Annotated in this window: 56 protein-coding genes (2 of these 56 running past the window's edge); 27 read left to right on the forward strand and 29 right to left on the reverse strand. The window is 67.4% G+C overall.

Going from position 1 to position 55,321, the window contains the following annotated elements; genetic code table 11:
• The 6 genes from pth to ychF all read left to right on the forward strand — a co-directional run.
• On the forward strand, positions 1-340 hold the 3' portion of the coding sequence (gene pth / locus GYM46_RS01665) for an aminoacyl-tRNA hydrolase (protein ID WP_008261498.1). 281 nt of this gene lie to the left of the window's left edge; 340 of the gene's 621 nt are visible here — the last part of the coding sequence; its start codon lies off the left edge, out of view; its stop codon occupies positions 338-340.
• 37 nt (positions 341-377) lie between these two features.
• A complete protein-coding gene (locus GYM46_RS01670; RefSeq protein ID WP_008261585.1) occupies positions 378-764 on the forward strand; it encodes a DUF2946 family protein in 387 nt (128 codons plus the stop codon).
• Positions 765-830: 66 nt separating this feature from the next.
• A complete protein-coding gene (locus tag GYM46_RS01675) occupies positions 831-2,903 on the forward strand; it encodes a TonB-dependent receptor family protein (RefSeq protein ID WP_008260363.1) in 2,073 nt (690 codons plus the stop codon).
• Complete coding sequence (locus GYM46_RS01680) at positions 2,903-4,258, forward strand: PepSY-associated TM helix domain-containing protein (RefSeq protein WP_008260824.1); 1,356 nt, start codon at positions 2,903-2,905, stop codon at positions 4,256-4,258. Before GYM46_RS01675 ends, GYM46_RS01680 begins: the two co-directional genes overlap by 1 nt.
• 12 nt (positions 4,259-4,270) lie before the next feature.
• Positions 4,271-4,759 (forward strand): copper chaperone PCu(A)C, encoded by a 489-nt coding sequence (locus tag GYM46_RS01685; protein ID WP_008260644.1) that lies wholly within the window; start codon positions 4,271-4,273, stop codon positions 4,757-4,759.
• A 70-nt stretch (positions 4,760-4,829) separates the two neighbouring features.
• Complete coding sequence (ychF, locus tag GYM46_RS01690) at positions 4,830-5,924, forward strand: redox-regulated ATPase YchF (protein WP_008258920.1); 1,095 nt, start codon at positions 4,830-4,832, stop codon at positions 5,922-5,924.
• Here ychF and GYM46_RS01695 read toward each other — a convergent pair.
• Entirely contained in the window at positions 5,917-6,450 is a 534-nt protein-coding gene (locus GYM46_RS01695; protein WP_040349386.1) for a hypothetical protein, read from the reverse strand. The genes ychF and GYM46_RS01695 overlap by 8 nt on opposite strands.
• A gap of 110 nt (positions 6,451-6,560) precedes the next feature.
• On the opposite strand from GYM46_RS01695, the gene GYM46_RS01700 reads away from it, so the two are divergent.
• Positions 6,561-8,765, forward strand: coding sequence for a TonB-dependent hemoglobin/transferrin/lactoferrin family receptor (locus tag GYM46_RS01700; protein WP_164952581.1), 2,205 nt, complete (start codon positions 6,561-6,563; stop codon positions 8,763-8,765).
• A 6-nt stretch (positions 8,766-8,771) separates the two neighbouring features.
• On the forward strand, positions 8,772-9,785 hold the full coding sequence (locus tag GYM46_RS01705; protein ID WP_008260918.1) for a DUF6607 family protein: 1,014 nt from the start codon (positions 8,772-8,774) through the stop codon (positions 9,783-9,785).
• A gap of 64 nt (positions 9,786-9,849) precedes the next feature.
• On the opposite strand, the gene GYM46_RS01710 is transcribed toward GYM46_RS01705, so the two are convergent.
• The 5 genes from GYM46_RS01710 to petA all read right to left on the reverse strand — a co-directional run bounded on the left by GYM46_RS01710 (position 9,850) and on the right by petA (position 16,144).
• Positions 9,850-11,499 (reverse strand): M28 family peptidase, encoded by a 1,650-nt coding sequence (locus GYM46_RS01710; RefSeq protein ID WP_008259303.1) that lies wholly within the window; start codon positions 11,497-11,499, stop codon positions 9,850-9,852.
• 69 nt (positions 11,500-11,568) lie between these two features.
• A complete protein-coding gene (locus GYM46_RS01715; RefSeq protein ID WP_040349383.1) occupies positions 11,569-13,227 on the reverse strand; it encodes a M28 family metallopeptidase in 1,659 nt (552 codons plus the stop codon).
• Between the two features lie 151 nt (positions 13,228-13,378).
• Positions 13,379-14,251, reverse strand: a complete 873-nt coding sequence (locus GYM46_RS01720; protein ID WP_008261999.1) for a cytochrome c1 — start codon at positions 14,249-14,251, stop codon at positions 13,379-13,381.
• A 5-nt stretch (positions 14,252-14,256) separates the two neighbouring features.
• A complete protein-coding gene (locus GYM46_RS01725; protein ID WP_008258896.1) occupies positions 14,257-15,585 on the reverse strand; it encodes a cytochrome b in 1,329 nt (442 codons plus the stop codon).
• A 16-nt stretch (positions 15,586-15,601) separates the two neighbouring features.
• A complete protein-coding gene (gene petA, locus GYM46_RS01730) occupies positions 15,602-16,144 on the reverse strand; it encodes a ubiquinol-cytochrome c reductase iron-sulfur subunit (RefSeq protein WP_008260246.1) in 543 nt (180 codons plus the stop codon).
• Between the two features lie 194 nt (positions 16,145-16,338).
• Between petA and GYM46_RS01735 the strand changes: the two genes are divergently transcribed.
• A complete protein-coding gene (locus GYM46_RS01735) occupies positions 16,339-16,788 on the forward strand; it encodes a tRNA (cytidine(34)-2'-O)-methyltransferase (protein WP_008261133.1) in 450 nt (149 codons plus the stop codon).
• Here GYM46_RS01735 and GYM46_RS01740 read toward each other — a convergent pair.
• Positions 16,785-18,395: an ABC-F family ATP-binding cassette domain-containing protein gene (locus GYM46_RS01740; RefSeq protein ID WP_008262941.1), complete on the reverse strand. Its 1,611-nt coding sequence runs from the start codon at positions 18,393-18,395 to the stop codon at positions 16,785-16,787. The genes GYM46_RS01735 and GYM46_RS01740 overlap by 4 nt on opposite strands.
• Before the next feature lie 229 nt (positions 18,396-18,624).
• Between GYM46_RS01740 and GYM46_RS01745 the strand changes: the two genes are divergently transcribed.
• Positions 18,625-19,119, forward strand: a complete 495-nt coding sequence (locus GYM46_RS01745; RefSeq protein ID WP_008260352.1) for a group III truncated hemoglobin — start codon at positions 18,625-18,627, stop codon at positions 19,117-19,119.
• Positions 19,120-19,246: 127 nt separating this feature from the next.
• Entirely contained in the window at positions 19,247-22,192 is a 2,946-nt protein-coding gene (gene uvrA, locus GYM46_RS01750; RefSeq protein WP_008262110.1) for an excinuclease ABC subunit UvrA, read from the forward strand.
• Between the two features lie 28 nt (positions 22,193-22,220).
• On the opposite strand, the gene GYM46_RS01755 is transcribed toward uvrA, so the two are convergent.
• The 3 genes from GYM46_RS01755 to GYM46_RS01765 are packed head-to-tail and all read right to left on the reverse strand — an operon-like array spanning position 22,221 to position 24,911.
• On the reverse strand, positions 22,221-23,102 hold the full coding sequence (locus tag GYM46_RS01755) for a hypothetical protein (RefSeq protein ID WP_008259866.1): 882 nt from the start codon (positions 23,100-23,102) through the stop codon (positions 22,221-22,223).
• Positions 23,103-23,131: 29 nt separating this feature from the next.
• The gene (locus GYM46_RS01760) at positions 23,132-24,115 is read right to left on the reverse strand and encodes a hypothetical protein (RefSeq protein WP_008260448.1); all 984 of its coding nucleotides are present in this window, start codon (positions 24,113-24,115) and stop codon (positions 23,132-23,134) included.
• Positions 24,108-24,911 carry a hypothetical protein gene (locus GYM46_RS01765; protein WP_008262343.1) on the reverse strand — a complete coding sequence of 268 codons (804 nt, stop codon included), beginning with the start codon at positions 24,909-24,911 and terminating at the stop codon, positions 24,108-24,110. Before GYM46_RS01765 ends, GYM46_RS01760 begins: the two co-directional genes overlap by 8 nt.
• A 71-nt stretch (positions 24,912-24,982) precedes the next feature.
• On the opposite strand from GYM46_RS01765, the gene trmFO reads away from it, so the two are divergent.
• Positions 24,983-26,377 (forward strand): methylenetetrahydrofolate--tRNA-(uracil(54)-C(5))-methyltransferase (FADH(2)-oxidizing) TrmFO, encoded by a 1,395-nt coding sequence (gene trmFO / locus GYM46_RS01770; RefSeq protein WP_008262591.1) that lies wholly within the window; start codon positions 24,983-24,985, stop codon positions 26,375-26,377.
• Here trmFO and GYM46_RS01775 read toward each other — a convergent pair.
• Together GYM46_RS01775 and GYM46_RS01780 are read right to left on the reverse strand one after the other, a co-directional pair.
• The gene (locus GYM46_RS01775; RefSeq protein ID WP_008260651.1) at positions 26,374-27,027 is read right to left on the reverse strand and encodes a squalene/phytoene synthase family protein; all 654 of its coding nucleotides are present in this window, start codon (positions 27,025-27,027) and stop codon (positions 26,374-26,376) included. The two genes, trmFO and GYM46_RS01775, sit on opposite strands and share 4 nt — an antisense overlap.
• Positions 27,017-28,033: a polyprenyl synthetase family protein gene (locus tag GYM46_RS01780; protein WP_156796409.1), complete on the reverse strand. Its 1,017-nt coding sequence runs from the start codon at positions 28,031-28,033 to the stop codon at positions 27,017-27,019. Before GYM46_RS01780 ends, GYM46_RS01775 begins: the two co-directional genes overlap by 11 nt.
• 130 nt (positions 28,034-28,163) lie before the next feature.
• Here GYM46_RS01780 and GYM46_RS01785 point away from each other — a divergent pair, with 130 nt between their 5' ends.
• Positions 28,164-28,913, forward strand: a complete 750-nt coding sequence (locus GYM46_RS01785; protein ID WP_008259558.1) for a tRNA1(Val) (adenine(37)-N6)-methyltransferase — start codon at positions 28,164-28,166, stop codon at positions 28,911-28,913.
• A gap of 180 nt (positions 28,914-29,093) precedes the next feature.
• On the opposite strand, the gene GYM46_RS01790 is transcribed toward GYM46_RS01785, so the two are convergent.
• Both GYM46_RS01790 and thiS read right to left on the reverse strand, forming a co-directional pair.
• A complete protein-coding gene (locus GYM46_RS01790; RefSeq protein WP_008259767.1) occupies positions 29,094-29,876 on the reverse strand; it encodes a HisA/HisF-related TIM barrel protein in 783 nt (260 codons plus the stop codon).
• Between the two features lie 61 nt (positions 29,877-29,937).
• A complete protein-coding gene (gene thiS / locus GYM46_RS01795) occupies positions 29,938-30,135 on the reverse strand; it encodes a sulfur carrier protein ThiS (protein ID WP_008263357.1) in 198 nt (65 codons plus the stop codon).
• Between the two features lie 115 nt (positions 30,136-30,250).
• Between thiS and aroQ the strand changes: the two genes are divergently transcribed.
• From aroQ to lepB, 6 genes are all read left to right on the forward strand, one after another.
• Positions 30,251-30,697 (forward strand): type II 3-dehydroquinate dehydratase, encoded by a 447-nt coding sequence (gene aroQ / locus GYM46_RS01800; protein WP_008260693.1) that lies wholly within the window; start codon positions 30,251-30,253, stop codon positions 30,695-30,697.
• 47 nt (positions 30,698-30,744) lie between these two features.
• Entirely contained in the window at positions 30,745-31,233 is a 489-nt protein-coding gene (gene accB / locus GYM46_RS01805) for an acetyl-CoA carboxylase biotin carboxyl carrier protein (RefSeq protein ID WP_008260433.1), read from the forward strand.
• A 9-nt stretch (positions 31,234-31,242) separates the two neighbouring features.
• Positions 31,243-32,595, forward strand: coding sequence for an acetyl-CoA carboxylase biotin carboxylase subunit (gene accC / locus GYM46_RS01810; RefSeq protein ID WP_008263785.1), 1,353 nt, complete (start codon positions 31,243-31,245; stop codon positions 32,593-32,595).
• A gap of 27 nt (positions 32,596-32,622) precedes the next feature.
• Complete coding sequence (locus GYM46_RS01815) at positions 32,623-33,639, forward strand: 2-hydroxyacid dehydrogenase (protein ID WP_008258939.1); 1,017 nt, start codon at positions 32,623-32,625, stop codon at positions 33,637-33,639.
• A complete protein-coding gene (gene aat, locus GYM46_RS01820; RefSeq protein ID WP_008261491.1) occupies positions 33,636-34,322 on the forward strand; it encodes a leucyl/phenylalanyl-tRNA--protein transferase in 687 nt (228 codons plus the stop codon). Before GYM46_RS01815 ends, aat begins: the two co-directional genes overlap by 4 nt.
• A gap of 81 nt (positions 34,323-34,403) precedes the next feature.
• On the forward strand, positions 34,404-35,159 hold the full coding sequence (gene lepB, locus GYM46_RS01825; RefSeq protein ID WP_008261214.1) for a signal peptidase I: 756 nt from the start codon (positions 34,404-34,406) through the stop codon (positions 35,157-35,159).
• On the opposite strand, the gene GYM46_RS01830 is transcribed toward lepB, so the two are convergent.
• The 6 genes from GYM46_RS01830 to GYM46_RS01855 all read right to left on the reverse strand — a co-directional run bounded on the left by GYM46_RS01830 (position 35,156) and on the right by GYM46_RS01855 (position 39,561).
• Positions 35,156-35,497, reverse strand: a complete 342-nt coding sequence (locus tag GYM46_RS01830) for a hypothetical protein (protein ID WP_035305262.1) — start codon at positions 35,495-35,497, stop codon at positions 35,156-35,158. The genes lepB and GYM46_RS01830 overlap by 4 nt on opposite strands.
• Positions 35,498-35,518: 21 nt before the next feature.
• Entirely contained in the window at positions 35,519-36,184 is a 666-nt protein-coding gene (locus tag GYM46_RS01835) for a DUF2155 domain-containing protein (protein WP_008260685.1), read from the reverse strand.
• Entirely contained in the window at positions 36,181-36,573 is a 393-nt protein-coding gene (locus tag GYM46_RS01840) for an NADH:ubiquinone oxidoreductase subunit NDUFA12 (protein WP_035305092.1), read from the reverse strand. Before GYM46_RS01840 ends, GYM46_RS01835 begins: the two co-directional genes overlap by 4 nt.
• A gap of 212 nt (positions 36,574-36,785) precedes the next feature.
• Positions 36,786-38,054, reverse strand: coding sequence for a TolC family protein (locus tag GYM46_RS01845; protein WP_008258841.1), 1,269 nt, complete (start codon positions 38,052-38,054; stop codon positions 36,786-36,788).
• Positions 38,051-38,254, reverse strand: a complete 204-nt coding sequence (locus GYM46_RS01850; RefSeq protein WP_008259227.1) for a YgaP family membrane protein — start codon at positions 38,252-38,254, stop codon at positions 38,051-38,053. The genes GYM46_RS01845 and GYM46_RS01850 overlap by 4 nt, the downstream gene beginning before the upstream one ends.
• 29 nt (positions 38,255-38,283) lie before the next feature.
• A complete protein-coding gene (locus GYM46_RS01855) occupies positions 38,284-39,561 on the reverse strand; it encodes an NAD(P)/FAD-dependent oxidoreductase (protein ID WP_008258713.1) in 1,278 nt (425 codons plus the stop codon).
• A 118-nt stretch (positions 39,562-39,679) separates the two neighbouring features.
• Here GYM46_RS01855 and GYM46_RS01860 point away from each other — a divergent pair, with 118 nt between their 5' ends.
• The 4 genes from GYM46_RS01860 to GYM46_RS01875 are packed head-to-tail and all read left to right on the forward strand — an operon-like array spanning position 39,680 to position 44,622.
• On the forward strand, positions 39,680-40,018 hold the full coding sequence (locus GYM46_RS01860) for a rhodanese-like domain-containing protein (protein WP_008261203.1): 339 nt from the start codon (positions 39,680-39,682) through the stop codon (positions 40,016-40,018).
• 40 nt (positions 40,019-40,058) lie between these two features.
• A complete protein-coding gene (locus tag GYM46_RS01865) occupies positions 40,059-41,084 on the forward strand; it encodes an efflux RND transporter periplasmic adaptor subunit (RefSeq protein WP_040349379.1) in 1,026 nt (341 codons plus the stop codon).
• The gene (locus tag GYM46_RS01870; protein ID WP_008264399.1) at positions 41,081-44,302 is read left to right on the forward strand and encodes an efflux RND transporter permease subunit; all 3,222 of its coding nucleotides are present in this window, start codon (positions 41,081-41,083) and stop codon (positions 44,300-44,302) included. The genes GYM46_RS01865 and GYM46_RS01870 overlap by 4 nt, the downstream gene beginning before the upstream one ends.
• On the forward strand, positions 44,299-44,622 hold the full coding sequence (locus GYM46_RS01875) for an ArsR/SmtB family transcription factor (protein WP_040349377.1): 324 nt from the start codon (positions 44,299-44,301) through the stop codon (positions 44,620-44,622). The genes GYM46_RS01870 and GYM46_RS01875 overlap by 4 nt, the downstream gene beginning before the upstream one ends.
• 31 nt (positions 44,623-44,653) lie before the next feature.
• Here GYM46_RS01875 and GYM46_RS01880 read toward each other — a convergent pair whose 3' ends face one another.
• Both GYM46_RS01880 and GYM46_RS01885 read right to left on the reverse strand, forming a co-directional pair.
• Positions 44,654-45,091 carry an ArsR/SmtB family transcription factor gene (locus tag GYM46_RS01880; protein WP_008259340.1) on the reverse strand — a complete coding sequence of 146 codons (438 nt, stop codon included), beginning with the start codon at positions 45,089-45,091 and terminating at the stop codon, positions 44,654-44,656.
• Positions 45,088-45,747, reverse strand: coding sequence for a peroxiredoxin (locus GYM46_RS01885; RefSeq protein ID WP_008263171.1), 660 nt, complete (start codon positions 45,745-45,747; stop codon positions 45,088-45,090). The genes GYM46_RS01880 and GYM46_RS01885 overlap by 4 nt, the downstream gene beginning before the upstream one ends.
• A gap of 416 nt (positions 45,748-46,163) precedes the next feature.
• Between GYM46_RS01885 and GYM46_RS01890 the strand changes: the two genes are divergently transcribed.
• From GYM46_RS01890 to GYM46_RS01905, 4 genes are read left to right on the forward strand one after another with little or no spacing between them, the layout of a single operon-like run.
• Positions 46,164-46,517 carry a hypothetical protein gene (locus GYM46_RS01890; RefSeq protein WP_154725215.1) on the forward strand — a complete coding sequence of 118 codons (354 nt, stop codon included), beginning with the start codon at positions 46,164-46,166 and terminating at the stop codon, positions 46,515-46,517.
• A 2-nt stretch (positions 46,518-46,519) separates the two neighbouring features.
• Positions 46,520-47,122, forward strand: coding sequence for a cysteine hydrolase family protein (locus tag GYM46_RS01895; protein ID WP_008259980.1), 603 nt, complete (start codon positions 46,520-46,522; stop codon positions 47,120-47,122).
• Positions 47,109-49,193 carry a glycoside hydrolase family 65 protein gene (locus tag GYM46_RS01900; RefSeq protein WP_008259975.1) on the forward strand — a complete coding sequence of 695 codons (2,085 nt, stop codon included), beginning with the start codon at positions 47,109-47,111 and terminating at the stop codon, positions 49,191-49,193. Before GYM46_RS01895 ends, GYM46_RS01900 begins: the two co-directional genes overlap by 14 nt.
• Positions 49,194-49,208: 15 nt before the next feature.
• Positions 49,209-49,739 carry a hemerythrin domain-containing protein gene (locus tag GYM46_RS01905; RefSeq protein ID WP_008261341.1) on the forward strand — a complete coding sequence of 177 codons (531 nt, stop codon included), beginning with the start codon at positions 49,209-49,211 and terminating at the stop codon, positions 49,737-49,739.
• 211 nt (positions 49,740-49,950) lie between these two features.
• On the opposite strand, the gene GYM46_RS01910 is transcribed toward GYM46_RS01905, so the two are convergent.
• The 7 genes from GYM46_RS01910 to trhA all read right to left on the reverse strand — a co-directional run.
• Positions 49,951-51,126 carry a zinc-dependent alcohol dehydrogenase gene (locus GYM46_RS01910; RefSeq protein ID WP_008263934.1) on the reverse strand — a complete coding sequence of 392 codons (1,176 nt, stop codon included), beginning with the start codon at positions 51,124-51,126 and terminating at the stop codon, positions 49,951-49,953.
• A 32-nt stretch (positions 51,127-51,158) separates the two neighbouring features.
• Positions 51,159-51,728 (reverse strand): SRPBCC family protein, encoded by a 570-nt coding sequence (locus GYM46_RS01915; protein WP_008263669.1) that lies wholly within the window; start codon positions 51,726-51,728, stop codon positions 51,159-51,161.
• Between the two features lie 244 nt (positions 51,729-51,972).
• Positions 51,973-52,698, reverse strand: a complete 726-nt coding sequence (locus GYM46_RS01920) for a Crp/Fnr family transcriptional regulator (RefSeq protein WP_008263661.1) — start codon at positions 52,696-52,698, stop codon at positions 51,973-51,975.
• Between the two features lie 118 nt (positions 52,699-52,816).
• Entirely contained in the window at positions 52,817-53,671 is an 855-nt protein-coding gene (locus GYM46_RS01925) for a Crp/Fnr family transcriptional regulator (RefSeq protein ID WP_244304271.1), read from the reverse strand.
• 82 nt (positions 53,672-53,753) lie between these two features.
• Entirely contained in the window at positions 53,754-54,032 is a 279-nt protein-coding gene (locus GYM46_RS01930) for a DUF6894 family protein (protein WP_372704767.1), read from the reverse strand.
• A 23-nt stretch (positions 54,033-54,055) separates the two neighbouring features.
• Positions 54,056-54,955 (reverse strand): manganese catalase family protein, encoded by a 900-nt coding sequence (locus GYM46_RS01935; RefSeq protein ID WP_008258843.1) that lies wholly within the window; start codon positions 54,953-54,955, stop codon positions 54,056-54,058.
• A gap of 244 nt (positions 54,956-55,199) precedes the next feature.
• Positions 55,200-55,321, reverse strand: the 3' portion of a protein-coding gene (gene trhA / locus GYM46_RS01940; RefSeq protein ID WP_008263735.1) for a PAQR family membrane homeostasis protein TrhA. It continues 511 nt past the right edge of the window; only the last 122 of its 633 coding nucleotides appear in the window; its start codon lies off the right edge, out of view — the gene reads right to left on this strand; its stop codon occupies positions 55,200-55,202.

Genomic DNA, 55,321 nt, shown 5'->3' on the forward strand with positions numbered 1-55,321 from the left:
CGACGAGATCGACCTGGCCCCCGGCCGGTTCCGCATGAAGACCGGCGGCGGCGCGGCGGGCCAGAACGGCGTCCGCTCGCTGATCAGCCATCTGGGGCCCGAGTTCCGTCGCGCGCGCATGGGGATCGGCCATCCCGGCGAGAAGGAGATGGTCATGCCCCATGTCCTGGGCGACTTCCACAAGGCCGAACAGCCCTGGCTGGACGCCCTGCTCCAGGCCTGCGCCGACGCCCTGCCCTTCGCCGTCGCCGGCGACGACGAACGCTATCAGGGCGAGGTCATGCGCCTGGCTCCTGCGCCCAAGTTCAGCCCCCGCCAGGCGGCGCGCGGCGAACTGTAGCCTGTACGGCCTGGCGGAAACGCCGTAGAGGCGAGGCGTGAACCGTTCCGGCGCCGATCATTGGTCGACATCGAAGTCGCTCGCCTTCCTGGCGGCGGTGTTCGCCCTCATGCTCGGCGCCCTGCTGCCCTTCGGGGCCCTGGCGGCGGTGCAACACGGACAGCCTCTGGTCATCTGTTCCGCAGAAGGGCCCCAGACCATCCAGTCCGGCGGGATGGACGGCCCGGTCAACAAGCATCTGGGTGCCAAGTGCGCCGCCTGCGTCGTGCCTCTCGCGGCCGCCCTGCCCGCTCCGCCAGCGCCCGAACCTGCGCCGGTCATCCGCACGTTCGAGACGGTCGTCTATTCGCCCGCCCGCGTCAGCCCGCCGCCCCCGGCGCGCGCGCCGCCGCGTCCGCCGTCCACCGCACCGCCCCACGCCTGAACCAGACCCAAAGCCCGCGCCGGCCCTTCGCCCGCGCGCCCTTCTCGTTCTGACTTCAGGATCACCATGTCTCTCAAGACCACTGCGGCGCCCTGCGCCCTGCTGCTCGCCGCCCTGGCCGGCCCAGCCTTCGCTCAGCAGCCCGCCACGCCGCCTTCAGAGCCGACCGTGCTGGACAGCGTCATTGTCACCGCCCGCCGCAACGCCGACGACCCCGCCGTTGTCGCCGAGGCGCGGGCACGCCTGTCGCGCACGCCCGGCGCGGTCGCCGTCGTCTCGGCCGAATCCTACGCTGATCGCTACGCGCCCAATCTGGCCGACGTTCTGCGCGACGCCCCCGGCGTCTATGCCCAGAAGAAGTGGGGCGGCGACATCCGTCTGTCGATCCGCGGCTCGGGCATAGGCAACTCCAGCCACAATCGCGGCACCCTGCTGGCCCAGGACGGCGTGCCGTTCAACGAGGCCGACGGCTTCGGCGACTTCCAGCTGATCGACCCGCTGATCGCCCGCTATACCGAGGTCTACAAGGGCGGCAACGCCCTGCGCTTCGGCGGCGCCCTGCTGGGCGGGGCGATCAATCTGGTGACGCCGACTGGCCGCACGGCGGCGTCGAACCTGAACCTGCGTCTGGACGGCGGCTCTTATGGCACGGTGCGCGCCCATGCCGAGGTCGCGGGCGTGCGCGGCGACTGGGACGGCTTCGCCGCCGTCACCGGCCAGAGCGTGGACGGCTGGCGTCAGCAGAGCGAGGGCAAGTCCCTGCACCTGTCCGCCAACATCGGCCGTAGCTTCGGTCAGGACCGCGAGGTGCGCCTGCTCGTCTCGGGCGGCGACATCCACCAGGAAATCCCCGGCAGCGTCAGCCTGAACGACGCCCTGACCCAGCCGGAGAAGGCCAACCTGGGCAATCTCAGCCTGAATTATCAGCGCAATATGCAGTCGATCCGCACGACGGTGCAGACGCACTGGCGGCTGGACCAATCCACCGTGTTCGAGGGCGCCGTCTATGGAACCTGGAAGGATCTGGACCACCCCATCTTCCAGGTCATCGACCAGGAAAGCCGCAACTACGGCGCCTTCGGCCGGTTCGACTGGCAGGGTCAGGTCGCCGGCCTGCGCGCCGACGCCTTCTACGGCGCCTGGTACCGCCAGGGCGATCTGGACGCCAAACAGTGGGCCAATCTGGCCGGCCAGCAGAACGGTCTGCGCGCCCGCAGCTTCCAGAACGGCAAGGGGCTGGACGTCTTCGGCGAGGGGCGGCTGTTCGTCACCGACCGCCTCGCCCTGGTCGCCGGGGGAACCTGGGGCCGCGCAGAACGCGACTATCAAAGCTATGTGGTCCCCGGCGTCGCCGGCACGATCGACCTGAGCGTCGATAAGACGTTTGACTGGTTCGCGCCCCGCGCCGGCCTGTTGTGGGAAAGCGAGGAAGGCGATCAGGTGTTCGCCAATGTCACCCGCTCGGTAGAACCGCCCAACTTCTCGGCCCTGTCGCCGACGGCCGACGGCTATCAGCCCCTGGTTCCGCAGGAGGCCGTCACCTGGGAAATCGGCACGCGCGGTCGCCGCGGCCCCGTGACCTGGGACGTCACCGCCTATCGCGCCGAACTGGACCACGAACTGCTGAACTTCCTGCCTAATGTGACGGGGCTTCCCGCCACATTCAACGCCGGACCGACCGTTCACCAGGGGATCGAAGCGGGGCTGGATTGGCGGATCGCGCCGCAGTGGCGCCTGCGCCAGACCTACGCCTTCTCGGACTTCTACTTCGACGGAGACAAGGTCTACGGCGACAATGACCTGCCGGTCGTGCCGCCGCACCTTTACCGGGCCGAGCTGCGGTATGATCACCCGGCCGGCTGGTTCGTGGCGCCCAGCGTGGAATGGTCGATGGCCGATTCCTGGGTCGATTACGCCAATACGCTGAAGTCGCCCGCCTATACGGTGGCGAACCTGAACATGGGCTGGACCGTGCGGGACGGACTGACCGTCTTCGCCGACGTGCGCAACCTGTTCGACGAGGCCTATGTCTCGAACTTCAGCGCCGTGACCGATGCAAGGCTCGCTGGCGTATCGACCGCCGTCTTCTTCCCGGGCGAGGGCCGCTCGGCCTATGTCGGCGTGAGGATGAGCTACTGATGGCCGGGAAGGCCGCAACCCAGTCGCCGGACGATCTGTCCGGCGCCTACCGCGCCGTCTGGCGCTGGCATTTCTACGCCGGCGTCTTCGTCATGCCCGTGCTGATGCTGCTGGCCCTGACCGGCGGCCTGTATCTGTTCAAGGACGAGATCGACGGCGCCCTCTATCGCGACATGATCCGCGTGCCGGCGGTGCAGTCCCAGGCGGCCCCGGAAACCTGGCTGGCGTCGGCGTCTCAGGCCGCCGGCGGCGGCCGGGTCGCCAATCTGGTCATGCCCGCCCGGGCGGACCAGGCCGTCCGCCTGCGGGTGGATCGGCCCGACGGGGTGCAGAAGACGGTCTTCGTCGATCCGCACACAGGCCGCGCCACCGGCGTGATTCCCGTCGGCGGTTTCATGGAGCTGGTCAAGAAGACCCACAGCCTGACCCTGCTGGGTCGGCCGTTCAACATCCTGGTGGAGATCGTGGCGGGCTGGACCATCATCCTGTTCGCCACGGGCCTCTATCTGTGGTGGCCGCGCGGGCGGGCAGTCGCCACCGTCTCGCTCCGAACGACCGATGCCAGACGCCGTCCCTTCTGGCGCGACCTGCACGCCCTGACCGGCGTCTATGTCGGGGGGGGCGTTCTGTTCCTGGCGGTCACCGGCATGCCCTGGTCGGCCTTCTGGGGCGATACGGTCATGGACGTTGTCAAATCCAGCGGCCTGGGCCGCCCCCCGGCCCCCGTCGCCGGGGCCTGGCAAAGGGCCGAACACCATGACCAGCCGCTCGGCGCCGGATGGACCCTGGAGGGCATGGTCATGGCCCACGATCATGCGGGCCACGGCGCCCTGAGCCGGGTGCTGAAGACAGCCGACGACGCGGGTCTCGCCCGCCCCTACGCCGTCTCCATTCCCACCGCCTCGGGCACGGCCTATACGATCACCACCCAGGCCCGCCGGGTCCAGGACAGCCGTTCCCTGTATATCGACGCCGCCTCGGGCCGCCTGTTGGCCGACCTCGGCTACGACCGGTTCGGCGCGGGGGCCAAGGCCATCGAATGGGGCGTCTACACCCACCAGGGGACCCAGTTCGGACAGGTGAACCGGATCGTCATGCTGCTGGGCTGTATCGGGGTCTGGCTGCTGGCGATCAGCGGCCTGGTCATGTGGTGGAAACGCCGCCCGCCGAACCTGTCGCGGCTTCGCCTGGGCGGCCCGCCCGCCCCGCCGGGACCGCGCGTCCGCGCCGCCGTGCTGGGCATCGTCCTGCCCCTCGCCCTCCTCTATCCCCTGACGGGCCTGAGCCTGGTCTTCGCCGTATTGCTCGATCGAGCCGTGCGGCCGATGATCCGGCGCCGTCCCGCCGTTTCCTGAAAGAACGACGCCATGAAGACCTATCTATCCCTCGCCGCCGTCGCCCTCGCACTGGCGGCCTGCAACCCGCCGCAAGAGGCCAAGACGGCGCCGGAGTCGCCCACAGCCACGGCGGCCGTGACCGCCGCCAACGCCTGGTGCCGGCCTTCGCCGAACGGGGCCAAGGCCGGCGGCTGCTACGTCACCCTGACCGCGACCACCGACGACCGACTGACCGGCGGCTCCAGCCCGCGCGCCGGCGAGCTTCAGGTCCACGAGATGAAGACCGAGAACGGCATGATGAAGATGGCGCAGTTGACCGAAGGCCTGCCGCTACCGGCCGGTCAGGCGGTCGGTCTGGCGCCCGGCGGCAATCACCTGATGCTGATCGGCCTGACCGCGCCCCTGGTCGCCGGCGAGACCGTGCCCATCACCCTGAAGTTCGCCTCGGCGCCCGAGGTGACGGTTCAGGCGGCGGTGCGCCAGCCGGCCATGGCGGGCATGGATCACGGCGCGCACTGACGCCTTTTGAAGCGCGAGCCTGACAAACCGGTTTGAACCGGCTAAAGGCTCGCGCCTCACGAGGAATACCATGGCCCTTAAAGTCGCGATCGTCGGCCTGCCCAATGTCGGCAAGTCCACCCTGTTCAACGCCCTGACCAAGACGGCGGCGGCCCAGGCGGCCAATTATCCGTTCTGCACCATCGAGCCGAACACCGGCGACGTGGCCGTGCCAGAGCCGCGCCTGAACGCCCTGGCCGAGGTCGCCGGGTCCAAGGAGATCATTCCCGCCCGCATCACCTTCGTCGATGTCGCCGGCCTGGTGCGCGGCGCGTCCAAGGGCGAGGGCCTGGGCAATCAGTTCCTGGCCAATATCCGCGACTGCGACGCCGTGGCCTTCGTCGCCCGTTGCTTCGTCGATGACGACATCACCCACGTCGAGAACCGCATCGATCCGATCGCCGATCTGGAGATCATCGAGACCGAGCTGATGCTGGCCGACATGGAAAGCCTGGAGCGCCGCCGGCCCCAGCTGGAGAAGCGCGCCAAGGGCGGCGACAAGGAGTCCGGCCTGACGCTGAAACTGGTCGATCTGGCCCTGGCCCAGCTGAACGCCGGCAAGCCCGCCCGCACAGCCGACGTGTCCAAGGAGGACGCCAAGGCCTGGCACATGCTGCAACTGCTGACCGCCCTGCCCGCCCTCTATGTCTCGAATGTCGAGGAAGGTTCGGCCGACAAGGGCAATGAGCTGTCGGACAAGGTCGCCGCCCGCGCCGCCACGGACAACGCCAATTCGGTCGTCATCTCGGCCCAGATCGAATCCGAGATCGCCGTGCTGGACGACGAGGAGCAGAAGGAGTTCCTCGAGACCCTGGGTCTGGAAGAACCCGGCCTGAACCGCCTAATCCGCGAGGCCTACAAGCTGCTGGGACTTCAGACCTATTTCACGGTCGGCCCCAAGGAAGCCCGCGCCTGGACGATCAACGTCGGCGACACCGCGCCCCAGGCGGCCGGCGTCATCCACACCGACTTCGAGAAGGGCTTCATCCGCGCCGAAACCATCGCCTTCGACGACTTCGTCGCCCTGCGCGGCGAAGCCAAGGCGCGCGAAGCCGGCAAGCTGCGTGCGGAAGGCAAGACCTATGTCGTCAAGGACGGCGACGTGATGAACTTCCTGTTCAACTAGGTTTCGAAGCGGGGGCCTCCGGCTCCTTCTTCATCATGCTTTCCAACGGATTGGCGGGATCCGGCGCGCGCGGCGAGCCGGGGCAGCGCGCCAGTTTCACCGTTTTCATGTCCCTGTCGACGTAGGTCAGGTTCATCACGTCGCCGGTGGCGGCCATATGAACCCGCTCGCGCTTGGCCTGCCCCTGAGCGGCGCAGGCCAGGGTGGCCACATAGCCCGCTCCGGTCTCTTCAATCCGAGCGATGTCACAGGCGACGCCAGGGGCTTCGAACCGCATCGGCGTCAGGGTGATGGGCGCCCGCTCGCCCTGCGGATGGGCGCACCAGACGGGGTTGGCGGCCCAGATTCCCACAAAGCTGCGCGGGCCGCGGCCGGCCAGAGAGGACGGGCCCGGCGCCTCCACCTGTTGCATCGCCTCAGGCGTCCTGAGCGGACGCGCCGGCTCGTCCGGAGGATTGACCCCGTTGTCTCCACAGGCGGTCAGCAGGGCGATGGCCGCAACCATCGGGAAGAACGCATATTTCATCCGCCTACAACACCACGGCCAAGGCTGGGGTTCAAACCCGCGTCCTCATTGCGGTTGATTCTGATAATCGTTCGCAGTAACACCTCCGCCTGTCATCAAGCGGGGCCATTATGCGCAACCTACTCCTCCTCTCCACCGCCGCAGCCGCCTTCGGTTCGGTCTTGATCGCCCAGCCCGCGTGCGCCGAAGCGGCCGACGCGCCGGCGACCGAGGTCGATCCGGTCATCGTGATCGGCACGCGGTCGGAGCGTCTGGCGTCACGCACGCCCGCCACGGTCAGCGTCATCAGCGCCGACCAGATCGAGACCATGCTGGCCACCGACATCAAGGATCTGATTCGGTTCGAACCGGGCGTCAGCGTGCCGACCTCCCCCGCCCGCTTCAACCTGGCGCTGTCAGGCGGCGGTCGCGACAGCAATTCGGGCTTCACCATTCGCGGCATGGGCGGCGACCGCGTGCTGATCATCAACGACGGGGTGCGCCTGCCCAGCGGCTTCAGCTTCGGCGCCCAGGCGGTCGGTCGCGGCGACTATAACGACCTGGACATGGTCAAGTCGGTGGAGATCCTGCGCGGCCCCGCATCGGCCCTGTATGGTTCGGACGGCGTCGCCGGCGCGGTCGCCTTCACCACCAAGGACCCGTCCGATTTCCTGAAGAGTAGCCAGGATTTAGGCGCACGGGTGCGGGCGGCCTATAGTTCGGCGGACGAAGGCTGGACCGAGAGCCTTGCCGTCGCCGGCCGCACGGAGTCGGTTTCGGGCCTGCTGGCCTACACCCGCCGCGATCACCAGGAGACTGAGAACCAGGGCGAGGTCGGCGGCGTCGGCTCGGCCCGAACCCAACCCAATCCGCAGGACTTCACCTCCAACGCCATCCTGGCCAAGCTGGTCTGGGACGTGGCGCCCGGCCATTCGCTGCGCCTGACCTATGACCACCTCGACTCCGAAATGGACGGCGACGCCCTGACCGCCCGGTCGGCGACGGTTCTGGCCGTCACCGCCCATGACGAAACCCAGCGCGACAGTCTCAAGGGCGAGTGGCGCTTCCAGGACTTCGCCGGCTTCGAGAGCGGTTCGGTCAGCGCCTACTGGCAGGATGCGACTACCCGCCAGTATACCTATGAAGATCGAAGCCCCGCTGTGGACCGGGTCCGCGACACCACCTTCGACAACACCGTCTACGGCCTAGCCGCCCAAGGCGCGCGCGTCTTCGGCGCGGGCGAGGCGGTGGAACACCGTGTCACCGTCGGCGGCGACTGGTCGATGACCACGCAGGAAGGCGTCCGCGACGGCGTCACCCCGCCGGTTGGCGAAATCTTCCCGACCCGCGCCTTCCCCAAGACCGACTACCAGTTGGCGGGTCTGTTCGTTCAGGACGAGATCGAGATGCTCGGCGGCGCGCTCAGCATCATCCCCGCCGTACGCTACGACTGGTACGACCTGTCGCCGGAAGTCGACGCCCTGTTCCCGGCGTCCGCCACGAGCCAGTCGGAAGACCATATCTCGCCCAAGCTGGGCGTCGTGTGGTGGGCCGACCGTCGCTTCGGCCTGTTCGCCAACTACGCCGAGGGCTTCCGCGCCCCGTCGCCGATGCAGGTGAACAACTATTTCGAAAATCCCGTCTACGGCTACACCTCGATCCCCAACCCGGACCTCAAGCCCGAAACCAGAGACAGTATCGAAGGCGGCCTGCGGTTCCGCGACATCGCGGCCTTCGGGGGCGAGCTGCGGCTCCAGACCACGGCCTTCAGCACCCATTATGACAACTTCATCGAACAGGTGGTGGCGTCGGGCACGGGCGTGCCGGGCGTCGATCCGCTGATCTATCAGTACGTCAACCTGACCAATGTCGACATCTGGGGGCTGGAAGCCAGGGGCGACGTCGCCTGGAGCAATGGCCTCAGCCTGATCGTCTCCGCCGCCTTTGCGGACGGCGAGCAGGAAACGGACGGTGACAAGACCCAGCTCAGCAGCGTCGATCCGATCAAACTGGTCGGCGGCCTGAACTATGCCGCGCCTTCGGGCGTCTGGGGCGGTTCGGCCGTCGTGACCTGGTCGGACAGGAAGGACGCCGCCACCTATGAACTGTCGTGCGGATCGGCCTGCTACACCGGCGACAGCTTCACCCTTCTCGACGTGACCGCCTATTGGAACGTCACCGAGCGCGCCACACTGCGGGCCGGCGCCTTCAACCTTCTCGACGAGAAATACGGCTGGTGGAGCGACGTGCGCGGCCTGTCCGCCGCCTCGTCCATCAAGGACGCCTACACCCAGCCGGGCCGCAACTTCGGTCTGTCCCTGACCCTGCGTCTGTAAGCGACCATGCACATCCCCCACATCAAGAGCCCCCGTCCCATGCGCGCCATCCTGATCGCCGCCGCCCTGCTGACCGCCGCTGCACCCGCCGCCCAGGCGCTGGAAACCGGAGCCGTCGCTCCGGCTGCGGCTTCCACCCCCGCCAGCGCCTTCGAACGGGATCGCCAGTCGATCCTGGCCCAGGCCGGCCAGTATCGCGTCCATTTCGACATGCGCGAGAACGTCAGCTTCCAGGCCGACTACGACCCGCTGGAGGAGCAGCTGTCGGGCGGCAGCGAGATCGTCCGCGTCGTCTATGACCAGGGCGACCGGATCAGTCTGCAACACATCCTGGTCATGGAGCATGAGGGCCAGGTCATCGTCATCAAGCACTGGCGTCAGGACTGGGTCTATCAGCCCCAGACGGTGCTGACCTACGCCGGGCCGAACCAGTGGGTGCTGACGCCCGTCCCGGCCGATCAGCGCCAGGGCGCCTGGTCCCAGACCGTGTGGCAGACAGACGACTCGCCCCGTTACGGCGGCGTCGGTCGCTGGACCTATGACAACGGCCTGTCGGCTTGGACGTCCAACCCGACCTGGCGGCCGCTGGCGCGGCGCGATGCGGTGCGGAACCCCGTCTATGACCGCTATCTGGGGACCAACCGCCACATCCTGACGCCGAACGGCTGGGTCCATATCCAGGACAATGTGAAAATGTCGGGCAAGGCGGGCGGCGAGCCGGTCGCTGTCGTTCAGGAAGACGTGATCAACACCTACGATCGTTCGACCGGCTATTCGCCCCAGGCCGGCGACGATTACTGGGCGAAGACCCAGGGATTCTGGGCCGCCGTGCGCCAGGCCTGGGATGACGCCGTCGTCGCCGGAAACGGCGTCCATCTTCAGCAGGAGGCCCAGACCGGCTCCGTCACCGGCGCGCCGCTGATGGACCTGGCCCAGTCCCTGGCCGACGGCGAAACCACAGAGGCGGACGCGATCGCCCAGGCGCGGGTCCTGATCGCCGAGGCGACATCCGCGCGCTGACCGCTAAGGCCAGCGACGGATGAGACGGCGGCCCGGGCTCCCCTCCGGGCCGCCGTTTTCGTGTCTAGCGCCGCTGATCGGCGCTGGCGTCGCGGATGGCGTTGAATTCGGCGCTCGGTTTCCAGGCTGGCCAGGTCTCGCTGTCGGCCACCGTCAGCCCCAGCCGATACAGCAGATCCAGGTTCTGGACGGCGGCGGTGAAGTCGTAGTCGGCCCGCCATTCGTCGGTCAGCTTGTGATAATAGCGCGCCATCTGGGCCTCGTAGTACGGCGCGCCCGCCTCCAGCCCGCCCTCTACGAAGTCACGACCGCTCCACGGCATCAGGGCCGGCACCCCGCCCGCGGCGAAGTTGAAATGGTCGGAGCGGTAGTAGAAGCCTTCCTGCGGATAGCCGTCGCCGGTCACCGTGCGGCCCTGCACGGCGGCGAACCGGCCCAGGATGTCTTCCAGCTCCGACTTGCCGACGCCGAACACCGCCACGTCCCGCGTCGCGGGGGTGAAGGGCAGCATGTCGATATTGATGTCCGCCGCCGTCTTCGCCAGCGGATAGACCGGATCGGCGGCATAGGCTTCCGAGCCCAGCAGTCCCTGTTCCTCGGCCGTGACGTGCAGGAAGACCACCGTCCGTTCCAGCGCCGGTCCGGCCTTGAAGGCGCGCGCCATCTCGATCAGGCCCGCCGTGCCCGAGGCGTTGTCCCAGGCGCCGTTGAAGATGTCATCGCCCTCGGCGTTCGGTTCCCTGGCCTTGCCGACGTGGTCCCAATGGGCGGAATAGACGACATATTCATCGGGCCGCGTCGTTCCGGGGATCTTGGCCAGCAGATTGTTCGAGTGAATGACCTCGGTCGTTTCGGCGATGTCGACGTCCAGTCGCACGCCCAGATCCACCACCCCGCCCAGGCCGCCGGTCTTGGCGCGCGCCAGGGCCTCCGTCAGAACGTCTCCACCGATGGCGGTCCCCGTCGCCGGACTGATGGATCCGGTGAATCGCGCATCCTTTGCGCCCTTGACCGTCATCTGCGGCCGGGTCGCGCCGCCGACGGCCCGACGCCAGCGGCCGTCGTTATCCTGAAGACTGATCACCCCGACCGCGCCGCGCTTCAGCGCCTCCTGGGTCTTGTGCGTGCCCGAGCCGTAGAAGTTCGGATCGACGCCCAGGGCGTCGGGCTGGGCGCGCAGGATCACCACCACCTTGCCCGTCAGATCGGCGTCGCCATAGTCGTCCCATCCCCGCTCCGGAGCCACGATTCCGTAGCCGGCGAAGACCAGCGGCGCACCGTCGATCTTGACCATCGGATCGGCCGGCCCCGCGCGCAAGGTGATGTCCGTTCCCGAAACCAGGGCGTGGCGGACGCCGTCGGCGCCGGTCCAGGCGGCCGTCGGCGCACGCTCCGGCGTGAACCGCACCAGATCGACCGGTTGCAGCCAGGATCCGTCCCGTCCGCCCGGCTCCAGCCCCATGGCCTCATACTGGCGCTGGAGATAGGCCAGAGTCAGTTGCTCGCCGATCAGGCCGGGGAAGCGGCCCTCCAACTCGTCGGAGGCCAGGTACTTGATGTGGTCGGACAGACGCTGGGCGCTGAACTGCGGCGTCGCCGCCGAGGCCGTGGCGAAGGCGTCCAGCCGGGCGGGCGGCGGGCTGACGGACGCGCCTGCGCAGGCGGTCAGGACCAGCGCCGCCAGGGCGATGAAGGGGGAACGACGAAGGATCATGCGGGCGGCTCGAACAGACGAATAGGTAGGGGGCCAGGATCGCGTCCCGGCCCCCGGTTTTCACGGATATCAGGGACGCTCGGACGCCGTCGTGGCCCGCACGGGGCCGAACTCGGACCCCGTCTTCCATTCCGGCCAGTCCCGGCCGTTCGCCAGGGCGCGACCGACATCATAGAAGACCGTCAGATCCTCGATCATGCCGCTGTAGTCCCAGTCCGGCGACCATTCGTCCGCCGCCTGGTGATAGCGTTTGGCGCCATATTCGGCGCGCGCGGCCTGGCGTTCGGCGATCGGTTCATCGCGGAAGTCGCCCCGGCTGCCGGCGTAGGCCATGGGCACGCCGCGCTTGGCCAGGGGGAAGTGGTCCGAGCGATAATAGGTGCCGGCCGCGTTCTCGTAGTCCGGGACCAGACTACGGCCCTGTGACTGGATCGCGACGGCCAACCGCTCATCGAAATCGGACTGGCCGTATCCGGTGACGCCCAGCCCCGTGACGCGGCCATAGACGTTCATCGAATCCATGTTGAACCCGCCCACCGTCCTGGGCAGCGGATAGACCGGGTTCACGGCGTAATATTCCGAACCCAGCAGACCGCTTTCCTCGCCGGTGAAGCTGATCATAACGACAGAGCGTTCGGTGCGAGGGGCGCGTCCGTACATCCGCGCCAGTTCCAGCAGGCCGGCGGTGCCCGAGGCGTTGTCGACGGCGCCGTTGAAGATCCGGTCGCCCGTCGCGTCCGGCTCGCCCATGCCGATATGGTCCCAGTGGGCGGTGTACAGCACCGTCTCGTCCGGATGGGTCGTGCCCGGCAGGCGGGCGATGACATTGTGGCTGGTGACCTGGTTGGTCGCCACGTCGAACTCGGTCGAGAAGGACGCGCCGGTCAGGGCCACGGGCTGGAAGTCGCGGCTGCGCGCCTGGACCTTCAGCGCATCGAAATCCAGCCCCGCGCGGCGGAACAGGTCCACCGCAACATCGCGCTGGATCCAGCCCTCCATCGGCACCCGCTCGGCCGCCGCATTGGGCCTCAGGATGTCGAACTGCGGCACGCCCCAGGAGTTGGCGACCGTCGCCCAGCCGTAAGAGGCCGGCGCCGTCTCGTGCACGATCAGCACGCCCGCCGCCCCGTGCTTGGCGGCCTCCTCGTACTTGTAGGTCCAGCGGCCGTAATAGGTCATGGCCTTGCCGCCGAAGGTGTTCAGCGCCGGTTCTTCGAAGTCGGCGTCATTGACCAGGACGACCAGGATCTTGCCGCGCAAGTCCTGGCCCTTGAAGTCGTTCCACTGGCGCTCAGGCGCATTGATGCCGTAGCCGACGAAGACCAGGGGCGCGTCCTTCAGGCTGACATGCTCGGCCGGACGGCGGGTGGAAATGGCCACCTCGCGGCCCTGGGTCATCGGCAGGCTCCAGTCCCCCAGCTTCAGCGAGGCATGGACGTTGGACTGGACGAAACGGTTCAGGATGACGTCCTGGGTCCACTGGCCGTTGGGACCGCCCGGCTCGAAACCGGCGGCCGCATATTGAGCGCTCAGGTACTGGACGACCTTCTCTTCAGCCGGGGTGGCGATGCCGCGTCCCTCATAGGCGTCGCTCGACAGGACGCGGATATCCTCCGAAATCCGCGCGGCGTCGAAGGACGGCGCGGCCTGATCCGCTCCGACGGTGGCGCAGGCGGACAGGGTGACGCCGGCCATCAGCACGGCGGCGAAAGAAGAGACGATACGCATGAACACGAGGCCCCACAGCCGGAAATGAAGTCGCCGACCCTAGGGGGCGAAATCCATCATGTCGATTCCGTGTCACGCGCCATTTGTCGCAAACAAAAGCCCGCCGAAGCGGACTTCGGCGGGCTGATGATCAGGTCATGCGAACCTGCGCCTAGTGGGCGACGCCCTTCCAGACGCGGCGATAGCTGGCGTAGGTGAGGCCGGCGAAGATCAGCAGGAAAATGATCACACCGAAGCCGGCCTGTTTGCGTTCGACCATCTTCGGTTCGGACGTCCAGGCGATGAAGGCGGCCACATCCTTGGCGTACTGGTCCACCGTCTGGGGCGACCCGTCGTCATAGGTCACCTGGCCGTTCCGAAGCGGCGGCGGCATGGCGATGAAGCCCCCCTCCGGCACATGGTGCTTGTCCCCCGTCCAGAAGGGCGTCAGGTCGCCGGCCATATAGGGGTTGTAATGCTGCCCCTCTCGGATGGTCAGGCCCGCCGGCGCCGCGCGATAGCCCGACAGCAGAGAGTAGATATAGTTGGCGCCGTCGTGGCGGGCCTTGGCCATCACCGACAGATCAGGCGGCGCCGCTCCGCCGTTGCCTGCGGCGGCGGCCGTCGCGTTCGGGTAAGGGCTGCGGAACTTGTCGGCCGGGGTGGCGTCGCGCTGGATCGGTTCACCGGTCTCGCTGTCGATGTCCGGGACCTGGACCTCCTTGGCCAGGGCCTTGACCACCGGATTGTCGTTCGGGTTCGGATATTTCGGATTCCAGAACGGCCCGTGGCGATCACCTAGATTGCGATAGTGCATCAGGTTCATGCTGTGGCAGGCGGCGCAAACCTCCTGATAGACCTTGTAGCCGCGCTGAAGCTGGCCCTGGTCATAGACGCCGAACGGTCCTTCGAAGCTGAACCCGCCCGAGCGCGGATGAGCGGCCCCGCCAGCAGCCAGGGCCGGGGCCGCGGCCAGCAGGCCGAAAGCTACAGCCGCCGAGGCGATGAGCCTGGACATCGAGGCGTTGGTTTTCACGGTCATCATGGCCCTCACCCCTTCTTCTCGGGCGAGGCCGGGGCGAAAGCCGGCATCGCGTCCGCACCGGTCAGGACCGGCTCGGAAATGGTCGCCGGGATCGGCAGCGGCGTCTCCTTCAAGCCCACGAACGGCAGGATCACCAGGAAGAAGAGGAAGTAGTAGGCCGTGAACAGCCGCGTCAGCCACAGGTAGGAGTTCAGGTTGCCGTCCAGCAGAACCACGCCGCCCAACCCCGGAATGACCGGCGCGTCCGGAAGCTGACCACCGCACCAGCCCAAGCCCACGCCGACCACCAGGAAGATGAAGAAGAAGGTCCGCATGGTCGGGCGATACCGCATCGACCGCACCTTGGACGTATCCAGCCAGGGCAGGACGAACAGCACGCCGATGGCGCTGAACATCGCCACCACGCCGCCGAACTTGTCCGGAATGGCGCGCAGGATGGCGTAGAAGGGCAGCATGTACCACTCGGGCACGATGTGCGCCGGCGTCTGCAGCGGATTGGCCGGGATATAGTTGTCGGCGTGGCCCAGGGCGTTCGGCTGATAGAAGACGAAGATCGCGAACAGCAGAAGGAACAGGATGATCGCGAACCCGTCCTTAAGCGTGAAATAGGGGTGGAAGGGCAACATGTCCTTCTTCGTCCGATCCTTGGGGATCAGGATGCCGACCGGATTGTTCTGACCCGCCGAGTGGAGCGCCCACAGGTGCAGCACGACGCAGCCCAGTATGGCGAAGGGCAGCAGATAGTGGAGCGAGAAGAAGCGGTTCAGCGTCGCATTGTCGATCGCCGGTCCGCCGCGCAGCCAGATCAGGATCGGCTCGCCGATCACCGGGATGGCCCCGATCAGATTGGTGATCACCTCGGCGCCCCAGAAGGACATCTGGCCCCAGGGCAGGACGTAACCCAGGAAGGCCGTCGCGATCATCAGGAAGAAGATCACGCAGCCGATGATCCAGATCATCTCGCGCGGCGCCTTGTACGAGCCGTAGTACAGCCCCCGCAGCATGTGCAGATAGACGGCGATGAAGAACATCGACGCGCCGTTGGCGTGCACATAGCGGATCAGCCAGCCGCCGTTGACGTCGCGCATGATCCGCTCGACCGAGGCGAAGGCCAGGTCGACGTGCGGCGTATAGTGCATGGCCAGAACAATGCCGGTGACGATCTGCGTCATCAGACACAGGGCCAGGATGCCGCCGAAGGTCCACCAGTAGTTCAGGTTTCTGGGTGTCGGCAGCGACATGTAGTCTGCGCCGAAGCGGATGATCGGCAGCCGGGTGTCCAGCCACTTCTCGACGCCCGTCTTAGGGACGTAGGTGGATTCGTGTTCGCTCATTTCCTCCCCCTGGCCCTCACCCGATCTTGACGCGAGTGTCGGACGCAAATTCATAGTCGGGCACCACCAGGTTCAGAGGCGCGGGCCCCTTCCTGATCCGCCCGGAGGCATCATAGTGCGAACCGTGGCAGGGGCAGAACCAGCCGCCGTAGTCGCCGGCGCCAAAGGTCGGCACGCAGCCCAGGTGGGTGCAGGATCCGACCACGACCAGATATTTCTCGTGGCCTGGCTTGGTGCGCTCGGCGTCCGTCTGGGGCTGTTTCAGGTCCGATGCGTGATCGTCGGCGATGACGCGCTGCAGTTCGGCCGGAGTGCGATAGCGCACGAAGACCGGCTTGCCCTGCCATTTGATCACGACCTGCTGGCCTTCCTGCACCTTGGTCAGATCGAACTCGATCGAAGCCAGGGCCAGGGTGTCGGCGGCGGGGTTCATCTGGTTGATCAGCGGCCAGGCGATCATCGCCCCGGCGCCGACCGCAGCGGCGCCCGCTGCGATATGGATGAAGTCGCGGCGATTCGGATCGCCCTCGCCTTCCGGAATCACACCCGTCTCGGCCACGTTTCACCTCTCGAAAACCGCCGGGACCGCCTGTATTGGCGCTCCTCTTTTGCGGCACGAACCCTAAAAGCGAGACCCAGTATCACCCTCGGTCTGTATTTGCGGCCTAAGGCCGCAAGTCGCTGACGCTTCTTGCGAAACGTTCGCAGACAGACCGCGACAAACCCCCAGGCCGCGTATATCTAGGGATTAGAATGCGTCTCGCTCTTTTTCAACCGGACATTCCTCAGAACGTCGGCGCCTGCATCCGGCTGTCGGCCTGTTTCGGGGTGGAACTGCACGTCGTGGAGCCTACGGGCTTTCGGTTCGACGACCGCGCCATGAAGCGAGCGGCGCTCGACTATGGTCCTTTGTCGCACATGACCCGGCACGCCGACTGGGATGCGTTTCAGCGCGACCGCCCCGCCGGCCGACTGATTCTGTTCACCACCCGCGGCGCGACGCCCCTGTCCGATTTCGTCTTTCACCCCGACGACACGCTTCTGTTTGGCAAGGAAACATCCGGCGCGCCGGACTATGTCCACGCCGCCGTCGACGCCCGCGTGGTGATTCCGCTGCGTCCTGAAGCGCGTTCGCTGAACCTGTCGGTCACCGCAGGCATCGCCCTGTGGGAGGGGCTGCGCCAGACGGGCGGGATCGGCTAGAGGGCGATCGTCCGCTCGATCCGTATGGCGTCCAGAAAGTCGGCGTCATGACTGACCACGATCAGGGCGCCGTCATAGGCCCGCAGCGCGACTTCCACGGCGGCGACCGAGTCGAGATCGAGATGATTGGTCGGCTCGTCCAGAATAAGCAGTTGCGGCGGCGCCGCCCCTGTCATGACGCAGGCCAGGGCCGCCCGCAGCCGCTCGCCGCCCGACAGCGCGCCGACTTCGCGATGCGCCGCTACATTCCGGAACAGGAACCGCGCCAGCGCCGCCTGGGCGTCGTTGACCGAGCCCTCAGGATTGAGCCGTCGCCAGGCCTCGACCAAGGTTTCATCCGGTTTCAGGATCGTAGCCTCCTGATCCAGCAGCACCGCTCGACACGGCCGCTCCACTCGCCCGGTCGTCGGTTCCAGCGCCCCATGGATCAGTCGCAGCAGGGTCGTCTTGCCGGCCCCGTTCGGCCCTGTGATCGCGACCCGTTCCGGCCCCGTCAGCCGCAGGCTGACCGGCCCCACCACAGTGCGCCCCTGCGGCGTCTCCCAGGTCGCATCGTCCAGCACCAGCAAGGTCCGGCCAGACGCCAGGCCGCTCGATGGCATGGGGATCGACAGGGCGCGGGTGCGCTCCACCCGCTCGCGCGCCGACGCCAGGGCCGCCTCCGCCTCCGCGGCTTGCCGCGCCGCCAGGAGCCGGTCGCCGGCGCCGCTGTTCTCGGCCCGCTCCGCCCTCGCGCCGATCAGGATCTTCGGCATGTCGCCCTTGGCGCCCTTGCGCCGTCCGGCTGCGTCGCGCCGCGCCTTCATCTCCGTGCGACGCTGGGCGTCCGCGCCCACGCGAGCGGCCGTCCGTTCGGCGCCGGCCAGATCGCGTTCCGCCGCCGCCCGCTCGGTCGCCTTGCGCTCAGCGAAGAGGTCGTAGTTTCCGCCGTATACGGTCACGCCCAGACCAGAGACCTCGACGATCCGGTCCATGCGCCGCAGCAGATCGCGGTCATGGCTCACCACCACGGCCCCGCCGTCCCAGCGGCCCAGCACCTCGGCGACCCGTCGCCGCGCCTCGACATCCAGATGATTGGTCGGCTCGTCCAGCAGGATCAGGTCCGGCCGCGCCAGCAGCAGGCCGGCGACCCGCAGCCGGGTCTGTTCGCCGCCGCTCAGACTGATCGTCGCCCGGTCCATGGCCAGGTCCGCCAGCCCGACCTCGGCCAGAATCTCGGCGATCCGCAGTTCCAGCGTCCAGTCGGCGTTCGCGAGATCTTCTGCGTCGCCCTCGCCGGCCAGCACGCGTTCGATTACCGCCAGGGCTTCGCCGACGCCCAGCGTTTGGGCGACCGTCTCGCCCAGCGCAGGATCATGGCGCTGATCCAGCACGCCGATCGTCCCGACGCGCGTCACCGCGCCCTCGGCCGGCGACAGGTCGCCCGAGATCAAGCGCAACAGGGTGCTCTTGCCCGCGCCGTTGCGACCGACGACGCCGGTGCGCTCAGGCTCGAACGTCAGGCTCAGATTGTCGAAAAGCGTGACGCCGGCGGGCGTTCTAGCGGCGACCTTGTCGAGAGTCGCGAGCGCGGACGGGAACGCGCTTCGGCTTGGGCTGGTTGGCATGGAGGATCACGAGCAGAATGGCGGACAGGGCGGAACCGGTTGCCAGTGCGATGATCATGATCTTCGAGCCTCCTGCTCAAAACTCGTCAGAGACAAGAGGATGGGTCGTATTTGTGCGATGTGCAAGTCCGCGTCGCCCCTGAAGCGAACACGGCCGCGTGAACCCTCCCTTCCAGGGTGGACCGTCGGTCCAGTAGCGATCTGCTCGCCAGACCGCTAGGACGGCTCCATGGAAAGCCGTTTCCGCATCGAAGACCCCGCCGGCGCCGCCGCGCGCCGCGAAGCCGCCGTCCAGCGTTTGCGCGACGAGACCGGCATAGACGAGGCGATGATCGACGCCCTGGTCGAGACCTTCTACGCCCGCGTCCGCGACGACCGTCTGATCGGTCCGATCTTCGCCGACCGCATCACGGACTGGGGTCCGCATCTGGGCCAGATGAAGTTGTTCTGGTCGTCGGTCGCCCTGTCGACCGGCGTCTATCAGGGCCGGCCGATGCCGAAACACCTGCCCCTGCCCATCGACGCCCGCCATTTCGATCGCTGGCAGGAGGTTTTCGCCGAGACGGCCCGCGACCTTTGCCCGCCCGTCGCCGCCGACCACTTCATCGAACGCGCCCGCCGCATCGCCGAAAGCCTGGAACTGGGCGTCGCCACCGCCAGCGGGGTGATGCTGGCCAAGGGCGAACGGTTCGTGCGGACTACGCAGGCGTGGACGCCGGAGTAAGTCACCGGGCCTGAGTACGCCAGGCGCCGAAATGTTCCCACATTGTTCTTGCTTCAATCGCGCGATTCATCCCCATATAGCGATGTCGCGCCGGACCCGCCCGGCCCTTCCCGCGTTCCCGGACAGCATGACCGAAAAGCACAACTTCATCCGCGTTCGCGGCGCCCGCGAGCATAATCTCAAGGGCGTGGACCTCGATATCCCGCGCGAACAGCTGGTGGTGATGACCGGCCTGTCGGGCTCGGGCAAGTCGTCCCTGGCGTTCGACACCATCTACGCCGAGGGCCAGCGTCGCTATGTCGAGAGCCTGTCGGCCTATGCCCGTCAGTTCCTGGAGCTGATGGGCAAGCCGGACGTGGACCTGATCGAGGGCCTGTCGCCGGCCATCTCCATCGAACAGAAGACGACGTCCAAGAACCCACGCTCGACCGTCGGCACGGTGACCGAGATCCACGACTATATGCGCCTGCTGTGGGCGCGGGTGGGCGTGCCCTATTCGCCCGCCACCGGCCTTCCGATCGAGAGCCAGACCATCAGCCAGATGGTCGACAAGCTGGTCGCCCTGCCGGATGGCGAACGCATCCTGCTGCTGGCCCCCGTCGTTCGGGGCAGGAAGGGCGAGTACAAGAAGGAAATCGCCGAATGGCAGCGCCAGGGCTTCCAGCGGCTGAAGATCGACGGGCAATTCTATCCGATCGACGAAGCCCCGACCCTGGACAAGAAGTTCAAGCACGACATCGACATCGTCGTGGACCGGATCGTCACCAAGCCTGACCAGGAAGCCCGCTACGCCGACAGTCTTCAGACCGCCCTGGGTCTGGCCGACGGCATCGCCAATGCCGAATGGGCCAGCACGGCCGAGGGCGAGACGGCGCCGCGCAGCCTGCTGTTCTCCGAACGGTTCGCCTGTCCGGTGTCAGGCTTCACCATCTCTGAGATCGAGCCGCGGCTGTTCTCGTTCAACAACCCCTTCGGCGCTTGCCCGGTCTGCGACGGCCTGGGGGTCAAACTGGCCTTCGACGCCGACCTGGTGATCCCGGACCGCGACAAGACACTGCACAAGGGCGCGGTCGCCCCTTGGGCGCGCGGTCCCTCGCCCCTCTACACCCAGACGCTTCAGTCGCTCAGCCGCCACTACGGCTTCTCGATGGACGTGGCCTGGCGCGAGCTTCCGGCCCAGGCCCACAAGGCGATCCTTTATGGAACCGGCGCCGAGAAGATCAAGTTCACCTATGACGACAACGCCCGCAAATATGAGGTCTCCAAGCCGTTCGAGGGCGTGCTGCCGAACCTGGAGCGTCGCTGGCGCGAGACCGACAGCGCCTGGGTGCGCGAGGAACTGGCCCGTTATCAGTCCGAAACGCCCTGCGACGCCTGCCACGGCAAACGGCTGAAGCCCGAGGCCCTGGCGGTCAAGGTCGGGGGCCAGGACATCGCCGACGTCTCCACCCTGTCGATCAAGAAGGCCTACGACTGGGTCCAGGCCCTGCCCGAGGCGCTCAGCGATAAGCAGATGGAGATCGGCCGGCGCATCCTGAAGGAGATCGGCGACCGGCTGCGGTTCCTGAACAACGTCGGCCTCGACTATCTGTCACTGTCGCGCGCCTCCGGCACCCTGTCGGGCGGCGAGAGCCAGCGCATCCGTCTGGCGTCGCAGATCGGCTCCGGCCTGACCGGCGTCCTCTATGTTCTGGACGAACCCTCCATCGGCCTGCACCAGCGCGACAACACCCGCCTGCTGGAAAGCCTGAAGGGACTGCGCGACCTGGGCAATTCGGTCCTGGTGGTCGAGCATGACGAGGAAGCCATTCTGACCGCCGACTATGTCATCGACATGGGCCCGGCCGCCGGCGTCCACGGCGGCGAGGTCTGCGCCGAGGGCACGCCGGCCCAGGTCATGGCCAATCCGAAATCGCTGACGGGCAAATACCTGACCGGCGAACGCGAGATCGAAATCCCCGCCGACGGCCGACGGCCGATCGACCGCAAGCGGATGCTGAAGATCAGCGGCGCCAGCGGCAATAATCTGAAGAGCGTCACGGGTGAAATCCCCGTCGGCGTCTTCACCTGCATCACCGGCGTGTCCGGCGGCGGCAAGTCCACCTTCACCATCGAGACCCTGTACAAGGCCGCCGCGCGCCGCCTGAACAATGCGTCGGAAGCCCCCGCCCCCTTCGACCGGATCGAGGGGCTGGAGCATTTCGACAAGGTCATCGACATCGACCAGTCGCCCATCGGCCGCACCCCGCGCTCGAACCCGGCCACCTACACCGGCGCCTTCGGCCCGATCCGCGACTGGTACGCCGGCCTGCCGGAATCAAAGGCGCGCGGCTACGGCCCCGGCCGGTTCAGCTTCAACGTCAAGGGCGGCCGCTGCGAGGCCTGCCAGGGCGACGGCGTCATCAAGATCGAGATGCACTTCCTGCCCGACGTCTATGTCACCTGCGACGTCTGCAAGGGCAAACGCTACAATCGCGAGACGCTGGAGATCGTGTTCAAGGGCAAGTCCATCTCGGACGTGCTGGACATGACGGTCGAGGAGGCCGCGACCTTCTTCAAGGCCGTGCCGCCGATCCGCGACAAGATGCTGACGCTGGAACGGGTGGGCCTGGGCTACGTCAAGGTCGGCCAGCCGGCGACCACCCTGTCGGGTGGCGAGGCCCAGCGGGTCAAGCTGTCCAAGGAACTGTCGAAACGGGCCACGGGCCGCACCCTCTACATCCTCGACGAGCCGACCACCGGCCTGCACTTCGAGGATACGAGAAAGCTGCTGGAAGTGCTGCAGGAACTGGTCGAGGCCGGCAACACCATCGTGGTGATCGAGCACAATCTGGATGTCATCAAGGTCGCCGACTACCTGCTCGACTTCGGCCCCGAAGGCGGCGACGGCGGCGGCGAGATCGTCGCGGTCGGCACGCCGGAACAGGTGGCGGACAACGCCGCCAGCTGGACCGGCAAATACCTCAAGGAGGTGCTGGACCGGCACGAGACCCGCCGCAAGGCGCGGGTCGCGACGCTTGGTGGGTCGGTGGGTGAACCTGTGAAGAAGAAGCGGGTGAAGGCGTCGGCCTGACGCCTTCACCGCCGGTTTGCGGGTCGGTTCAGCGGTCCCGCAGACCCTGCCACGCCGCCGAGAAGGGCGCATAGAGCACCGCCAGCTGCAGGGCGGAGATCAGGGCGTTGACCACGGACCAGACCAGGATGGCGGGCCAGGCGCGCGCCAGGACATCCAGGGTGGACAGGCCGTCCATGCCCGCCAGAACAGAGATGCCGCCGGTCGCAAGATCCGTGCCCGCGCTGATGATCGTGCCAAGAATGCTGACGATCAGGCTCATGATCACGGCGATGATCGTCATGCCCAGCAGGGGCCAGAACTGGCCGTTGGTGGCCTTGAACGACTCGAACAGGGTGAACTTGCGCCGGTCGATCGTCATCGGCACGGCCAGGCAGAGCTTGATCGAAAGCCAGATCACGAGAGCCGCTGCGGCCAGGCCCAGGATCAAGGCGAGCAGATACATGACCGCCTGACCCGAGGCGACCCCGAGGCCGAACACGGTCACGACGATGGCGGAAAGCACCCCGCACAAAAGCCCGACGATCACCCCGATCGCCAGCGTGACCGCAAACACCCGAACCTCGTCCATGCCCAACCGCAGATAGCCCCAGGCGTTCTCGGCGGGCCGCAGCACCGACCGCGCCACGGCGGCGCTGAGCACAGCCCCGATCACCAGGCCCAGGGGCGCCAACCAGACGAGCAGGCCCATATAGGCCTGCCCCAGGGCCATCATCTCCTCAGGCGACGGATCGGACGACTGTTCCAGCGTTTGGGCCGAGGCCATGATCGCGGCCCATTGGCCGGCGCCCAGACCGAAGGTCGCCACATACAGGACCAGATAGGCCAGGCCCCAGATCAGGGCTGTCACCGGATGGCGACGCACCACCCGAAATCCTTCGAACGCCGCGTCGGTGGCGGAAAAGCTCATGCTGCACTCCAGATCAGATTGGCGCGATCCTAGACCATCGTGTCGGCCGCGTCGCCCGCCGAGGTGGCGGCGGGCGACGTCGCTGCGGCGAACATGGCGCCGGACGGCCCATCCAGAAGCTGACGGCAGGCGGAGGCGAAGGGCGCGCTGAGCAGGGTCATGACCGCCCCATAAACAAAGCCGCCGGGCACAAGCATCAGCCCGGCCACCGTCGCCAACACCGGCGGCGATGGAAACAGCTCGCCCAGGGTGGCGGGAGGCGACTGGGCCGTGATGTCCGCGAGAACACCGCTGGCGAACAGGGCGACGATCACGACAAAGGCCAGGACGAAATAGACGACCAGATAGACCAGCCAGGTGCAGACCAGCAGGCCCAGCAACGGCAGGGTCCGGCGCTTGCCCAGCGTCCAGCCTTCGACGAAGGCGAACCGCTTCAGCATTATCGTCGCCGGGGCGATCAGGGACAAACGCGCCATGGCCACGGCGACCGCCGCGATCAGGGTGATTGTCAAAACAACAGCCAAAAGCCCCTCAACTGTTTCCAATAGAGGCTTGGGACCCAAATAGTTCGTCAAGAACAACAGGGCACTTAACCCGCCCCAAAAGAGAACAAGAAAAAAGACGACGATATATGGCCCCAGAAACAAGGCCAAAGCTACCACCGCCAGACGCAGTTCATCTATCCCGATCCGCATGAAGAAATACCGGTCCAGCCGTCCGATCATCAGCGTCGCCCGCATGGTCGCGGCCCAGATGACCACCGCCAACAGCATCTGGCCGACATTCAGCAGCATGGACACGCCTTGAAACGCGATCATCTGCCCTAACATCTCGGGCGGCGGCTCGGCGCCTTCGCCCAGCGGCAGGTTGGCCAGGGTGCCGAACATCAGGGCCGCGCCCCCCAGGCTATAAGCCATCATCACAAAACCCCAGACGAAGACCGCCAGCGGATGCCGCCGGATGACCCGACCCGGCGTCGCCATGGCCTCGCCGATGGAAAATGTCTCAGTCATGGGGGGCTCCTTGCGGTGTCCAGTACTCGAGTCTGCGATAGGCCGCACCCAGGAAAGCCAGCGCCAGGGGCGCCTCGAACGCGGAGATCACCACCGCCCACACGATCCACGTCGCCACGCCGGATGGCAGGCCCGCCCCCGTCAGGATCAGCAGTCCCAGGATCGGCAGGCCCACGACCACGATCAGTCCGCCCAGCAACGGCCAGAAACTGCCCTGGGCGATCCCCATACTGTTCAGGGACACCATGTGTCCGCGCCCCAGGGTGGCCGGGGCGAACAGCGACAGGCGCACGACCATCACCAGCACGCCGTAGAAGGCCAGCAGGGTCACGACCGCCAGCAGGACCAGTTTCCAGATCGGCCCCACCGCCGCCCAGTCCCGCAGGCGGATCGCCTCGGGGTTCAGCTCGGCCATGCCGAACACGGCCAGCAGCACCAGGGCCACGACCGACAGGATCATGGCCATGAAGACCGAACACAGCAGGGCGGCGCCCAGCAGGCGCAGTTCAGGCAAACCCAGTTGCAGACCCGCCGCCCCCAGGCCCAGCCGCCGGGCGTCGTTTCGGTCGTCGCTGACCGCCGTGCGCGCCAGGGCGCCGATCAGGATGAGGCCGGCGACCAACGCCGCCGCCGCCCAAACCCAGCCCAGGACGCCAACCATGAAGGGTCGCACGGCCCACACAAGGGCGCAGACCGCCATGGCGCCCCAGGCCCAACGCCACGCCCTGGCCAGGCCGACGACCGACGCCTTCAGCGCCTCGCCCAGCCGCAATCGCCTGTCGTTCGTCACGATCATCGCCCCATATCCCCGCCTCAGACATAGCAGGGGATCATGACATCACGCCAGACGACCGCTAGAAGGCCGCGATGACTGCTTCCCCCTCTCCTTCCCCTATTCACGTCATCGGCGGCGGCCTCGCCGGCTCGGAGGCCGCCTGGCAGATCGCCCAGGCCGGCGTGTCCGTGATCCTGCACGAGATGCGCGGCGTGCCCGGCGTGAAGACCGACGCTCACCAGACCGACGGCCTGGCCGAACTGGTCTGCTCCAACTCCTTCCGGTCGGACGATTGGGAATACAACGCCGTCGGCCTGCTGCACGCCGAGATGCGGGCGCTGGACTCGATCATCATGGCCTGTGGCGACGTCAATCAGGTGCCGGCAGGCGGCGCCCTGGCCGTGGACCGCGACGCCTTCTCCGCCGCCGTGACGGCGAAGCTGGCGGCCCACCCGCTGATCACCATCGTCCGCGAAGAGATCGCCGGCCTGCCGCCGCAGGAGTGGGACAATGTCATCGTCGCCACTGGCCCCCTGACCTCGCCCGCCCTGGCCGAGGCCATCCTGAAGGCGACGGGCGAGGAAAGCCTCAGCTTCTTCGACGCCATCGCCCCCATCGTCCATGCCGACAGCATCGATTTCGACATCGCCTGGCGTCAGTCGCGCTATGACAAGGAAGGCCCGGGCGGAGACGCCGCCGCCTACGTCAACTGCCCGATGGACAAGCCCCAGTACGAGGCCTTCATCGACGCCCTGCTGAACAGCCCCAAGGCCGAGTTCAAGGACTGGGAGCACGTGCCCTATTTCGACGGCTGCCTGCCGATCGAGGTCATGGCCGAACGCGGCCGCGAGACCCTGCGCCATGGGCCGATGAAGCCGGTCGGCCTGACCAACCCGCGCGACCCACAGGTTAAGTCATACGCTATCGTCCAACTGCGGCAGGACAATGCGCTGGGTACGTTGTTCAACATGGTCGGCTTCCAGACCAAGCTGAAGCACGGCGTCCAGGCCGAGGTCTTCCGCATGATCCCTGGCCTCCAGAACGCCCAGTTCGCGCGTCTGGGCGGCCTGCACCGCAACACCTATCTGAACAGCCCCCAGCTGCTGGACAAGCAGTTGCGGCTCAAGGCCATGCCCCGCCTACGCTTCGCCGGCCAGGTGACCGGGGTCGAAGGCTATGTCGAAAGCGCCGCCATGGGCCTGCTGACCGGCCGCCTCGCCGCCGCCCAGGCTCTGGGCCGCGATGTGTCCGCGCCCCCGCCCGAGACCGCCATGGGCGCCCTGGTCGAGCACATCACCGGCGGACACCTGGAAGGCTCGAAATTCCAGCCGATGAACATCAACTACGGCCTGCTGCCCCCGCTTGAGGCCCCCAAGGTCGATGAAGACGGCAAACGCATCCACCCGAAGGAACGCGGCCGGGCCAAGAAGCGGCTGCAGAGCATCCGGGCGATGGAAAGCCTGAAGGCCTGGCGGGACGCGGGCTAAACCCGTCCGCGCACCGTCGCCCAGATCAGTCGCAGGCGCTTGACCGGTTCCGGCTCGTCGGGCGTCGTCAGGGCGGCCGAGGCCACGGCCGGGAACCCCTCGGTCGGCAAGCCCTTCAAGGCGGCGTTGGCCTTGGGCCGCGCGGCCTTCGCCTCGTCGGCCCGTCCGACTTGGCCCAGCCCCCGCACCCGCCCGGCCTCGACCACCTTGTCGGCATGACCCGGACCGGCCAGCACCTGGACCGCCGCCTGCATCGGACCGACGTAGAAGGCGTCCAGGTCATGCGGCTCGCCGTGGACGCGGCCGATGTGGGCCTCGATCAGGGCGTCGAGGGGGGCGCGGTCCAGGGCGTGGCGGACGACCAGGTCGGTCAGGGCCTCCAGCACCGGATGGCCCTTGCGGGGGATCCCGGCGAAGACCCCGTCCAGCTGTTCCGCCCACCAAGTGTAGCGCATCTCGGCCAGCAAGGGCTGGGTCACGCGCGCGGGGATCGACATCAGCTCGGCCTCGAAGGCGTAGAGCGTGATCAGATCGGCGCGGGCGCGCGCGTCGGCGACCAGGCGGGTGGACAGCCAGCGGTCCAGATCGGCGGCGCGAACCTGGGCGTCCAGGGTTCCCGCCACCGCCGCCGGATCGGGTTCAGGCGGCACGCGAAACGGCAAAATCGGCCAGGTCTTCCAGGGCCGCGCGCCAGTCCGACGCCGGCAGGACCGAAAGGGCGGCCTTGGCCTGATCGGCGTAGTCGCCGGCCAGATCCAGGGTCGCGCCGATGGCGCCGGAACCAACAACCAGTTCGCGGGCGCGGGCGAAGTCCTCGGGCGTGCGCTCGCCCTTGGTCACGGTCCGCTCCCAGAAATCGTCCTCGCGACCCCGAGTGCGGGCCACCGCCAGCAGCAGCGGCAGGGTGGCCTTGCCCTCGTTGAAGTCGTCGCCGGCGTTCTTGCCGAGGGCCTCGGCGGTCGCGCCATAGTCCAGGGCGTCGTCGGCCAGCTGGAAGGCGATGCCCAGGGCCATGCCGTAGTCGCGCAGGGCGGCGGTCGCGGCGGCGTCTGCCCCGGCGCCCACGGCCCCTGCCTCGGCGGCGGCGGCGAACAGTTCGGCGGTCTTGGCCGAGATGATCTGCAGATAGGTGGCCTGGTCCAGGTTCAGGTCGTGGGCGCGCGTCAGTTGCAGCACCTCGCCTTCCGAGATCACCCGCGACGCCTGGGCCAGGATGCCCAGGGCGCGCATCGAATCGGTCTCGACCATCAGTTCGAAGGCGCGGGCGAACAGGAAGTCGCCGACCAGAACACTGGTGGGCGCGCCCCAGATCAGGTGGGCCGCGACCTTGCCGCGCCGCAGTTCGGAGGCGTCGACGATGTCGTCGTGCAACAGGGTGGCTGTGTGGATGAACTCGACCGCGGCGGCCAGCTTCTTCGGCGACAGGATGTCGCCCTCGGTGCCAGAGGCGCGGGCGGCTGCGACGGTCAGCAGGGGCCGCAGGCGCTTGCCCCCGGCCGAAACCAGGTGTTCGGCCAGTTTGGGGATGATCGGCACATCCGACTGCATCCGATCGATGATCAATGCATCCACCTCGGCCATGTCGGTTCCGGCCAGCCGGACGAGGGCGTTCACATCCCCCTTCGGACGGGGAGAGGCGGCGAGGACTGCGTCCAAGGGATATTCTTTCACACGTCGCGCGACCTGGGCCGCGTCAGGCAATTCCGACCGCGTCCGCTTGCCGGATCGCGATGCCGCGCACAATGGTGATAGGCCCACGGAGGGTCAAGGAGATTGAGGCTTGGACATGGCTCCCGCCGCCCCGGATGTCGTCGAGAACGCTCTTCTGGACGGGCGTGTCCGCCTGCGTCAGCCCGCACGCGGCTATCGGGCGGGCATGGACGCAGCCTTGTTGGCCGCCGCCGTCGCTCCCCGTTCTGGCGACCGCCTGTTCGAGGCGGGCTGCGGCGCCGGGGCCGTGCTGATGCAGATCGCGGCCCGTCATGCCGGAGTTTCGCTGACCGGGCTGGAGCGCGATTCGGTCGCCGCTGGCCTCGCGCGCGAGAATGCCGACCTGAATCAATCTGCTGATCGAATCAGGATTTTCGACGGCGACGTGGCCGACGGGTTCCGTCCTTTGGACCTGCCCCCGTTCGACTGGGCCGTGTCGAACCCGCCCTTCTTCGACGACCCCGGCGCCCTGCGCGCCCCGGCGCCCGGCAAACAGGGCGCCTGGATGGCCGACGACGGCCTGTCCGCCTGGACCGGCCTGCTGCTGAAAGCGGTGCGCGAGGGCGGCCGGATCGTGATCATCCACCGGGCCGACCGTCTGGCGGACCTGCTGACCCTGCTGGGCGAAAAGGCCGGCTCCTTCGCCATCCGCCCGGTCCAGCCCTTCGCCGACGAACCGGCCAAACGCGTGCTGGTCCAAGCGATCAAGACCGGCAAGGCCCCCCTGCGCCTGCTTCCGCCCCTGGTGCTGCACGACCGCTCAGGGGCCAAACACACGCCCGAGGCCGAGGCGATCCTGCGGGGCGAGGCGGCGCTGGGGTGGTAGGGTCTGGCGCCCGCGATCTTCCCCCGCTTGCGGGGGAAGTGTCAGGTCGTGGCGCGTAGCGACACGCCTGACGATGGGGGAAGTCATCTTCTGGACGAGACTTCCCTCTCCGTCGCTGGATCGGCTTCGCCGATCGACGCGACACCTCTCCCGCAAGCGGGAGAGGGTCTATGAAGTTCCCTAAATCAAACCCGCCAGCGGCGAGGACGGATCCGCATACATCCGCTTCGGCATCCGCCCCGCCAGATAGGCGTCACGCCCCGCGATCACCGCATGCTTCATCGCCCGCGCCATGCGGATCGGATCCTTGGCCCCGGCGATTGCGGTGTTCATCAGCACGGCGTCACAGCCCAGCTCCATCGCCCGGGTCGCGTCCGAGGCCGTACCCACCCCGGCGTCCACCAGAACCGGCACCTTGGCCTGTTCGACGATGAGGCGGACATTGACCTCGTTCTGGATGCCCAGGCCTGAGCCGATCGGCGCGGCGGCGGGCATGATGGCGGCGGCCCCGGCGTCTTCCAGCCGCTTGGCCATCACCACGTCGTCGGTGCAATAGACCATGACGTCGAACCCGTCCTTGATCAGCAGGTCCAGCGCCCGCAGCGTCTCGATCATGTCGGGATACAGGTGAGCGGTGTTGGACAGCACCTCCAGCTTGACCAGGCTCCAGCCCCCCGCCTCGCGCGCCAGGCGCAGGGTGCGCACCGCGTCCTCGCCGGTGAAACAGCCGGCGGTGTTGGGCAGGAAGGTGAACCGGTCGGGCTTCACATAGTCGACCAGCATCGGCTGGTTCGGATCGGTCAGGTTCACCCGGCGCACGGCCACGGTCACGATCTCGGCCCCCGCCGCCTCGGCGGCGGCGGCGTTCTGGGCGTAGTCGGCGTATTTGCCGGTGCCCACGATCAGGCGCGAGGTAAAGGTGCGGCCGGCGACGGACCAAGTGGAGTTGGTTGTATCGGTCATGGGTGGTGACCTAATCCTCCCCGGCCACAAGGGAAAGCGCCGTTGCCGCTTTTGATCGGGATCACCCCCCGCCGACGAACTGGACCAGTTCGATCCGGTCTCCCTCGGCCAGGGCGGTGACGGCGTGCAGCGACCGGGGCACGATCTCCAGATTACGCTCGACCGCCACCTTGCGGGGGTCCAGCGCCAGTTCCTGGACCAGGTCCAATATGGTCGCGGCGTAGACTTCGCGTTGATCACCGTTGACTTGAATGCGCATGACGTTAGGTCAACCCGTTTCCACGCTGCGCTTTGACCCGCGCCGCGCCTAAGCTACAAGGCCGCCCCTGAACCGTCAGAGGTCGCCCGATTCCGGAGCCTCGATTCGAGAACCGATGTCCGACACGTCCGTCATCTATGTGCTGAACGGCCCCAATCTCAACCTTCTCGGGGTGAGGGAGCCGGAAATCTATGGTCGCGACACCCTCGCGGACATCGAACAGCGCTGTATGAAGGCCGCGGGCGACGCCCGGATCGTGTTCCGCCAGACCAACCACGAAGGCGTCCTGGTCGACTGGATCCAGGAGGCGCGTGAGAGCGCGCAAGCCCTGATCATCAATCCGGCGGCCTATGGCCACACGTCGGTCGCCCTGCACGACGCATTGAAGACGTTGTCGATCCCGGTGATCGAGCTCCATCTGTCCAATCCGGCGGCGCGCGAGGCGTTCCGTCATCACTCCTATGTGTCGTCCGCGGCGACCGGCGTCATCGCCGGTTTCGGCGCGGTCGGCTATGAACTGGCCGTCCAGGCGGCTCTCACCAAGGTTCGGGAACGCGCCTGAGGGCCGACCCGTTCGCATTCCAAGACGAAAGACAAAGGCGCAACGCAATGGCCGATGACAAGAAACACGCCGAGATCGACGCCGCCCTGGTTCGCCAGCTGGCCGAGATCCTGAACGAAACCGACCTGACCGAGGTCGAGGTCGAGCGCGGCGAGCTGCGCATCCGCGTGGCCCGCGAAATCACCATGCACGCCGCCCCGGTCCAGTACGCCGCCGCCCCCGCTCCGGCCGCTGCGCCCGTGGCCGCCGCTGCGCCGGTCTCCATGCCGTCGGACCCGGCCACCATCGTCGCCCGCGCCGGCGAAGAGGTGAAGTCGCCGATGGTCGGCACCGCCTATCTGCAGGCTTCGCCGGAGGCGCCGCCCTTCGTCCAGCCGGGCGACAAGGTCAAGAAGGGCCAGACCCTGCTGATCGTCGAGGCCATGAAGACCATGAACCCGATCCAGGCCCCGCGCGACGGCGTGGTGGTCGAGATCCTGGTCGGCGACGCCCAGCCGGTCGAGTTCGGCGAGCCCCTCGTCCTGCTGGAAGCCTAAGGCGCCCTGATGTTCACCAAAGTCCTGATCGCCAACCGCGGCGAGATCGCGCTGCGCATCCACCGCGCGTGCAAGGAGATGGGCATCTCCACCGTCGCCGTGCACTCGGAGGCCGACCGCGGCGCCATGTGGGTGCGGCTGGCCGACGAAAGCGTCTGCATCGGCCCCGCCTCGGCGGCCAAGTCGTATCTGAACATCCCCTCGATCATCGCGGCGGCCGAGATCACCGGCGCCCAGGCGATCCACCCCGGTTACGGCTTCCTGTCCGAGAACGCCCGCTTCGCCGAGATCGTCGAGGCCCACGGCATGACCTTCATCGGCCCCAAGCCCGAACATATCCGGGTCATGGGCGACAAGATCAGCGCCAAACAGACCGTCATGGACGCCGGCATCCCGGTGGTTCCCGGCTCCAAGGGCGAGGTCGAGACCGTCGAGGCGGCGATCGAGGCCTCCAAGGCCATCGGCTTCCCCCTGATCGTCAAGGCGGCGGCGGGCGGCGGCGGACGGGGCATGAAGGTGGCCCTGACGGCTGATGATCTGGTCGAGGCGGTGCAGACCGCCCAGTCTGAGGCCAAGGCCGCCTTCGGCAACGGCGCCGTCTATATGGAGCGCTATCTCCAGAAGCCGCGCCACATCGAGATCCAGGTCATCGCCGACAGCCACGGCAATGTCGTGCACCTGGGCGAACGCGACTGCTCGCTGCAACGCCGTCACCAGAAGGTGCTGGAAGAAGCCCCCTCGCCCGCCCTGTCGGCCGAGGGTCGCAAGAAGATCGGCGAGACGGTCAACAAGGCCATCGCCGCCATCGGCTATCTGGGCGTCGGCACCATCGAATTCCTGTGGGAGGACGGCGAGTTCTTCTTCATCGAGATGAACACCCGCCTGCAAGTCGAGCATCCGGTTACGGAAATGATCACCGGCGTCGATCTGGTCCGCGAACAGGTCCGCATCGCCGCCGGCCTGCCCCTGTCCTTCACCCAGGAGGACATCAAGTTCCAGGGCCACGCCATCGAGGTGCGGATCAACGCCGAGAACCCGGAGACCTTCACCCCGTCGCCGGGCAAGATCACCGACTTCCACGCCCCCGGCGGCCTGGGCGTGCGGCTGGATAGCGCCATCTACGCCGGCTATTCGATCCCGCCCTATTACGACAGCCTGATCGGCAAGCTGATCGTCCACGGCCGCGACCGCGAAGAGGCCATCGCCCGCCTGAAGCGGTCGTTGAACGAGATCGTCATCGGCGGCGTCGACACCACCATCCCCCTGTTCCAGAAGCTGTTGCAGGAGCCCGACATCCTGTCCGGCGACTATGACATCCATTGGCTGGAGAAGTGGGCCGCCCGTCAGAAGGGCGACGCCTGACGCCCGCTTGATCAGAGGAACCGGCCCATGCGTATCGCGGTCTTTGCGACCAAGGCCTATGACCGCCGGTTCCTCGATCTCGCCAATGCCGACTTCGGCCACGACCTGAGCTGGTTCGAGGCGAGGCTGGACGAGACCACCGCGCCCCTGGCCGACGGTTTCGACGCCGTCTGCGTCTTCGTCAACGACCGGCTGGACGCCCCCGCCCTGACCCGACTGGCGCAAGGCGGGGTGCGCGCCGTGGCCCTGCGCTGCGCCGGCTATAACAATGTCGATCTGCGCGCCGCCGAGGCCCTGGGCCTGACCGTCATCCGCGTGCCGGCCTATTCGCCCGAGGCGGTGGCGGAGTTCACCCTGGGCCTGCTGCTGGCGATGAACCGCAACATCCCCCGCGCCTCGGCCCGGGTGCGCGAGAACAACTTCGCCCTGGACGGTCTGATCGGCCGCAACCTGTCGGGCCGGGCGGCCGGGGTCGTCGGCACGGGCCGCATCGGCGCCTTGGTTGCGCGGGCGCTGAAACTGGGTTTCGGCTGCGAGGTGCTGGCCCATGATGTGGTCGAGGATCCGGCCCTGACCCAGACCGGCGTCCGCTACGTCGATCGCGAGACCCTGCTGCGCCAGTCCGACATCATCAGCCTGCACTGCCCGCTGACGCCGGACACGCGCCACCTGATCGACGGCCCGACACTGGCGGCGGCGCGGCCGCGGGTGATGATCGTCAACACCAGCCGGGGCGCCCTGATCGACACCCAGGCCCTGATCGACGCGCTGAAGAACCATCGTGTCGGCGGCGTCGCCCTGGACGTCTATGAGCAGGAAGGCGACCTGTTCTTCGAGGACCTGTCGAACGAGATCATTCAGGACGATGTATTCCAGCGCCTGCTGACCTTCCCCAATGTCCTGGTCACAGGCCACCAGGCCTTCCTGACCGAAGAAGCGCTGACAGCCATCGCCGTGACCACCCTGTCGGGCCTGACCGAGATCGAGGCCGGACGCGTCCCCGCCAATCGCGTCACCGCCGACCAGATCCGCCCCGCCCCATGAACGAGCCCGACTACAGCGCCCAAGGGCCTTCCGACGGCTTCGGCCCCGAGGACCTGCTGGGGTGCTACGCCCGGGGCGTGTTCCCGATGGCCGATTCGCGCGACGATCCGCGCGTCTTCATCATCGAGCCCGAGCAGCGCGGCGTCATCCCCCTGGACGGCTTCCACATCCCCACACGCCTGCGCCGCACCGTGCGCGGCGAACCGTTCGAGGTGCGGATCGACACCGCCTTCGAGGCCGTGCTGGACGGCTGCGCGGCGGCCCAGGGGCCCGAGCGCGAGGACACCTGGATCAACGCGCCGATCCGGCGCCTGTACGCCGCCCTGTTCGCCCAGGGCTTCGTCCATTCGGTCGAATGCTGGAAGGACGAGCGGCTGGCCGGCGGCCTTTACGGCGTCTCCGTGGGCGGCGCCTTCTTCGGCGAGAGCATGTTCAGCCGCGAACGCGACGCCTCCAAGGTGGCGCTGGTCCATCTGGTCGCGCGCCTGAGAAAAGGCGGCTGGACCCTGCTGGACGCCCAGTTCCTGACCGACCACCTCAGCCAGTTCGGCGCGGTGGAGACGCCCCAGGCGGCCTATCTGCGACGGCTGAAACCCGCGTTGAAGGGGACGGTGGACGAGACCGTCCTGATCGCGCCGATGACGGGGGCCGAGGCGGTGGACTGGGCCTTAAGACCGGCCTGAAGCCCTGTCCGGACAAGATGGGCGCGGTGTCCGGACAAGGCCGGGCTGGCTTGCCCGAGAATGCGGCGCCTTGTTGGGCCCATGCCCAAGACCCCATCGCCCCCGACCTCCGCCCTGAATGAAGCCCGCGAAATTGGGAGCGTCCTGCTCGGCGCCCTGGTCCTGGCGAGCTTGATCCGGATTCTGCTGTTTCAGCCCTTCACCATTCCCTCGTCCTCGATGGAGCCCGGCCTGGTCACCGGCGACTATATCGTCGTGTCCAAATACGCCTATGGCTGGAGCCGGGCCTCCCTGCCCTTCAACCTTCCGGTCTGGAGGGGCCGCCTGTTCGAGCGGCCGGCGGCGCGGGGCGACGTCGTCGTCTTCCGCCTGCCGCGTGATCCGGAACAGGTCTGGATCAAACGGGTGATCGGCCTGCCCGGCGATAGGGTTCAGGTCCGGGCCGGACAGGTCTTCGTGAACGGCCGCGCCATAGACCAGACCCGGCAGAGCATCGTCCGCGACCATGACGCGCCCCAGCGGAGCGTGCTGGAAGTCCGCGAAACCCTGGCCGGCGGCAAGACCTATGTCACCTACGACGGCGGCCCCGATCAGGCCGGCGACGACACGTCGGTCTATCGGGTCCCAGCGGGTCAGTATTTCATGATGGGCGATAATCGCGACAACTCGCTGGACAGCCGCTGGCCGTCCGCCATCGGCGTCGGCCTGCTGCCGGCCGCGAATATCGTCGGTCGGGCCGAGATCGTCGTGGCGTCCTGGAAACCCGGCGCCGGCCTGTTCAAGCCCTGGACCTGGCTGAACCTTCAGTGGGGTCGGTTCCTGGCCCCTGTCCGCTAGCGGGCGCGAAACTCGTCGAAGCGGATCACGCCGTCATGGTTGCGGTCCAGGCGGTCGAAGTCGGCTTTGCTCGGCGCGACGGACTGGGCCAGCGAAGGCGCGGCCGCCGCCCCCAGCGCCAGGCCGGCCACGGCGGCGGCCAGCAGCGGACGCCATCCCATGCCAACCGACGGCCGGGCTTCAGCGGATCGGTCGAGCTCGGCCTCTATGAAGCTGCGGATCGCGTCGCTGGCCGTGCGGCCTTCGGCGCGGCACCGGCTCATAAAGGCCGTCTTGGTCACATAGGGCAGGCGAACCTCGACCGTTTCGCTCTTTTTCGGCGGTCTTTGTCGGTTCATCTCGCCCTCCATGGCGACGGTCTAGTTCTTACAGCCCACCACCCAGGCGTCGTAATTGGGATTCTGAAGCCCGCTGACGGCCGGGGACGAGGCGAACATCCAGCCGCGGTAGATCTGGCGCGGTTCGGCCGGCTGGTTGGCGCCGCGCGATTGCAGCGAGACATCGACGTAGGCGATAGCGTCTTCGGTCAGTTCGTCAGGCGTCGAGACTTCGCAGGCTCGGACGCTGAAGATCAGGTTGCGGTTGAAGCGGACCGGACGGCCGCCGACTTCGACCTCGAACTTCATGGTCTCGGCTGTGGTCTTGTCGATAGCCTGGATGACGGCGAACTTGCGCCGCTGGCGGCGAGCGGGCGTGGCCGGCTGTTCGATGGCCTTTTCGACCACCGGCTTTTCGGAGGCGGCTTCTTCCTCGGCCTTTTCCGCGACGGCCTCATCCTCGGCGATGACGACGGAGGGCGGCGGCGTCACCGCCACCGGCGTCCGGGGCGCGGGTGCGGCGGCCGGGGCGGTCTCGGTCGGCGCATTGGCGGGTTGGGCCGGCGTGGTGCGCAGGATGTCGCCGATGGGATCCTGGACCGGACGGGCCTCGCGCGGCGAGTCCTGAAGGACGCTGGCGGTCACCGCCCCGGCGCTGAGCGCCGCGACGACGGCCGCCCCGCCCAGCAGGAGCCGATTCGGTCTCACTCGGGCGTCCAGGCCTGATAGTCGCCGGTCGCGGCGGGGCGTTTGGCCTCGGCGGCCAAAGAGCCTTGCGGACGCCAGGCCATCGGGGTGCCGGTGAAATTCGGCAGGTGATCCTTCTCCCACGCGCGGCGCGGCAGAGGCGCCTCGGTGGGCGGCAGGTCGAAGGTGTAGCGCAGCCAGCCGTGCCAATCGGCCGGCACCTTGGACGCGTCGGCATAGCCTTCGTACACGACCCAGCGGCGCTTGCGGCCGTCGTAGCTCGAGTTGTCCTTGGCCTCGTAATATTTGTTGCCGATCTCGTCGGTCCCGACGAAACGGCCGCGCTTGGCGATCGTGAAGAGGGTGCCGATCGTGGCCCCGTTCCACCAGGCGAAAATCTTGTTCAGCACGTCGTCAAAACCCACGCGAAATTCCCGCAGAAAAAGAGCCTGCGGCCGGAGCGGATCATAGGAACACTCGCCCCCTTCGTCCAGCAGACACGTTCGCAGAAGCGGGAAAAGCAGTCGGCATGAACCGTCTTGCAGAACTCGGGCTCCGCGATCTGACGCGCCGCCCGCCGAAACGCCTCCACGACCACCATCCGTCGGAGCCCTGTCGCCCCCTAACCCAAAGCTGATCCGATCAGGCTCTTCAGGCGATAGGCGGCGACGATCCGGGCGGTCCTGGCCTGGGTGGCGGCAGCGGCGGCGGCCGTGGCTTCGCGCTCGGCGTTCAGCAGGTCGATCTGGGGTTTCAGTCCGACGCGGACTTCATGTCGAACGCTGGCCAGGGCCTGGACCGCGGCCGCGCTTTGTTCGTCGGACGCCTGGGCCACCAGTTCGGCGGTGTGAATGTCCTGCCAGGCGGCGAGAACCTGTTCCTCCAGGCCCATGCGGGCGGCGCGCAGCCGGGCGGAGGCGGCGCGGACATCGGCGCTGGTCTCGGCGATCTTGCCGGACGTCAGGCCGCCGCTGAACAGAGTCCAGCGGCCGCGGATTCCCACGGTCGCGCTGTCGGCGCGATAGTCCGGAAAGAACTGGTCACGAACCGAGCCCGCCTCGACGAAGGCGCTGACGGTCGGCAGGCGTTCGCCGCGCGCGGCGCGGGCGGCGGCCTCGGCCGCCTCGAGATCGGCCCGCGCCTGACGCAGGGCGGGGCTGCCGCCCATGGCGATCGCCATCGCATCGTCGAGTGAGCCGGGCAGAGGCGGATTGGGTGGAATCGGTTGCAGATCAACCGGCTCGAGGCCGGTCAGATTGCGGTAACGGGCGCGGGCGGAAACCTGCATTCCCTCCGCGCGGGCCAGGTCGGCGCGGGCCTCGGCGGCGCGCGACGCGGCCTGGGCGACGTCGGTGCTGGGGGTTTCGCCGGTCCGGAAGCGCTCGCGCGCCTGTCGCTCGATTTCCACCGTCTGGCCCGCCAGCTCGCGATACAGCCTCAACACGTCGCTGGCGGCGAGCATATCGCCATAGGCCTGAACCACCGCCAGGACGACCTGCCCCTGAACGGCGTCGCCGCCGGCCTCGGCTGCAGCCATGCCTGCGCGCGCTTGCGCGATCCCCGCCGCCGCGCGTCCCCCGGTGAACAGGGGCTGTTCGAGCGTCAACTGGGCCGCCCGAGGCGTGACGTCCGCCGCGCCCAGACCGAAGAACGCCTTCGGATCAAGCCGGCCCTGACCGACCGTCCCGCTGAGGCTCAGCGAAGGCGCTCGCGCTGAGCGCGCCTGCTGCAACCGGCCTTTCGCGGCGTCGGCGCCGGCGTCGGCCTCGGCGATTTCGGGCGCATGGGCGATAGCGGCGGCGATGGCCTCCTCCAGCGTCGTCGCCTGCGCCAGACCGGGTGCGGCCAGGAACAGGACCAAGGCCCAGGGCGCAGCGTGGCGCAGGCTCATCGGAAGGCGTTCCCCGGACGCAGACCCAGCGCCTTGAACACCATGGCCGCCGGGCAGAAGCCGGTGAAACCGGACTGGATCATGTTCAGCCCTGCGAAGACGGTCAGGGCGATCCACCAGGGATGGACGGCGTAGGACAAGGCCACGCCCGCCAGCACGACGCATCCGGCGAAGATCACGACAGCACGATCAAGGTTCATCGGTAGGCTCCAGATTTAGAGGGAGGGGGTCACATGCGAAGCTTGCGGATGCCCATGATGTGCATCGCCAGCCGCTCGTAGGAGGGTTCGCTTTCGCCCCTGCGCACCTTGCGCAGGAAATATTTCTCGAAGCCGACCTTGGCTAGGTGGACCCATTTGCCGCTCGCGGCCCAGTTGACGTTGCGCGGCGGAATTTGCGGCTGGGCCACGAAGGCGACGCCGCCGTCCCCGAAGTCCGCCAGACAGACGGCGTTCCAGGTCGCCTCGGCCTCGGGCGTCTCGCCAGCGATCAGGGCGGCCAGATTGGCGGCGACGGCGGTGACCATGCTTTCGATCATGAAACCGGTCTTGGGCACCCCAACGGGAACAGGCGTCGGGCCGGTCGGGGCGATGGCGACACAGACGCCCAGAGCGAAGATCTCCGGGAAGGCGGGATTGCGCTGATGCTTGTCGATCAGGATGAAGCCGCGCGGATTGGTCAGGCCCGGGATGTCGCGGACCGCAGGCACGCCTCGGAACGCCGGCAGCATCATCGAATAGCCGAAGGGCAGTTGATGGGTCTTGGCGACAGCGCCGTCCTCGGCGATCTCCTCGACGTGCATCAGGCCCGGCTCGACCTTGGCGACACGGGCGTTGGTGATCCACTTGATGTGCCGCTCGCGCAGCTTGCTTTCCATCAGGGACTTGGTGTCCCCGACGCCGTCGAGGCCGAGGTGGCCGATATAGGGTTCGGCGGTGACGAAGGTCATCGGCGCCCGATCCCGGATTTTGCGCCGTCGCAGCTCGGTATCCAGGATCAGTGCGAACTCATAGGCCGGGCCGTAGCAGGACGCGCCCTGGACGGCGCCGACGACGATGGGGCCGGGGTTCTCCACATAGGCGTCGAACATGTTGGCGGCGTGCGAGGCGTGCGACGTCTGGCAGACTGACACCGTGTAGCCATCCGGCCCCAGCCCTTCGATTTCATCGAAGGCCAGATCGGGGCCTGTCGCAATTACGAGATAATCGTAATCGACACTGTCGCCGTTGTGTAACTCGACCCGTTTTTCTGCAGCGTGAAGCCGTTTCGCCCCCACCGCCGTGAAGCCGATCTTCTTGCGGGCGAAAATCGGCGGCAGATGAACCTGAATCTCCTCCGGCTCCCGCCAGCGAACAGCGACCCAAGGGTTTGATGGAACGAAAGAATAAGTCTCCGACTCGGCGATCATCATCACCTCGGCGCGCCCCTTGACGGCCGCTCTTATCTCATAGGCGGCGATTGTGCCGCCCAGTCCGGCGCCGATGATCACAATTTTGGGCTTGGCCATGTTTCCCTCCAGAAGGCGTTTCCATCGCCCTTATGTGCTTGACCGAATATAATGATTACATGATATACACAATAATAAAAGTATGACACCGCGTTCGGCGGGTCCATGGAGGTCGAAAATGTTCGGATTTGGAAAGCCCAAGGCCCATCGGGAGATCGGCCCGGCCGATCTGAAAACCATGCTCGCCCAGGATCAGGTCCTGCTGGTCGATGTGCGGGAAGCGGGCGAGTTCGCCGCCGAGCATATCGCGGGCGCCGTGAACCTGCCGCTCTCGTCCTTCGACCCCGCCCGCCTTCCCCAGGCGGACGGAAAGACGGTCGTCCTCCAATGCGCGGGCGGAAAGCGGTCGGGCATGGCGCTGGAACGCTGCGCCAAGGCCCAGGCTGCGATCGATACGCACCTGGCGGGCGGACTCGGGGCCTGGAAGTCGGCGGGCCTTCCGGTCGAGCGCGGCTGACGTGCGATTGATCGGCGGGGATGGTGGAAGGACGACGGCGATGAAGATGTGGACCCTGATGGCTGCGGCCGCGCTGACGCTGTCGGCGTGCGGCGGCGCGGATGAAAAGCGCGAGCCGACCGCCAAGGCGGCGCCCGCCGGCGAGCAACTCGTCCTGGCCTCGAACCTTGTCGCCGACACCAAGACCGTGGGGGGCGAGATCACCACCCGCGACCAGTCGCAAGCCCGGGCGCGCATTTCCGGCGTCCTGGTCGTCCTGTCGGTGCGCGAGGGCGATATGGTGAGCCGCGGTCAGCAGATCGGACGGGTCGTCGACGACCGGATCGGTTTCGAGACCAGGGCCTATGGCGCCCAGGTCGCCGCCGCCGAGGCGGAGGCGACGCGCGCCCGCGCCGACCTGGGACGGATCCAGGACCTTTATGACCACAATGTCTACGCCAAGGCGCGCCTGGATCAGGCCGTCGCGGCGTCGCGCGCCGCAGACGCCCAGGCCGCCGCCGCCCGCGCCGAACGCGGCGCCAGCGCCAGCATGGCCGGCCAGGGGGCGATCCTAGCGCCGGCCGCCGGCCGCGTCTTGAAGGTCGAGGTCACGGCCGGATCCGTGGTCAGCCCCGGAATGTCGGTCGCGACGATCACCGCAGGCCCCCCCGTGCTTCGTCTCGAACTCCCCGAATCCCTTGCCGGCCGGGTCAAGCCCGGCGCGCGCGTCCTGCTGACGGCGGACGATCTGCCGGTCGAAGCGCGCCAGGGACAGGTGACGCAGGTCTATCCCGCCATCGTCGGCGGGCGGATTCAGATTGATGCGGCCGTACCGGGCCTGACCACCGAACTGGTCGGCCGCAGGGTCGCGGCCTCGATCGAGATCGGCCAACGTCAGGCCCTGACCGTACCCCGGCGTTTCGTCACGACGCGTTATGGTCTGGACTATGTGGAAGTGATTTCACCTGACCGGAAACCCAGCGCCGTCCCGGTTCAGACGGCGCCGACGAACGACCCTGAAACGGTCGAAATCCTGAGCGGCGTCAAGGCCGGCGACAGGCTGGTCGCGACGAGGACGCAAGGATGAAACTGGGCCTTTCCGGGCGCCTGACGCGCTTCACCATCACCTCTCCGCTGACGCCGCTGTTCCTGCTGGCGGCCATCGCCGTCGGCCTGCTGGCCCTGTTCTCGATCCCGCGCGAGGAAGAGCCGCAGATCAGCGTGCCCATGGTCGACATCCAGGTGGCGGCGCCCGGTCTGGCGGCCCCCGATGCGGTCGAACTGATCGGGATTCCCCTCGAGACCATCGTCAAGAGCGTGAACGGGGTCGAGCACGTCTACACCCAGGCCGAAGACAATGGGGTGCTGGTGACGGCGCGCTTCCTGGTGGGGTCCAACCCCGAGGACGCCGCCATCCGGATCGAGGAAAAGCTGCGCGCCAACCGGGACCGGATTCCGGTGGGGGTCCCCGATCCCAAGGTGACGGTGCGCGGCATCGACGACGTGCCGGCCATCGTCCTGACCCTGACCCCGAAACCGGGAGCGGCGGGCCAGTGGACCGATCAGGCCCTCTATGATCTGGCGCACAAGCTGCGCACCGAAATCGCCAAGGTCGATAATGTGGGCCTGACGTTCGTCACCGGCGGTCGGCCCGACGAGATCCGCATCGCTCCTGATCCCGCAAAGCTGAATCAGTATGGCGTGCCGCTGGGCCGTGTGATCGAGGCGGCGTCTCAGGCCAACCGCAGCTTCCCGGTCGGCAATGTCCGCGAGGACGGCCAGGCCGTGGCCGTCACCTCCGGCCGCACCCTGTCCTCGGCCCAGGAGATCGGCCTGCTGACCGTCCGTTCCGTCACCGGCGCGCCGGTCTATCTGCGCGATGTCGCGGACGTGGCCCAGGGGCCGCGAGAAGACCAGGCCCGGGTGTGGCGCTGGGCCCGGCATGACGGGCAGTGGGCCAGCACGCCCGCCGTCAGCATCGCCATCGCCAAGCGCGCCGGCGCCAATGCGGTGGTGGTGTCCGAGGCCGTGCGTCAGCGCGTCGAAAACCTGGAAGGCAAGCTGATCCCGGAGGGCGTCGAGGTCGCGGTCAGCCGCGACTACGGCGAGACGGCGAACGAAAAGGCCAACGAGCTGCTGTTCCACCTGGCTCTGGCCACGGTGTCGATCGTCGTGCTGATCGGCTTCGCCATCGGCTGGCGCGAGGCCGCCGTCACCGCCGTGGTCATTCCCACCACCATCCTGCTGACCCTCTTCGCCTCCTATGTGATGGGCTACACGATCAACCGCGTCAGCCTGTTCGCCCTCATCTTCTCCATCGGCATCCTGGTCGACGACGCCATCGTCATGATCGAGAACATCGCCCGTCACTGGGGGATGCGCGACGGGCGCAGCCGAACCGAGGCGGCCGTCGAGGCGGTGGCCGAGGTCGGCAATCCCACCGTCGTGGCGACCCTGACCGTCGTGGCGGCCCTGCTGCCCATGCTGTTCGTGTCAGGTCTGATGGGTCCCTATATGGCGCCCATCCCGGTCAACGCCTCGGCGGCGATGATCTTCTCCTTCTTCGTCGCGGTGGTGATCGCGCCGTGGCTGATGATCCGGTTTGCGCGAAAGACCCTGGCCCACGGCCAGCACGATCACGCCCATGAAGAGGGCGGCGGCAAGCTGGGACAGCTGTACGCCCGCGTGGCGCATCGCGTGATCGACAAGCGGTCCTCGGCCCGCAACTTCCTGATCGGCGTCGGCCTCGCCACCCTGGTCGCCTGTTCGATGTTCTACTTCAAGGCGGTGACCGTGAAACTGCTGCCCTTCGACAACAAGTCGGAGATCCAGGTGGTGGTCGACATGCCCGAAGGGACCAGCCTGGAAGCCACCTCCCGTACCCTGGACGAGGCGGCGGCTCAGATTCGCACCCTGCCCGAGGCGGACGCCATGGAAGCCTATGCCGGGGCCTCGGCGCCGTTCAACTTCAACGGTCTGGTGCGGCACTATTTCCTGCGCGACCGGCCTGAGATGGGCGATCTGATGATCTCCCTTCTGCCCAAGGACGAGCGCAGCCGCTCCAGCCACGCCGTCGCGCTGGATCTGCGCGACAAGCTGAAGGCCCTGCCCCTGCCCTCCGGCGCGTCGATCAAGGTGGTCGAGACGCCGCCCGGCCCGCCCGTGCTGGCCACCCTGCTGGCGGAGATCTACGGCCCCGACGCTGAAACCCGGCGCAAGACCGCGCTGGAAGTCGAAAAACTGTTCCGCTCCGTCCCCTATATCGTCGATGTCGACAACAGTTTCGGCCAGGAACGGCCGCGACTGCGGCTGGTCCCCGTTCGGGATCGCCTGGACTATTACGGCCTGTCCGAACGCGAGCTGCAGGATTCCATCGGCGCGATCCTGGCCGGGTCCACGGTCGGCTATGCGCCGCGCGGCGACGGCCGCTCGCCCCTGCCGATCACCGTCGCCCTGCCGCAATCGGCGCGCAGCTGGAGCCGCACCCTGGCCACGACGCCGGTGGCGGTGACGACCGGGCCGACGGGACCGCGCCTGATCGAACTGGGCGAGGTCGTTGACGGTCGCCGTGAAGCGGGCAGTCACGCCGTCTTCCGTCGCGACGGCCGACCGCTCGACATGGTGACCGCCGAACTGGCCGGCGAATACGAGGCCCCCATCTACGGCATGCTGGCGGTCAATCGCGCCATCGAGGCCCATGACTGGGACGCGCTGGGCCTGCAGAAGCCGGCCGTCCGCCTCAATGGCCAGCCGGAGGATGAATCCGTTCCCACCCTGCTGTGGGACGGCGAGTGGGAAATCACCTGGGTCACCTTCCGCGACATGGGCGCCGCCTTCATGGTCGCCCTTCTGGGGATCTATGTGCTGGTCGTGGCCCAGTTCCACAGCTTCAAACTGCCCCTGGTCATCCTGACCCCCATCCCCCTGACCCTGATCGGCATCGTCATCGGCCACATGCTGTTCGGCGCGCCCTTCACCGCGACGTCGATGATCGGCTTCATCGCCCTGGCCGGCATCATCGTGCGCAACTCGATCCTGCTTGTGGACTTCATCCGGCACACGGCCTCGCCCGACAAACCCTTGCGCGACGTCCTGATCGAGGCCGGCGCCATCCGGTTCAAGCCGATCCTGCTGACCGCCCTGGCGGCCATGATCGGGGCGGCGGTGATCCTGACCGATCCGATCTTCCAGGGCCTGGCGATCTCGCTGTTGTTCGGTCTGGCCTCCTCGACCCTGCTGACCGTCCTGGTCATTCCGGCCATCTATGTCGTGCTGCGGGATGACGGAAAACCCGCGACCCGATGACGCCGCACCAAGCCCCCATGGCGGATCTGGCCAGACACGCCCATGCGGCCGCTGCGGAGTTGAAGCTGCTGGCGAATGAGCATCGCCTGTTGCTGCTCTGCCGGCTGACGCAGGAGGAATTGTCGGTGGGGCAGCTTGTGGGGCTGTGCGGCCCGTCCCAGTCCGGCGTCTCTCAGAATCTGAGGCGGCTGCGCGAGGGCGGGCTGGTGAAGACGCGTCGCGACCGCTCAACCATCTATTACAGCCTCGCCGACGACACGGTTCGCCAACTCATCGACATCGTATGCGACCGCTTCGCCCGCCCTCGGACACCCGACTAGACGAAAGGACGCCAGTCCCTCCGCCCGCGCCTTATCGACGGGGCGCCGGGGTGACGCGGGCGAACCGGGCGGCGTCCCCACGGGGCGGGGCTGACGCCTCGGCCGAGGGCGCCGAAGCCCCGGCGGAGGGCAGGAGGCGCGGGCCGACCGCCTGTCCGTCGCCGCAGAAGATTTCGTACAACATGCCCATCACCGCCTGGGCGCGTTCGTCGGCGATGGAATAGTAGATCGAACGCGACTGGCGCCGGGTCTTGACCAGGCCGTACTGGCGCAACTCCGCCAGTTGCTGCGACAGAGCCGGCTGCTTGATGCCCAGATCCGCCTCGAGCTGTCCGACGGATCGCTCCTCCGCAGCAATATGGCAGAGGATCAACAGCCGATTTGTATTGGCCAGCTGACGTAGCAGTTCGGCGGCCTGGGGCGCCTTGTCCTTCAGCCGCCCCATGGCCGCGGCCTGGTCGTCGCTCATGCGCGGCGCTCGCGATAATACCAGGGCGCATCACCGTCGCCGTCGGCCAGGGCCGCATCCAGAGTGGTGGCGGCCGGCTCCAGCAGGGGCTCGCCGGGCGACCATCCGGCCGGCGTCGACGCCTGCTCACGGTCGGCGGTCTGCAGCGCCGTCACCAGCCGCAGCAGTTCATCGACCGATCGGCCGATGTTCATCGGATACCAGCTGATGGCGCGCACGATCCCGGTCGGATCGATGACGAAGCTCGCCCGCACCGTGGCGCTGTCGCTGGAGCCGGCGTCGACCATGCCGAAGGCGTGACCGATGGCCATGGACGGATCCTCGATGATCGGGAAGGCCACCTTCACGCCGAAGCGGCGATAGATGTCCTTCAGCCAGGCCAGGTGGGAATAGAGGCTGTCCACCGACAGAGCCATCAGGTCGCAGCCCAGGGCGTCGAAGGCGTCCGCCCGCCTGGCCAGGGCGATGAACTCGCTGGTGCAGACCGGCGTGAAGTCGGCCGGGTGCGAGAACAGCACCAGCCACCGCCCGCGATAGTCGCTGAGCCGTTTCTCGCCCTGGGTCGTGCGCGCGATGAAGTCCGGAGCCGGATCATTGATACGGAGGGCGCGCAGGGCGCTGGGGCTGTGTGGCGGGGCGGTCTCAGTCGAATCCATGGGCGGAATCTAGTGACTTTCAAGCCGCTTCGCCATACTGAAATACATACCTGCAAGAACTATGAAGGTGTTTATACGTCGATCGCGGACATGGACGGCTCGAGCTCCGCAACCCACCCGCGACCAGGCCTCATATCCAGGGAGGTATTTCACCCGCGTCAACGGTGTGGACGCCTCTGGCGCCCAAGTGTGGTCGGCGCAGATTCTAGTCGTCGGTCCAGGTTTGATGGCGGAAGCGCGCAGGCCGGGTTCGGTCGTGGCCGGCGCCGACCTGCCAAGGGCGTCAGCGAACAGCCTGGCGCTGTAGGCCGAGCCGTTGCCGGTCATGACCCGCTCGACGACGACGCGTGACGCTGAGGGTGTCCAACACCGCACACAGGGAACGGTCGGCCGATGTGAGGCGCTATGCGCTTGAGATGAGCGGTTCGCCCGCCGCTCCAGGAGCCGCCCATGCCCATGAAAATCTCTCACTTTCCCAACCCGACTTCCGGGGCACGGACGCAGCCAGAGACGATCACATGAACGCCCGGTCGACGTCGGGCCTGGCGCAGGGCGGTCTCGGCGGGCCCGAAGATCAGCTGCTGGAAGACGGACAGGAGGAAGTCTTCTCCCGCGCCGAGATCGAGAGCGGGCGCATCGAACACCATGCCAATACCCAGACCGCCCCTGATCCGGGCGAGATTGAACCTTCGTCCCCTAACTCAGACCAGAGCCTGACCGCGCCGGCGGACGCCCGCGCCAAAGACAAGGCCCGGGGCGCGGCGGCCTGAGCATGGTTCAAGGCCTACGCGACCCCATCCCGGACACGGCGGTTCATCTTTGCGTCGACATGCAGCGGATGTTCGTCGAGGACACGGAGTGGCGCACCCCCTGGGCAGCTCGCGTGCTGCCCGTCATCGAACGGCTGTGCGAAGCGAAGCCGGAACGCAACGTCTTCACCCGCTTCATCCCCGCCGCGCGCCCGGGCGAAGGCAGGGGCACATGGCGCGGCTACTGGGAGAAATGGTCGTCGATGACTCTCGACGCCCTGGGCACTGAATTGGTGGATCTGGCGACGCCGCTTCAACGCTTCGTCCCTCCCGGACGCCTGATCGACAAACACGGCTACTCGCCGTGGTTTGGAACCGATCTCGACCCGGTGCTGCGGCGAAGCGGCGTGGACACCCTCGTCGTCACAGGCGCGGAGACGGATGTGTGCGTCCTGGCGGCGGTGTTGGGCGCGGTCGACCTTGGCTACAGGGTCGTGGTCGTCAAGGACGGCCTGTGCAGCTCTTCGGACGCCTCTCACGACCGCCTCATCGCCCTCTATCACGAGCGCTACGGCCAGCAGGTCGAAGCGGCGGAATGCGCGGAGGTTCTCGATGCCTGGCGCTGACAGGGACGCCTGGCGGCCGATCAATCCGCCCGACGAGAACGGCCCCCGCGACGGCGCCCTCCCGGCCTATGTCGCCAATGGGCTGATCGGGCTTCGGGTCAGGGAAATGCCGCTCATGGCAGGTATGACCCTGGTCAATGGGGTGGTCGGGGAAAATCCGGAGCGCCGGGTGGAAGCGGCCGCCCCCGTCCCCTACCCGCTCGCCGCCGATCTCTGCGTCAATGGCGTCTGGATGTCCGATCAGCCTTGGGCGGTCTCGGACCTTCGCCAGGCCTACGATTTCGCCACGGGTGAACTCACCAGCCGGTGCCGTGTCCGGCTCGGCGGAGTGGACGCCGCCATCGAGATCCTGACTCTCGCCAGCCGTACCGCGCCGACCCTGGTGATGCAGGAAATCCATGTGCGGCCGGACGCGCCCTGCCACATGCGTTTGCGCGCCGTTGTGGCGACCACGGACCTGCGCGGACGGGTCGCCCGACGCCGCACCGACACGCCGGGCGAGCCTGAGCCGGCCTGTGACGGGTCTCTGCTGTGGTCGACCGAGGGGGACCTGTCCACATGCGGTGTCGCCCTGGCGACCGAGACCACGCCGGGGGCCTCCCCCGACGTCACCGCCTGGGACGCGACCGGACCATTGCAGACCACCTACGACCTCGGCACGGTCGGCAAGCGGGGCGCGAGCCTCAGACAGATGGCCGCGCTCATCCCCTCGCTGATCCATGCACGCCCCGACGAAGAGGCGGTCCGCCGGGTTGCGCGGGGCGCCCAGACGGGTTTCGACGTCCTGAGAGCCCGAAACCGAGACGCGTGGCGCGAACTGTGGCGGGGACGCATTGTTGTCGATGGGGCGACGCCAGACCACCAGGCGCTGATCGATGCGGCCTATTTCTACCTGAACAGTTCGGTGCATCCAGCCTCGCCGTCCGCAACTTCGATCTTCGGCCTCGCGACCTGGCACGACTACAATTATTACTTCGGCCACGTGATGTGGGACATCGACGCCTTCTGCGTGCCGCCCGTGATGCTGTCTCAGCCGGACGCGGCGCGGGCGCTGCTGGATTTCCGGAGCCGGGGCCTGAGGGCGGCGAAATCGAATGCGCGGCTCTCGGGCCGGCAGGGCGTGCAGTTTCCATGGGAGGCCGCGCCCCTGACGGGGCAGGAGGCGGCGCCGGGGGCCGGGTCGGCGGCGGCGCACGAAGACCACGGGTCGCTGCATGTGGCGCGGGCCTTCGCCCTGTTCGCCGACGCGACGGGCGACGAGGCCTTCTTGAGGGACGACGCCTGGCCTGTGCTGGAAGGCGTGGCCGACTGGATCGTCAGCCGCCTGACGCGCACCGCGCGCGGATATGAACTGATACGCGCCACGGGCCCCGCCGAAGTGCCGGATCCGCCCGACAACGACGCATTCAGCCTGATGTTGTCGCACGACGTGCTGTGTCGCGCCGTCGCCGCCGCCGAAGCGACAGGACGCACGCCCCGGGCCTCATGGGCCGAGGTCAGGGACAACCTCTATCTGCCGGTGCGGTCCGACAAGGTCATCGCCGCACATGACGCCTTCCGCATCGACGAACCCAAGGGCGCGACTCCCTCGCCGCTGGGGGGCCTCTTTCCAGGCGGGTACCAGACCGACGAAGCAGTCGAACGCCGGACGCTCGACTTCTACCTGGCGCACTGGCGCGATTATGTCGGCGCGCCGATGCTCCCCGCCCTCTATGGCGTCTGGGCCGCCCGGACCGGCGATCGTACCCTGGCGCTGAAGCTGTTCGAGGAGGGGTACGCGGCCTATGACGCCGGGCGATTCCACCAGTGCCTGGAATACCGGCCCGACCACCCTGACAGCGAGACTGCGGCCGGTCCCTTCTTCGCCAATCTGGGCGGGATGTTGCTGGGGCTGCTGTTCGGCTTCACCGGCCTCGATCCGAAGGGCGATCCCGCCCATTGGCCTGATCGCCCTGTAGTCCTGCCCGAAGGCTGGCGCGCCATCTCCGTCGAACGTCTCTGGTTCGGCGGACGAACGGCCTCCCTGAGGGCGGATCAGGGGGCGGAGCGGGCCGTCATCAAGTTTCATTGAAAAGGAAAGAGACCCATGTCCGTCATCGACAAGGCGCTGGCCGCCATAACGCCCCAGCCTAACGAAGAGAAACGCCAAGAGGCCACTCAAAAGGCCAGAGAGGCGGCGGCGCCTGGAGATTGGCTGTCGCTGGCCCTGGATCACCATGACCAGATCCGCGCCGCCTTCGCCGAAGGCCGCAATGTCCGTTCTGCGGCTGACCGCCGCGCCGCCATGGACCGGCTGGCTCTGGTGCTGAACGGCCATTCCCTGGCCGAAGAGATCGTCCTCTATCCGGCTATGGCCCAGAACGGTCACAAGATGCAGGCGGGCGTGGCCTATTCCGAACAGACGACCGCCAAGATGCAGATGGCGGAGTTGGAGAACATCGCCCCTTCCTCGGACGCCTGGCTCGACAAGTGGGGCCACATCGAGGGCGCGGTGCTGACGCACATGTTCGAGGAGGAGAACGGCTGGTTCATCCACCTCAAGGAAAAGGGCGAACATCAGGACCGCCTGACCGCCCGTTACAAGGAGGAGTTCGAGCGCTACGCCGGCGCACTGTGACCGCGTCGCAGTCTGGGCGTTAAGGGCGTTCCGTCTGAACCCGCCCCTTGAAGGGACGGGTTCAGACGGCCGGGGCCGTGAGCTCACTTCCCCTGTACATCCGCCTCCCGGCGCCGGGCCACGGTCGAACGTATCGACCGGTGACGCGGCCGGACCTGGCCGTCGACGTCGATCATCCGACCGCTTCTCGCCAGCCCGGCTGGTGCAGCCGTCAATGCGGCTTCAGGATCACCTTGGTCCATTCATTCTGGTTTTCCTTGAAGTTCTTGTAGCCCTCCGCCGCCTGTTCGAGAGGCAGGCGGTGGCTGATCAGGTCGGTGGTGTCGATCCCCCCCTCCAGGATCAGCTGAAGCAGCTGCGGCAGGTAGCGCTGGACGTGGGTCTGGCCGGTCTTGAGCGTCAGCCCCTTCTCCATGAAGGCCCCGACGGGGAACTTGTCGGCAAAGCCGCCATAGACGCCTGGCACCGAGACCGTGCCGCCCTTTCGGACCGCCATGATGGTTTCGTGCAGCACATGGGGGCGGTCGGTGCCCAGCCGCGTCTCCTGCTTGACCGCGTCGATGATATTGTCGGGCGAGAAGCCGTGGCTCTCCATGCCCACCGCATCGATGCAGCTGTCGGGGCCCAGACCCGCAGTCATCTCCAGCAGGGCTTCGCGCACCTTGACCTCGTGATAGTTCAGCACCTCCGCGCCGTTAGCCTTGGCCAGCGCCAGACGGTTGGGATGATGGTCGATGGCGATGACCCGACCTGCGCCCTGCAGGATGGCGCTCTTGACCGCGAACAGCCCCACCGGGCCGCAGCCCCAGATCGCCACTGTGTCGCCGGGCTGGATCTGCGCGTTCTCCGCAGCCATCCATCCCGTCGGAAAGATGTCCGACAGGAACAGGACCTTCTCGTCCTCGATGCCGTCCGGGATCTTGATCGGACCATAGTCGGAATAGGGGACGCGCGCATATTCCGCCTGCCCTCCCGCAAAGCCGCCGGTCAGATGGGAATAGCCGAACAGGCCGGCGACTGACTGCCCATAGGCGATCTCGGTAGCGTCCGCCTTGTCGGCCGGGTTGGAGTTGTCGCACGCCGCCGGCATCGACTTCTCGCAGAAGAAGCACTGGCCGCAGGCGATGACGAAGGGCACGACGACGCGGTCGCCCTTCTTCAGGCTGGTGTTGCCCCGGCCGACCTCGACCACCTCGCCCATGAACTCATGGCCCAGGATGTCGCCGTTGGACATGCCGGGGATCATGGAGTCGTACAGGTGCAGGTCCGAACCGCAGATGGCGGTGGCGGTGATCTTGATGATGGCGTCGCGAGGATTGACGATCTGCGGGTCAGGGACGGTGTCGACCTGAACATTGTGTTTGCCGTGCCAGGTGAGGGCGCGCATGGGCGAATCCTTATCGAATGGGGTCGGAAAAATCAGAAGTGGCGAGAGGCGCGGGGCGCGGCGTCAGGCGCCTTGGAGGTCGAAATCTCGCCCGTCTCCATCAGCTGCTTGAAGCGACGAAGCTCGCGTCGGGCCTGGATGCGGGGTTCGCGCTGCATCACCTTGGCGACGACCTTGCCGACGATCCCCGCAGGCGGCTCGTAGCTGATGAAGACCCGCACCTCCGTGCCCCGCCCGAAGGCGTTGTCTCTGAACGCCACCCAGCCTTCGTGGTCGACGTCGGAGCCTTCGCTGGAGGTCCAGGCGATGCGTTCGCCGGGAACGTCCTCGGTGATTTCGCTGGTCAATTCGACGTCCTTGTCGCCTGGGCCGGCGACGATCCAGCGCGAGCGGCCGTCTCCCAGCACCTCGACCGACTTCACGGTCTCCGAGAAGGTCGGCAGGTTCGTGAGATCGCGCCAGTAGGCGTATAATTCATCGCGAGGCCGATTGATCAGGACGGCCCTGAGGCTGGACGCCTCGTATTCGCCCTCGCGTCGATCCTTGTCGACGAATGCGGTCGACCCGACATCGGCGTCGGTCGAAACTTCACTATAAGACATGGGCTTAGCTCCGGTCAGCTGAGTCTGGTCAACCACCCGGCCGGAGCTTCGTTCCCAGTGTCCGCGAAGGAACAGGCGCGGCTGCCGGGGGTCGGAAGCCGGACCCAACCCCGGAGTTCCCATGACAGACGCCCTCGCCCAGACCGCCGCCGAAAACGCCCGGCCCCCTGGCCGAGCAGGCAGGATGGCGGAGCCTGGCTCCGGCGCCTGAGCCGACGCCAGGCAGGATATCCCCCGCCGATCCTCACGGGGCGGCGTGACATCCGCAGGCGGTCTTCGTCAGGCCGCTGGCATCCAGGATCCGGATCTTCCCCCGCCCGGTGCGCGCTCCCCCGGCGCCCTCAAGCGCCCGGCACGAGCCGTTGACCGTGGAGCGACGGAGCCCGAGCATGTCGCCGATACGCTCCTGCGACAGCAGGATGTCCTGGCGCGGGGCCGCGCGGTGAATGGACAGCAGAAGGTCCGCGACGCGAGCGGTGGCGAGATGTCGGCCGACGCAGACGAGGCGGCGTTCCAGCCTCGCGCGTCTGCGGTCCTCTGCGTCCAACAGGTGGAGCATCCCTGCCTCGCCCGCCCGATCAAGCCAATCGACCAAAGCAACCCGATAGATTTCCCCGTCGGTGATCCACTGACCGGCGACGGAGCGGCCGGTCCCGGTCGCCACCACGTGACCCGGTCCCAGGATTTCGGCCGACAGGTCCGAGCCCGCCGCCTCGGTGGCCAGGCAGCCGGAAACGATCACCGCCACCTCCCCCGCCCCGAGGTGGAAGTCGCCCGCGCGGCGGGCCTCGACGACGCCCACCGACAGCGCCCAACGACGTCGCTCGGGCGGCAAGGGCGAGAAGGCCTGCCACAGGCGTAGGGTTTCGGTCGTCAGACCCGAAGCGGCCGAGGCCGGCCGTTGACGCGCAGGCGCGCTCGCATCCGCCAAACAGTCGGGCGCAAAAGCAGAGGATTGTTCTTGGGGCATGCTCTTTCCTGCGCCTCCATTTCGGGGGGCGCATTCACATAGGTGAACGACGCCCCGGGAACCTCTAGTCTCTGTCAGATCGCCGCGACGCCGTGAGGCGGTCGCGGCGATCTGACGCTCAGACAGGCTCGCGCTGAAGCCGCAGGAAGGCGGGGTCGAACTCCGCCAGTTCTGCGAGCCTGTCCCAATCCAGAATTTCGATCCGTCCCTGGCCCCAAGTCAGGATGTTCCTGGCGCGGAGGTCGGCCACCAGCCGGTTCACGTGCACCGTGGACAGGCCCAGCACGTCGGCCAGGACGGCCTGCGACAACGGTAGTTCGAACCTACAATCGGTGGCGTGACGCACGACCTCAAGCCGCTTGTAGAGTTCGCACACAAGGTGCGCGAGGTGCGCAAGGGCGCTCCGCCGGCCCATGGACGCGATCCACTGGCGGTGGATCGCCGCGTCGATCACGGTGTCGAGCCACAGCAGCCGGGTGAGGTGAGGATGCTCCTCGGTAAGTCGACGCAGAACGACGTGAGGCGCCGGGGCGATCACGCACTCCGTCAGGGCGACGACGCCATGGTCCATCTGCTTCATCATGAAGCTATGCAGATCGACAAAGTCGCCGCTGACGTTCAGTTCGGTGATCTGCCGTCCGCCATCCGCGAGTGTCGAATAGCGAGCCGTGAAGCCGCTGGTGAGCAGAGTGCTGTGCTCCGGCCGCGCGCCCTCCCGGACGATATCGGTCCCGGCAGCGACGCGTTGCAATGGCCCCAGCACCTCACGAAGCGCCGCCGCTTCTTCAGGCGTCAGAGCATCCCTGCGGCTCAGCTTTTCGATCAGACCGTACAAAATCACCCCACCGCCGCGTAACGTGTCCGGGGTCCAAACGTTGCGAGGCGGCGGGACGTTCACATGGGGATGCGCGTCGCAGAACACGCGCTCGGGGTTGGCCCATGAGGCGCGCCAACCTGCTTCTGCTTCACCCACGTCGGGTCTGGGTGCGGCGCTCCCGAGGCGTGTCCTCGACGGCCAGGGAGGATCGGCCTCGGAGTTGGACATCCTTCCAAGGCTAGTCTTGCACGGCCCCGACGTTCAATCTCGCCAGCATATGGGCCACGGCCTTCGCCGACATCTCTTCGGCGATCAGCCCGGTGACGACAGCTCCGGCGGTGTCCGTGCAGAGAATGCGGAACGGACCCGCGCCCCGGATGTCGATCTCGCCGCCCCGCAGCACCTCGCCCATGATCGTCAACGTCATTCGACGGGCGGCGGCCTCGTCCGCCAGTTCCTCGCCGTCGAGGTCCCGGAATGGGCGTCCATTCAACATGTTAAAATGATAATGCGGCATGGACGCCCGGCGGTTCGAGGGGATCAGTCGAGGAGGACGGTGGTCTTGCCCGCGCCTGGTCCTGCGCCCAAGTCGGCGCCAGTGACGGGGTTCGCGTCCGGATCCGACGCGGTTCGCAGCGCGAAGGCGTTCACGGACGACTCGTCGGCGGACTCGAGGACGACCGAGGCCGAACCGTCGCCGCCGTCGACAGCCATCTGGTTCTCCTGATCCTCGACATACTCCCACTGCTCGCCCTCGTTCCAGGGACCGCGTGTATTCCCCTCGCCCTGCGACAGGTCATAGTATTTGTCGCTGAACTCGGGCACGCCGCCGATCTTGCCGGCGGGGAAGTTGGGATCGATGGCGTAGAGCGCCTTTTCGAATGACTTCTGGTGCGCGACCTCGCGGGTCATCAGGAACATCAGCGCATCCTTGACGCCCGGATCGTCGGTGACGTTGATCAGGCGCTCGTAGACGATCTTGGCGCGGGACTCGGCGGCGATGTTCGACCGCAGGTCGCAAGCCGGATCGCCGATCGAGTCGATATAGGCCGCCGTCCACGGCACGCCCGCCGAGTTCACCAGCGCCGGCGCGCCGCCGTACAGGATGGAGGTCGTGTGGCTCTCGCCCCGATCATTCAGGGACATGTACAGATCCGCCTCCTCCAGCGCCGCCTCGGCCATCTTCCCCTTGGCGCCGCGGTTCAGCATGGCGACGATCGAACCGATCACCTCCAGGTGGCTGAGCTCCTCGGTGGCGATGTCGAGCAGCATGTCCTTGCGGCCGGCGTCCTCTTCAGCCAGCGCCTGCGTGAAATAGCGCATCGCCGCCGCCAGCTCGCCCTGCGGACCGCCGAATTGCTCGAGCATGAGCGTCGCCAGGCCGGGGTTCGGCTCGGCGACGCGCACCGTGTACATCAGTCGCTTGTTGTGAATGAACATTGAGAGGGTCCTGCTGGGGGTGATGGACCCGTAACCGGAAGCCGTCATCGCTGTTCCGAAAGTCACACAGCAGACGTTCGAGCCGGGCGTTCGGTGCGCCGCCCACGTCCCGGCGGAACATCGCCAGACCGCCCTTGGCCAAGCCGAGGTCGCCGAGATCATGACGACGGATTGGGACGCTTCCCGCCCCAGTTCAAGTCCGAACTCAGGGCTGACGCAAGCCCGCGCGACGGCCGGGCTGCGCTCAGGCGATCACGGCCAGCAGCACCGCCACCCAGTGAACGGCGGCGGCGGCCACCACGTGGCCGTGCCAGATGGCCCGTCGGAACCGGAGCGCCTTGCGCGCATAGAAGCCGACCCCGATCG

Source organism: Brevundimonas mediterranea (genome assembly GCF_011064825.1).
Classification (GTDB): Bacteria; Pseudomonadota; Alphaproteobacteria; order Caulobacterales; family Caulobacteraceae; genus Brevundimonas; species Brevundimonas mediterranea_A.

What these genes read in the sequence shown, in the direction of transcription:
- GYM46_RS01895 (WP_008259980.1), top strand. Translation starts at nt 46,520, where the DNA reads ATGGTTCAAGGCCTACGCGACCCCATCCCGGACACGGCGGTTCATCTT.
- lepB (WP_008261214.1), top strand. Translation starts at nt 34,404, where the DNA reads ATGCCCAAGACCCCATCGCCCCCGACCTCCGCCCTGAATGAAGCCCGC.
- accC (WP_008263785.1), top strand. Translation starts at nt 31,243, where the DNA reads ATGTTCACCAAAGTCCTGATCGCCAACCGCGGCGAGATCGCGCTGCGC.
- GYM46_RS01740 (WP_008262941.1), bottom strand. Translation starts at nt 18,395, where the DNA reads ATGCCAACCAGCCCAAGCCGAAGCGCGTTCCCGTCCGCGCTCGCGACT.
- trmFO (WP_008262591.1), top strand. Translation starts at nt 24,983, where the DNA reads ATGACTGCTTCCCCCTCTCCTTCCCCTATTCACGTCATCGGCGGCGGC.
- GYM46_RS01725 (WP_008258896.1), bottom strand. Translation starts at nt 15,585, where the DNA reads ATGAGCGAACACGAATCCACCTACGTCCCTAAGACGGGCGTCGAGAAG.
- GYM46_RS01755 (WP_008259866.1), bottom strand. Translation starts at nt 23,102, where the DNA reads ATGAGCTTTTCCGCCACCGACGCGGCGTTCGAAGGATTTCGGGTGGTG.
- GYM46_RS01680 (WP_008260824.1), top strand. Translation starts at nt 2,903, where the DNA reads ATGGCCGGGAAGGCCGCAACCCAGTCGCCGGACGATCTGTCCGGCGCC.
- GYM46_RS01875 (WP_040349377.1), top strand. Translation starts at nt 44,299, where the DNA reads ATGACGCCGCACCAAGCCCCCATGGCGGATCTGGCCAGACACGCCCAT.
- GYM46_RS01710 (WP_008259303.1), bottom strand. Translation starts at nt 11,499, where the DNA reads ATGATCCTTCGTCGTTCCCCCTTCATCGCCCTGGCGGCGCTGGTCCTG.
- GYM46_RS01845 (WP_008258841.1), bottom strand. Translation starts at nt 38,054, where the DNA reads ATGAGCCTGCGCCACGCTGCGCCCTGGGCCTTGGTCCTGTTCCTGGCC.
- GYM46_RS01910 (WP_008263934.1), bottom strand. Translation starts at nt 51,126, where the DNA reads ATGCGCGCCCTCACCTGGCACGGCAAACACAATGTTCAGGTCGACACC.
- aat (WP_008261491.1), top strand. Translation starts at nt 33,636, where the DNA reads ATGAACGAGCCCGACTACAGCGCCCAAGGGCCTTCCGACGGCTTCGGC.
- GYM46_RS01920 (WP_008263661.1), bottom strand. Translation starts at nt 52,698, where the DNA reads ATGCCCCAAGAACAATCCTCTGCTTTTGCGCCCGACTGTTTGGCGGAT.
- GYM46_RS01700 (WP_164952581.1), top strand. Translation starts at nt 6,561, where the DNA reads ATGCGCAACCTACTCCTCCTCTCCACCGCCGCAGCCGCCTTCGGTTCG.
- GYM46_RS01915 (WP_008263669.1), bottom strand. Translation starts at nt 51,728, where the DNA reads ATGTCTTATAGTGAAGTTTCGACCGACGCCGATGTCGGGTCGACCGCA.
- GYM46_RS01860 (WP_008261203.1), top strand. Translation starts at nt 39,680, where the DNA reads ATGTTCGGATTTGGAAAGCCCAAGGCCCATCGGGAGATCGGCCCGGCC.
- GYM46_RS01675 (WP_008260363.1), top strand. Translation starts at nt 831, where the DNA reads ATGTCTCTCAAGACCACTGCGGCGCCCTGCGCCCTGCTGCTCGCCGCC.
- GYM46_RS01695 (WP_040349386.1), bottom strand. Translation starts at nt 6,450, where the DNA reads ATGAAATATGCGTTCTTCCCGATGGTTGCGGCCATCGCCCTGCTGACC.
- GYM46_RS01885 (WP_008263171.1), bottom strand. Translation starts at nt 45,747, where the DNA reads ATGGATTCGACTGAGACCGCCCCGCCACACAGCCCCAGCGCCCTGCGC.
- GYM46_RS01880 (WP_008259340.1), bottom strand. Translation starts at nt 45,091, where the DNA reads ATGAGCGACGACCAGGCCGCGGCCATGGGGCGGCTGAAGGACAAGGCG.
- ychF (WP_008258920.1), top strand. Translation starts at nt 4,830, where the DNA reads ATGGCCCTTAAAGTCGCGATCGTCGGCCTGCCCAATGTCGGCAAGTCC.
- GYM46_RS01905 (WP_008261341.1), top strand. Translation starts at nt 49,209, where the DNA reads ATGTCCGTCATCGACAAGGCGCTGGCCGCCATAACGCCCCAGCCTAAC.
- GYM46_RS01685 (WP_008260644.1), top strand. Translation starts at nt 4,271, where the DNA reads ATGAAGACCTATCTATCCCTCGCCGCCGTCGCCCTCGCACTGGCGGCC.
- GYM46_RS01865 (WP_040349379.1), top strand. Translation starts at nt 40,059, where the DNA reads ATGAAGATGTGGACCCTGATGGCTGCGGCCGCGCTGACGCTGTCGGCG.
- GYM46_RS01855 (WP_008258713.1), bottom strand. Translation starts at nt 39,561, where the DNA reads ATGGCCAAGCCCAAAATTGTGATCATCGGCGCCGGACTGGGCGGCACA.
- GYM46_RS01850 (WP_008259227.1), bottom strand. Translation starts at nt 38,254, where the DNA reads ATGAACCTTGATCGTGCTGTCGTGATCTTCGCCGGATGCGTCGTGCTG.
- GYM46_RS01765 (WP_008262343.1), bottom strand. Translation starts at nt 24,911, where the DNA reads ATGATCGTGACGAACGACAGGCGATTGCGGCTGGGCGAGGCGCTGAAG.
- uvrA (WP_008262110.1), top strand. Translation starts at nt 19,247, where the DNA reads ATGACCGAAAAGCACAACTTCATCCGCGTTCGCGGCGCCCGCGAGCAT.
- GYM46_RS01760 (WP_008260448.1), bottom strand. Translation starts at nt 24,115, where the DNA reads ATGACTGAGACATTTTCCATCGGCGAGGCCATGGCGACGCCGGGTCGG.
- GYM46_RS01720 (WP_008261999.1), bottom strand. Translation starts at nt 14,251, where the DNA reads ATGATGACCGTGAAAACCAACGCCTCGATGTCCAGGCTCATCGCCTCG.
- GYM46_RS01815 (WP_008258939.1), top strand. Translation starts at nt 32,623, where the DNA reads ATGCGTATCGCGGTCTTTGCGACCAAGGCCTATGACCGCCGGTTCCTC.
- GYM46_RS01930 (WP_372704767.1), bottom strand. Translation starts at nt 54,032, where the DNA reads ATGCCGCATTATCATTTTAACATGTTGAATGGACGCCCATTCCGGGAC.
- aroQ (WP_008260693.1), top strand. Translation starts at nt 30,251, where the DNA reads ATGTCCGACACGTCCGTCATCTATGTGCTGAACGGCCCCAATCTCAAC.
- GYM46_RS01735 (WP_008261133.1), top strand. Translation starts at nt 16,339, where the DNA reads ATGCGTCTCGCTCTTTTTCAACCGGACATTCCTCAGAACGTCGGCGCC.
- GYM46_RS01900 (WP_008259975.1), top strand. Translation starts at nt 47,109, where the DNA reads ATGCCTGGCGCTGACAGGGACGCCTGGCGGCCGATCAATCCGCCCGAC.
- GYM46_RS01715 (WP_040349383.1), bottom strand. Translation starts at nt 13,227, where the DNA reads ATGCGTATCGTCTCTTCTTTCGCCGCCGTGCTGATGGCCGGCGTCACC.
- GYM46_RS01790 (WP_008259767.1), bottom strand. Translation starts at nt 29,876, where the DNA reads ATGACCGATACAACCAACTCCACTTGGTCCGTCGCCGGCCGCACCTTT.
- GYM46_RS01890 (WP_154725215.1), top strand. Translation starts at nt 46,164, where the DNA reads ATGAGCGGTTCGCCCGCCGCTCCAGGAGCCGCCCATGCCCATGAAAAT.
- GYM46_RS01745 (WP_008260352.1), top strand. Translation starts at nt 18,625, where the DNA reads ATGGAAAGCCGTTTCCGCATCGAAGACCCCGCCGGCGCCGCCGCGCGC.
- accB (WP_008260433.1), top strand. Translation starts at nt 30,745, where the DNA reads ATGGCCGATGACAAGAAACACGCCGAGATCGACGCCGCCCTGGTTCGC.
- GYM46_RS01935 (WP_008258843.1), bottom strand. Translation starts at nt 54,955, where the DNA reads ATGTTCATTCACAACAAGCGACTGATGTACACGGTGCGCGTCGCCGAG.
- GYM46_RS01870 (WP_008264399.1), top strand. Translation starts at nt 41,081, where the DNA reads ATGAAACTGGGCCTTTCCGGGCGCCTGACGCGCTTCACCATCACCTCT.
- thiS (WP_008263357.1), bottom strand. Translation starts at nt 30,135, where the DNA reads ATGCGCATTCAAGTCAACGGTGATCAACGCGAAGTCTACGCCGCGACC.
- GYM46_RS01830 (WP_035305262.1), bottom strand. Translation starts at nt 35,497, where the DNA reads ATGAACCGACAAAGACCGCCGAAAAAGAGCGAAACGGTCGAGGTTCGC.
- GYM46_RS01705 (WP_008260918.1), top strand. Translation starts at nt 8,772, where the DNA reads ATGCACATCCCCCACATCAAGAGCCCCCGTCCCATGCGCGCCATCCTG.
- GYM46_RS01785 (WP_008259558.1), top strand. Translation starts at nt 28,164, where the DNA reads ATGGCTCCCGCCGCCCCGGATGTCGTCGAGAACGCTCTTCTGGACGGG.